Origin of the sequence: Arthrobacter sp. NPDC056886 (assembly GCF_042788715.1) — a bacterium.
Taxonomy (GTDB): Bacteria; Actinomycetota; Actinomycetes; order Actinomycetales; family Micrococcaceae; genus Arthrobacter.
The window spans coordinates 224,386-280,825 of record NZ_JBHUBT010000001.1 but is presented as its reverse complement, the minus strand read 5'-3'; the positions used below and the strand labels follow the sequence as shown (position 1 = coordinate 280,825).

Here is a 56,440-nt window from a genome sequence, read left to right as displayed (position 1 = left end):
TCGTCGGCTACCTCGCCGCATCCCTGGCCGGCAGCCACCGCGACCTGCCAGCCGCAATGATCCACGCCACCCGCGCTTCGGCTATCGCCGTCACGCGTACCGGCGCCATGGAATCGATTCCATGGGCTCATGAAATACCGGCGTCCGCGCCAAAGCCCGCCACTCCGGACCCAGCCACCCCGAACACCGCCAGCCCGAACACAGCATTGTCCAGCCCTGTCGTTCCGAACTAAGGAGACCCATGAAAATCGCACTCGGCAACGATCACGCCGGCTTCCCCCTCAAATCGTTTGTCCAGTCAGTCCTGGAGGACCTCGGCCATGAAGTCATCGACTGCGGCGCGCCCAGCGAGGCACCGGTCGATTTCCCGGACATCACGCGGGCCACCTGCGATCTGGTCCGCTCCGGCGAGGCCGAGCGCGCCGTACTGGTCTGCGGCACCGGGGTCGGCGCCGTGATGGCGGCCAACAAGATCCCGGGCATCCGCTGCGCCCTGGGACACGACGTCTATTCCGCCCACCAGAGTGTCGAGCACGACGACGCGAACGCCATCGCCATGGGTGCCTGGCTGATCGGCAGGGCCACCGCCAAGGAAGTCCTCATCTCCTTCCTCGACGCGAAATTCGACAACGACGAGGACACCATCCGGCGAGTCCAAAAGCTGCGCGAAATGGAGCTTGAGGGAGCCCGGGAACTGGCCGCCGAAATCTGACCCGGACGGCACCGCACCACCAATCGTTTACCTGGCCTTCGGCATGCCGCCCAAGGCTGTCCAGCAATATCAAAGGAGATATAGAACATGACGGCAGCAATCACGGACCGGCCGCGCCAGGCCGCCCACGGTTCACCCGGAAAGATCAAGACCGCCATGGCCTCGGCCGCCGGCACGTGCGTGGAAAACTACGACTTCGTCGCTTACGGAACGGCCGCGGCCCTGTACTTCGGCAAAGTCTTCTTCCCCAACACGGACCCCGTGGTCGGAACGCTTCTGGCCTTCGCCACCCTGGCGGTGGGCTTCCTGATGCGGCCCATCGGCGGAGCCATCGGCGGCTACCTCGGCGACAAGTACGGCCGCAAGCCCGTGCTGGTCGGCGCGCTGCTGACCATGGGCATCGCCACCGTCCTGATCGGCTGCCTCCCCACGTACGCCCAGGTCGGCATCGCTGCACCCATCCTGCTGGTCATCATCCGGATGATCCAGGGCCTGGCCTTCGGTGCTGAATGGGGCGGCGCCGTCATGATGACGTTCGAGCACGCACCGTGGAAGAAGCGCGGCCGTTTCGCGGCCATCCCGCAGGCGGGCAACCCGCTGGGCATCACCCTCGCCAACGCCGCGTTCCTGCTCTCCGCCTCCCTGCAGACCGACTGGGCCTGGCGCCTCCCGTTCCTCGCCAGCTCCGTCCTGATCGTCGTCGGCCTGGTTGTCCGGATGAAGCTTGAGGAATCCCCCGAGTTCGAACACACCAAGGCCATGGGCGCGATCGTCAAGAACCCGCTGGCCACCGTGGTCAAGAACGACTGGCGGAACATCCTGCGCGTGATCTCCCTGCGGATCGTGGAGAGCTGCGCGTACTACGTCACGGCCACGTACCTGCTTTCCTACATCACGAAGAACAACCCCGACGACCGGGCCATCGGGCTTACCGGCATTGTGATCGCCAGCCTTCTGGCCATCCCGGTCACGCTGGTCGCCGGCGCGCTCACCGACCGCATCGGCCGCCGCAAGCTCTACCTCGGCGGAACCATCGCCGTCATTGTCTTCGGCTTCCCGATGTTCCTGCTCAGCAACACCGGAAACCCCTTCCTGATCGTCCTGGCCTTCGTGATCGGCATCGGCGTCATCCACGCAACGTTTACCGGCACGCAGGGCGCCTGGTTCGCGGAGCTCTTCCGGACCAACACCAGGACATCCGGCGCCTCCATCGGGTACCAGGTGGCCGCCTCCATTTCCGGATTCGCGCCCTTCCTGGCCGTGCTCCTGGCCTCCGTCTTCGGGTGGGCCGGCGGCGCCTCGCTGTACGTCCTGGTGGGTGTCATTGGCCTGGTCGGCGTGCTGAACACCCGCGAAACCTGGGGCGCCAAGGAGAAGGCTGAAGTCGACGCCATCATCGCCGGCGAGCCGGCAGCTGCCGCGGAGGACCAGCCGGCGGCGGCCCGCTAGCGGCACCGCGAAGACCCGCATAAAAGAGCGACCCGGGTTGGCCTCCGGAGGCCAACCCGGGTCGCAGCAGTTTGCGGTATCCCGCGTTACTTTCCGGCCGCCACCGGGACCGGACGCTCATCCGCCGGCTTCCCGGCGTCGGCACCCGCCGCGGGCGGGGTTTTCAGCTTGAGGCTCTTGAAGATCGCGGCCCCGCCGCCCTTGCCGCTGCGGTTCTTGTTGAAGATGTCGAAGCCGACGGCGAGGAGCAGCACCAGGCCCTTGATGAGCTGCTGGTAGTCGGTGCCGAGGCCCAGGATCGACATGCCGTTGTTCAGCACACCCATGATGAGGCCGCCGATCATGGCCCCCGCCACGGTTCCGATGCCGCCGGTGACTGCGGCGCCGCCGATGAACGCCGCTGCGATGGCGTCCAGTTCGAAGCCGGTGCCGCCGGCCGGCTGGGCGGAATTGAGCCGGGCCGTAAACACGAGGCCGGCCAGTGCGGCAAGGACGCCCATGTTCACGAACAGCCGGAACGTGACCGCCTTGGTCTTGATGCCGGACAGCTCGGCAGCGTGCAGGTTGCCGCCGAGAGCGTAGGTATGGCGCCCGAAAACGCTGTTGTTCATCAGGGCCGTGTAGACGATCACCAGGACCGCCAGAACAATCAGGACGATGGGCGTGCCCCGATAGCTGGCGAGCAGGAAAGTGATGGTCAGCATGAGCAGGGCGATGAACGCGGTCTTGGTCGCGAACCACGCCATCGGCTCGTTCTCAAGTTCGAACTTCTTCCGGATCCGGCGTTCCTTGACCGCCTGGATCACCAGCGCCAAGGTGGCGCCGACGCCAAGGATGACCGTCAGCCACTCCAGCACCGACGTGCCACCGGAAATGTCCGGCAGGAAGCCGCCGCCCAGCGCCCGCAGTTCGGCCGGGAACGGCGTGATCTGCTGGTTCTTGAGGGTGATCAGTGTCAGGCCGCGGAAAATCAGCATCCCGGCGAGGGTGACGATAAAGGCGGGAATGCCCACATACGCGATCCAGTAGCCCTGCCAGGCACCCACGAGCGCGCCAACAATCAGGCAGGCGGGGATGGCGAGCCACCATTCCCACCCCCAGTGCACGATCATGACCCCGGCGACGGCGCCGATGAAGCCGGCGACCGAACCCACGGACAGGTCGATGTGGCCGGCGATGATCACCATCACCATGCCGATGGCCAGGATCAGGATGTAGCTGTTCTGGACCACCAGGTTGGTGACGTTCTGGGGCTCCAGCAGGATCCCGTCGGTCAGGATCTGGAACAGCAGGACGATCAGGATCAGGGCGACAAAGATGCCAACCTGGCGGAGGCGGCTTGTCAGGAAGCCCAGGGATTCTCGGAGGGCGGACATGTTCGCTATTCCTTCTCTTTGGTCATGTAGTGCATGAGGGTTTCCTGCGATGCTTCCGCGATCGGGACCTCGCCGGTGATGTGGCCGGCGGACAGGGTGTAGATCCTGTCGCAGATGCCCAGCAGTTCGGGCAGTTCGGAGGAGATCACAATGACCGCCTTTCCTTCCGCGGCCAGCTTCGCGATGATCGTGTAGATCTCAAACTTCGCGCCGACGTCGATCCCGCGGGTGGGCTCGTCGAGGATCAGTACGTCCGGGTCGGAGAACATCCACTTGCTCAGCACCACTTTCTGCTGGTTGCCGCCGGACAACTTGCCCGTGATGGCGGCAACCGACGGAGCCTTGATGAACATGCTCTTCCGGTAGTCGTTGGCGACCACGGTTTCCTGGTTCTTGTCCACCCAGCCGCCCTTGACCAGCTTGCGCAGCGCCGCCATGGAAACGTTCCGCTTGATGTCCTCGATGAGATTCAGGCCGTAGAGCTTGCGGTCCTCGGTGGCGTAGGCGATGCCGTGCTTGATGGCGGCCGAGACGGTGGACGTGTTGATTTCTCTGCCGTGCTTGAAGACTCTCCCGGAGGTTGCGGTGCCGTAGCTGCGCCCGAAGACGCTCATGGCCAGCTCAGTCCGGCCGGCACCCATCAGGCCGGCCAGTCCCACCACCTCCCCCTTGCGGACATTGAGGCTGGCGTTGTTGACTACCATCCGGCTGTAGTCCTGCGGGTGCCGGACGGACCAGTCCTCGATCCGCAGGACTTCCTCGCCGATCCGGGGGACCCGGTCCGGATAGAGGCTTTCCAGGTCCCGGCCCACCATTCCGCGGATAATGCGTTCCTGCGTGATCTCGCCGCCGCCCAGGCGGAGGGTTTCGATCGTCTTGCCGTCCCGGATGATCGTGACGGCGTCCGCGACCTTGCGGATTTCGTTGAGTTTGTGGCTGATGATGATGCTGGTGACGCCTTGGCCCTTGAGGTGCAGGATCAGGTCCAGCAGATGGCTCGAGTCCTCGTCGTTGAGGGCCGCCGTCGGCTCGTCGAGGATGAGGAGCTTGACCTCCTTCGAGAGCGCCTTGGCGATTTCCACGAGCTGCTGCTTGCCCACGCTGATGTGCTGGACGGGGGTGACCGGGTTTTCGCTCAGCCCCACCCGGGCCAGGAGTTTCGCGGCCTCCAGATTGGTCTTGCGCCAGTCCACCCAGCCGCGCCTGGCCTGTTCGTTGCCGAGGTAGATGTTCTCGGCGATCGACAGATAGGGGCTCAGGGCCAGTTCCTGGTGGATGATCACGATTCCGCGCTTCTCACTGTCGCTGATGCTGGAGAAGGTGCAGGGTTCGTTTTCGAAGAGGATGTCGCCGTCGAAGGAGCTGTGCGGGTAGACGCCGGACAGCACCTTCATGAGGGTGGATTTCCCGGCACCGTTTTCACCGCAGATGGCATGGACTTCGCCGCGGTTCACCTGCAGGGTGACGTCTTGGAGGGCCTTCACGCCCGGGAAGGTCTTGGTGATTCCTCGCATTTGAAGAATGGGTGTGTTCATCGCCAATTCTCACTGACTGGTAGTGCTTGAGACCTCCTGCGGCTGCAGGGGTCTACGGGAAGGGTGGCGGCCCGGACTCGACGGCGGCCGCCACCCTTCGACGTCGCTACTTGACGTCGGCCTCGGTGTAGTAGCCGGAGTCGACGAGTTCCTTCTTGTAGTTCTCGTCCGTGATGATGACGGACTTGAGCAGGTAGGCGGGGACCACCTTGACCTTGTTGTTGTAGGTCTTGGTGTCGTTGACCTCGGGCTCCTGGCCCTTCATGAGGGCGTCGACCATCTTCACGGCCTGGGCTCCCAGCTGGCGGGTGTCCTTGAAGATCGTGGAGTACTGCTCTCCGGCGATGATGGACTTCACCGAACCCTTTTCGGCGTCCTGGCCGGTAACCACCGGCAGGCTGCCCTTGGCGTAGCCTCCGGTGCTGGTCAGGGCCGAGATGATGCCGATGGAGAGGCCGTCATACGGGGAGAGAACGCCGTTGAGCTTGGTACCGGAGCTGTATGCGGCGGTGAGGATGTCCTCCATGCGCTTCTGGGCCACGGGGGCCTGCCAGCGCAGGATGGCGGCCTGCTCAAACTTGGTCTGGCCGCTGGGAACCTTCAGGGTCCCGGCATCCAGGTACGGCTTGAGGGTGTCCATGGCGCCGGTCCAGAAGAAGTTGGCGTTGTTGTCATCCGGGCTGCCGGCGAAGAGCTCCACATTGAACGGGCCCTTGCCTTCGACTTTGTTGCCGCTTGCGTCAACGAGGCCCAGGCCGGTCAGCAGCGAAGTGGCCTGCTGGACGCCTACGGTGTAGTTGTCGAAAGTGGTGTAGAAGTCGACGTTCGGCGTGCCGTTGATGAGCCGGTCGTAGGCGATGACCTTGACGTTTTGTTCCTTCGCCTTGGCAAGGACGTCGGTCAGCGTGGTGCCGTCGATGGCCGCGACGATCAGGGCTTTGGCGCCCTTGGTGAGCATGTTCTCGATCTGCGCCACCTGCGTGGGGATGTCATCGTTGGCGTACTGCAGGTCGGCCTTGTAACCGAGCTTCGTCAAGGAGTCCGAGACGTTCTTGCCGTCGGCGATCCACCGTTCCGAGGTCTGCGTCGGCATCGAGATCCCGACGAGCGAGCCGGCGGCATCGGCGCTGGCGGCCGGGGCGGCCGTGCCGGGCCGGCTGCCGCAGCCGGTGGCCCCTACGGTCACAGCGAGGACAACCGCAACGGCGCCCAGGAGTTTCCTGATCTTCACAATTTTCTCCTTCCGCGGACCCACGGTCCGCGAAGTTGCTCCTGATCGCAGTCCTGCACGTCATTGTGCCCCTGCGGGGCGGTAACAGCGGGAGGAATGCGGAGGTCTGAATGGAACGGGGATTCAGCCTGCAAGGGAACTGCCGGCCGATTGTTATCGCTAACAATATGGTCAAAGATAGCTTCTCGAAACATGTGAGTCAACGCACATTGGCCCTTTGATCTGCGTCGGTTCGGCAGCGTGCCCTCACGCTGCAAAAATGCGCCAAGCCGCGCCGTGCGTGGCTCGGGGTTCAAGCCCCACGAGGTCCGTGCCGGCGTTGAAGGCATCTGGCGGGCAGCTCATCGGTTCGACGGCGAGCCCCCGCCGGTTGGGCAGCGGCGGTTCCGTGTCCCGGGTGGAGAGCGGCAGCAGCCGGTCCGGGTCACCTCAATCCCCGTGTCGGAGCCCTATTCGTCCCCGGTCACAGACCGCCGGCCAGTTTGTAGTAGGCGGCATTCCAGGCGAGCTCCTTCTTGAACCCTCGGATGGTGGTGTCCTCGTCAATGGTCAGCAGCTCGGTTTGGGCGATCTCGGCGAAGTCCTCGAAGACGTCCATGCCGACGGCGGTGCTCAGCACGGTGTGGTGGGCGGCCCCGGCCGTCAGCCAGGCGGCCGCTGAGGTGGCAAAGTCCGGCCGCGGCGACCAGAGGGCGCGGGCCACCGGCAGGTTGGGCAGGGGTTCGTCGAGCTCCACGACGTCGACGGCGTTGGCCACGAGGCGGAAGCGGTCGCGCATGTCGGACAGCGCCACCACGACCCCGGGGCCGGCGTCGGTGTCGAAGACCATGCGGACCGGGTCTTCCCTGCCGCCGATGCCGAGCGGGTGGATTTCCACGCGGGGTTTGGTGGCGGTCAGGGAGGGGCAGACCTCGAGCATGTGGGCGCCGAGAATCTTTTCCTGGCCCGGGGCGAGGTGGTAGGTGTAGTCCTCCATGAGCGAGGCGCCGCCGGGCAGTCCGGCGCCCATGACCTTGGCCGCCCGGACCAGGATGGCGGTCTTCCAGTCGCCCTCGGCGCCGAAGCCGTAGCCGTCGGCCATGAGCCGCTGCACGGCCATGCCCGGCAGCTGGCGCAGTGCGCCGAGGTCCTCGAAAGAGGTGGTGAAGGCGGCCGAGCCGTTTGCCTTGAGAAAGGATCGCAGCCCCAGTTCGATCCGGGCGCTGTAGCGCAGCGACTCGTGGCGGGCTCCGCCGGCGCGGAGTTCGGGGGCCACGTCGTAGAGCCGCTCGTATTCCGCAACAAGGGAGTCGACGTCGGCGTCCGGGGCGCCGTGCACTGCGTCGGCGAGTTCGTTGACGGACCACGTGTTGACCGAGACGCCGAAGCGCAGCTCGGCCTCGGTCTTGTCCCCTTCGGTGACGGCGACGTTGCGCATGTTGTCGCCGAAACGGGTGAGCTTCAGGGTCCGGACGGCCGCCCAGCCCGCGGAGGCGCGCTGCCAGGATCCCATCTGGCGGGACACCTCTGGGTTGGACACGTGGCCGACGACGGTTTTGCGCGGGATGCCGAGGCGGGACTGGATGTAGCCGAACTCACGGTCGCCGTGCGCGGCCTGGTTCAGGTTCATGAAGTCGAAGTCGATGTCCGCCCACGGCAGTTCGACGTTGGCTTGGGTGTGCAGGTGAAGGAGCGGCTTGCGGAGCAGGTCAAGGCCCTGGATCCACATCTTGGCCGGTGAGAAGGTGTGCATCCAGGCGGTCACGCCGATCACGGCGTCATCCGAGTTGGCTTCCAGGGCGGTGCGGCGGATGGCGTCCGAGTCCGTGAGCACAGGCTTCCAGACGATTTTCACCGGGACGTCGGCGGATGCGTTCAGGGCCTCTGCGATCTCCTGCGACTGGGCGGCGACCTGCTTGAGGACGTCCTCGCCGTAGAGGTGCTGGCTGCCGGTGAGGAACCAGACCTCGTACTGCTCAAGGGACGTGTTGTTCGCGTTGGACATGTTTTCTCCTGGGGAAGGTAGAGAGCGACGGCGGTTTCGCGGCCTAGCGGCCTGGTTGCTGGGCCTAGCGGCCTGGTTTTTGGGCCTAGCGGCCGTAGACGTTCTGGTAGCGGGCGTAGAGCGAGTCGATCTGGGCCGGGTCGATCGTCAGGGGCTCGCCGAGCTGACGCGAAATGTGGACGGTCCGCGCCACCTCCTCGCACATGACCGCGGCTTTCACCGCCGAGCGGGCGTCCTTGCCCACGGTGAAGGGCCCGTGGTTCTGCATGAGCACGGCCGGCGAGGTGGACTGGGCCAGGGTGTCCACGATGCCGCGGCCGATCGAGTCGTCCCCGATCAGCGCGAACGGGCCTACCGGGATCGTTCCCCCGAACTCGTCACCCATCATGGTCAGCACACAGGGGATCGGCTCTCCGCGGGCGGCCCAGGCCGTGGCGTAGGTCGAATGGGTGTGCACCACTCCCCCGACGTCGGGCATGTGGCGGTAGACGTAGGCGTGCGCCGCGGTGTCCGACGACGGCGTGAGGTCCGGGTTGGCCCACTCGACCGTAGCGTCGTCGGCCCCGGAGCTGAGCGAGCCCACGGGGGTGCCGTAGAGATCGGTGACCACCATGAGTTCCGGCGTCAGCTCGTCATAGGAGACGCCAGACGGTTTGATGACCATGAGGTCGTGGCCGGGGACGCGGGCGGAGACGTTTCCCGCCGTCCAGACCACGAGCTGGTAGCGCGTGAGTTCGGCGTGCAGCGAGCAGACCTCGCTGCGGAGCCGGGCGATGGATTCCAGCAGGGTGCTCATGCGGACACTCCGGCGGTGAAGAGAGGGCGGACGGCGTTGCGCTGGATGGCTTTGAGCCGGTGCATGACCTCGTTGGTTCCCCTGCCGAAGTAGTCATGGAGAGTCCGGTATTCCCGGAACAGTTTCTCGTAGGCGGCGACGTTCTCCGGGATCGGTGTGTAGACAGCGCCCGGCGCAGCGCCCATGGCGGCCGCGGCCTGCCGGATGTCCGGGTACTTTCCGGCCGCGACGGCGGCGTGGATGGCCGAACCCAGCGCCGGACCTTGGGTGGAGCCGATGGTGGAGAGCTGCAGTCCTGTGATGTCGGCGTAGATCTGCATGAGCAGCTTGTTCTTCAAGAGCCCACCGGCAACGATGAACTCCGTGACCGGGACACCCGAGTCGCGGAAGGCGTCCACGATGGTGCGCGTGCCGAAGGCCGTCGCCTCCAGGAGTGCCCGATAAGTGTCCTCGGGTTTCGTGGCAAGGGTCTGGCCAACGATGATGCCAGAGAGTTCGTGGTCCACCAGCACGGAGCGGTTGCCGGAGTGCCAGTCGAGCGCGATCAGGCCGTGCTGGCCGATCGCCTGGTTGGACGCGAGTTCGGTGAGATATTCGTGGATGCCCAGACCGGCGGCGGCCGCGGCCTGGTGGTATTCCGGCGGGACGCCGTACTTGGTGAACCAGCCGAAGATGTCGCCCACCCCGCTCTGTCCCGCCTCGTAACCCCAGAGCCCGTCCACAATGCCGCCGTCCACAACGCCGCACATGCCTGGCACTTCCCGAAGTTCGTCACCGTTCAGAACGTGGCAGGTAGAGGTTCCCATGATCGCCACGAGCTGGCCCGGGTCCACCGCTTTGGCGGCCGGTGCGGTGACGTGCGCGTCCACGTTGCCCACCGCGACGGCGATCCCCTCGGGCAGTCCAGTCCAGGCGGCGGCCTCGGCGGTGAGGCGGCCCGCGGCGTCGCCGAGCCGGCCGATGGTGTGTTCCAGCTTGGTGGACACGAAGTTTTTGAACTGCGGATTCAGGGCCGCCAGGAAGTCCTCGGACGGGTAGCGGCCGTCCTGGTAGATCCCCTTGTAGCCGGCCGTGCAGGCATTGCGGACGTAGTTGCCGCAGAGCTGCCAGACGATCCAATCGGCGGCTTCCACCCAGCGGTCCATGGCGGCGTAGCTTTCCGGGTCTTCCTCGAGCAGCTGCAGTCCTTTGGCGAATTCCCATTCGGAGGAGATCAGTCCGCCGTAGTGCGGGAGCCAGCTTTCGCCCCGTTCGGCGGCCAGCGCGTTGATCCGGTCCGCCTGCGGCTGCGCGGCGTGGTGGCGCCAGAGCTTCACATAGGCGTGCGGCCTGTCCGCAAAGTCGGGCAGTTCACTCAGTGGGGTGCCGTCGGCCTTGACCGGAACCATGGTGCAGGCCGTGAAGTCCGTGGCGATCCCCACGACGGCGGCCGGATCGATTCCGGCGTCGGCGATCGCCGCTGGCACCGCGTGGCGCAGGACTTGCCGGTAGTCGTCGGGCACCTGCAGTGCCCATTCGCCCGGAAGCCGGATGCCAGCGACGCCAGCCGTCTCTTCGGGGAGCTCTTCCGTGACCACGGAATGCGGGTAGTCGAAGACTCCGCTGCCCAGTTCCTTGCCGTCCCGAACCCGGACGACGACGGCCCGACCGGAAAGCGTGCCGTAGTCCACACCGATGACAAAGTTGTCGGTTCCGTCCACTGAGAAGTCCATCAAATCCTCCATTTGGTTCCGCAACATTGCGAACCCCCTTATTGTTAGCGCTAACAAACGCGCTGTCAAGAAGCCCGTTCACGCTTTTCCGGAAAGGATGGCTTTGGCTCTAGGAGAGCCGGGGGCGCGGCGCAGTGCTGGCGCGGACCACGAGCTCAGGCTTGACCACCAGGGCGCCGCTGCCGGCCTCGTCCTCGATTTGGGCGCGGATCAGGTCCATGCAGCGTTTTCCGAGCTCCTCGAAGTCCTGGCGCACGGTGGTTAGCGGCGGCATGAAGTAGGCGGATTCGGGCTGATCGTCGAAGCCGACCAGCGAGACATCTTCAGGCACGCGGATGCCCTTCTCGCCGAAGGCCCGAAGCAATCCGAGCGCCATCTGGTCGTTGCTGACGAAGACCGCCGTAGCGCTGCGCTGTTCTGCAAGCTGCTGCCCGATCCGGTACCCGCTGCCCGCGCTCCAATCCCCCTCGATCAGAAGGTCGTCAGGGAGGCCGGCTTCCTCCAGTTCCTCACGCCACCCGTCAACACGGGCTTTGCCGTCCACCCAGTCGAGCGGTCCGGAGACATGGCCGATCCGCTGGTGGCCAAGGCTGATGAGATGGGCCACTGCCAGCCTCGCCCCGAGCTTCTGGTCGACCATCGCGCCGCTCAGCCGCCCTTCTCCGGCACCGCCGACGACGATCACCGGGAGATCCAGGTTCAGGCCCTCGAGCACCTGAAGTGTCCCGTCGTGCGGCACGATGACAATCATTCCGTCCGCGCCCTGGTCCGTCAGGTGGCGCACGGCATCCGAAATGGCCTTCGCCCCGGCCCCCTTGATCGCGGCAATGCTAACAAAATATCCTGCTTCGCGGGCGGCCTGCTGGACCCCCAGCAGGGTATTCGCCGGGCCGTACTGCCCGAGCTCGGAGGCGAGCACACCGATGGTCTGCGTGCGCCGGGTCACCAAGCTCCTGGCTGCCGTGTTGCGCCTGTAGCCGAGTTCGGCAATCGCCGCCTCGACCCGCGACCTTGTTGCCATGCTGACATTCGGGTGGTTGTTGATCACCCGCGACACAGTCTGATGGGAAACCTTGGCCAGCGCTGCGACATCTTCGAGTCGCGGCTGCCGCCGGTCATTGCTGTTCCCCATTCGAGGCCCCTTTCGCTCCGATGCAGTCCGCCTGGTGAAAAAACTCTGAAATCAAACTATGAGAGGGCACCGGACACCGATCGTTTGCCCGCCCGGCGCCTGTTAGCGCTAACGATAGACCATTTCGCCCCTGCCGCCGGCAGAGAAACGGCGCCGGGAAACCGCAACTACATGCGGGGCAGTGACCTTACTGGGCCGCCGGGACGGCGGGCACCGGCACGCAACCGCAGGACGCCCGGAGGACCAGGTCCACGGGGAAGGTCCTGTTCCTGGTTGGTGAGCCGCTGTCGGAGTCGATGAGTGCCTCGACGGCGGCCTCGGCCATGGCCTGTACGGGCTGCGCGACCGTGCTCAGCGGAGGCCAGCTGTACTCCGCCTCGGCCGAGCCGTCGAAGGAGAACACAGCCAGGTCCTCGGGGACCCGCAGGCCGGCCTCATACACGGCGCGCAGGAGGCCGACGGCCTGCAGGTCGGAGCTGACAAACACGGCGGTGGGCGGGTCCGCGGCAGCGAGCAGCCGCTGCCCGGCCCGGTAGCCGCCCTGGCGGTCGAAGTCGCAGCGCACAATGGGTCCTTCCGGGAGGCCGGCGTCCGCCAGGCCCTGCTGCCACCCGATCTCGCGCGCATCGAGATCGTTGCCGGCGTTCATGCCCATGACCAGCGCGATGCTGCGGTGGCCGTGGCCCACCAGATGCTCAACGGCCCGCCGGGAGCCCTCGAGCAGCTCCACGCCGACCGAGTTGAAGCCCGGCACCTCGCTGCTGTGGTTGAGCAGCACGGCGGGGATCTCCGAGTGCTCAAGCTCGGTCAGATCGGGTTCGAACAGCACGCTGGAGAGGAAGACTCCGTCCACGCGGCGGCTCGCGAGGTTCCTGACCTGGCGGCGTTCGCTGGCCGCCGATCCGCCCGAGTTCGCCAGCAGCAGCGCGTAGCCGCGCGCCGCCGCGGCCTCCTCCACGGCACGGGCCAGGGTGGCGAAGAAGGGGTTGGTGGTGTCCGGGACCACCATGCCGAGCATCTCGCTGGAGCCCAGCTTCAGGGCCCTCGCCGCGGCGTTCGGCCGGTATCCCAAGGCACTGATGGCCTCGCGCACTTTCGCGGCCGTGACCGGGGAGACCCGCTTGGGGCCGCCGTTCACCACATAGCTGACGACGGCGGTACTGACACCGGCCAGCCGGGCCACGTCTTTGCGGGTGATCGTGGGCCTGGCGGGGGCTGGCGAATGTGGCACAGGGACCATGCTACCGCCGGAGTTCGCCGGCAAAGCCTTCCTCACTGGAGACTTGCGCGGGCAGCCGGGCGGGGGCGTCGCCGTGGTCCGGCACGGGCAACCGCTCCCCGCCGCGAAGGGCGGACTCGTGCGCCGCGATCCCTGGAAGCGTGTAGCGGGCGGCTTCCCAGGCGTTGACCGGCGGGAGCGTTCCGGTCTCGACGGCGGTGGCGAAGTCGTCCACCAGGAAGTGGTGGCTGCCCTCGTGCCCGTTGTGGAGTCCGCGGAACTCGGCGGGAAGCCGGCCGGCGTCGTGCACGGCGGCCATCCCGGAGCTGAAGGCGTCCCGCAGGGCCGGTGCGATGTCGGCCAGCGCCGGATCGTCGGCAGCGAGCGTGGTCCCGGTGTCCAGTTCGGCGCTGACATCGGTGACGGACTCTTTGTCCTGCCAGACACTGACCGTGGCCAGCTGCTCGAAGCTGGCTTCGGTGCCGAAGTACCGGAAGCGGCTTTCGCGCAGGTGGGAGGGGTATCCGACGCGGCGCATCTCGTTGATGCGCATGGACCCGCCGGTGGAGAGTTCGAACAGCGCGGTGGCATTGGAGAAGTCGTTGCCGAACATGCTGACGTCCTTGTCGAACACACCGTCGCCGCGCTCGTCGGGGACGCCGATGCAGCTGACGCTGACGGCATGGCCGCCGATCGCGCCCAGTACCCCGCCGGTGGAGTGGGTCGGGTACAGCATGGGCGGGTAGCTGGCGGTGCGCTTCCAGTCCTCCCCGCCGCTGTACTGGTAGGCCTCGTAAAAGCCAAGGTCCATGTCGTGCACATAGTCGCCCTCGGCATAGAAAATGCGGCCGAAGGCGCCTTCGGCCCTGCGCTTGCGGGCATACACCGTGGCGGGGTTGTAATAGCTGGTCTCGCCCATCATGTAGGTCAGGCCCGTCTCGCGGACGGCGTCAATGATCCGGGCGATCTCGTCCTCACTGATGGCCATCGGCACCGCCGAGTAGACGTGCTTGCCCGCCCGGAGCGCCTGCAGCACCAAAGGTCCGTGCGTCCAGCGCTGGGTGAAGATCGCCACGGCGTCCAGGCCGCCGTCGAGCATGGCCTCGAAGCTGGGATACGTGCCGGCCAGGCCGAGCCGCTCCCGGAGGGCCTCGGCCCGTTCCGGCAGGACATCGGTGACGTGGACTTCTGAAATGGCGGGGTGGGCGTCGAAGAGTTTGGCGAAGGCGCCTGCGAACTGGCCGGCGCCAACGATGCCTAGTGAGAACGTCATGCACGCAAGTTTCACACCAGTTTCTACTCGAGTCAATAGCAGATGATGAGCGGAAGTTTTCAGCCCGGAAACATGAACGAGACGGTTGCGCATTGGAAAGTTACTCGTGTAGATTCATCTCCCAGTTGTAATCCACGTCACAGCATCCACTTAACTGCGGAGGACCCACCAATGACCACCACAACTGCCCGCGGAGCCGTCCCGGCCCGCCAGGCGGCCGGCACAGGAACGGGAACGGGCAATGCTGCCCCCCGCCGCCGGCGCCGATCCCGCAGCGACCTGAGGGTCGCCCTCTTCTTCATCGCCCCGGCCCTGCTCGGCTTCGTTGCCTTCTACCTAGTGCCGAGCATCCGCGGCGTCTACCTCAGCTTCACCGAGTACAGCGTCCTGGGGGATCCCACCTGGATCGGCACTAAGAACTACACCGCGATCTTCGCGGACGATCTGTTCTGGAACGCCATGGCCGTGACGGTCCAGTACGTGGCACTGAACATCGGTTTCCAGACCGCCATCGCGCTCGGCCTTGCGTTGCTGATGCACAACGTGGCCAAGTCCACGCTGATCCGCGGCGCCCTGCTGCTGCCCTTCCTCGTGGCCAACGTGATCGTTGCGCTGTTGTGGTTCTGGATGCTCGACTACCAGCTCGGCATCGTCAACGAGGTCATCAACTGGCTGGGCCTGCCGCGCATCGCCTTCTTCGGCAGCGAGCAATGGGCCATCCCCACCATCGCCGGCGTCAACGTCTGGCGCCACATGGGATACACGGCCCTGCTGATCTTCGCCGGCCTGCAGTCCATCCCCAACCACGTGTACGAGGTCGCCTCGCTCGACGGCGCCTCCCCGACCCGGACCTTCTGGAGCATCACGATGCCGCTGCTGCGCCCCGTGCTGGTCCTGGTCCTGGTGGTCACCGTGATCGGCTCCTTCCAGGTCTTCGACACCGTGGCAGTGACCACGGGCGGCGGCCCCATCAACGCCTCCCGCGTCATCCAGATGTACATCTACCAGAAGGCCTTCGGTGAATCCGACTTCGGCTACGCCTCGGCCCTGTCCGTCATTCTCTTCGTCATTCTCGCTCTTGTGGCCTTCGTCCAGATGAAGTTCCTCAAGGGCAACGAATCGGATCTGGACTAAGGAACCCCAGCCATGACTACCTCCGCCCTTTCCCGCAAGAAGCCCGCCGCCACCGCTCCCGGTCCCAGGAAGCCGGTCAACTGGCGCCGCGTCGGCGCCTGGACCCTCGTCGCCGTCGCCGTCGTCGTGACGATCGCCCCGTTCCTCTGGATGCTCCGCACCGCACTGTCCAGCAACGCCTCCCTGGCCTCGAATGCCAGCAACCTGCTGCCGGCCGACTTCAGCCTCGGCGCCTTCAAGCGGGTCCTGGGGCTGCAGAGCCCCGAGGAGGCCATCGCCGAGGGCGGCTCCGGCGCCGCCATCAACTTCTGGCTGTACCTGCGGAACTCCGTCATCTTCGCCACCGTCACCACCGCCGGGCAGGTCTTCTTCAGCGCGATGGCCGCCTACGCCTTCTCCCGGCTTCGCTGGCCGGGCCGGAACGTCGTATTCGGCCTGTTCCTGGCCACCATGATGGTCCCGCCGATCTTCACCGCCCTGCCCAACTTCCTGATGATCAAGAACCTGGGCCTGCTCAACACCTTCGCCGGCCTGGCCCTGCCGTTCCTGTTCATGACCCCCTTCGCCATCTTCTTCCTGCGCCAGTTCTTCCTCTCCATGTCCCGCGAGGTGGAAGAGGCCGCCATGCTCGACGGCGCCAAGCACGTGCGGATCTTCTTCCAGATCGTGCTCCCGAACGCCGCGGCCCCGCTGGCCACCCTGGCGCTGCTGACCTTCATCGGCCAGTGGAACGAGTACTTCTGGCCGCTGCTGGTGGGCCAGGACGAGAACGTCCGCGTACTCACCGTGGGCCTGGGCGTCTTCAAGTCCCAGTCCCCGCAGGGGGCCCCCGACTGGTCCGGCCTCATGGCAGCAACACTGATCGCGGCCCTGCCCGTCCTCCTGCTCTTCATCGCCTTCGGCAAGCGGGTGGTCAACTCCATCGGCTTCTCCGGCATCAAGTAACCCCGACCCAACACGCACTCCCCCCAACAAGCGTTTCCCTCAATGAAGCACTTCCATGAAAGGTCCACCATGAAGAAGACCCTCGGCGCCGTCGCTGCCGCCGCAGCCATCGCCATCTCCCTCTCCGCCTGCGGCGGGTCCGCCCCGGCCTCCACCGAGGCCAAGGGCGAAATCAACTACTGGCTTTGGGACGCCAACCAGCTCCCGGCCTACCAGCAGTGCGCGGACGATTTCACCAAGGCCAACCCGGACATCAAGGTCAAGATCACCCAGCGCGGCTGGGACGACTACTGGACCACGCTGACCAACGGCTTCGTCGCAGGCACCGCCCCCGACGTCTTCACCAACCACCTTTCCAAGTACCCCGAGTACGCCGCGAAGAAGCAGCTGCTCTCCCTCGACGAGGCAGTGGCCAAGGACGGCATCAAGCTGGAGAGCTACACCAAGGGACTCCCCGAGCTCTGGGTGGGCCAGGACGGCAAGCGCTACGGACTGCCCAAGGACTGGGACACCGTGGGCCTCTTCTACAACACAGCCATGACGGACTCCGCGGGCCTGACCGCGGAGCAGATGGCCAACCTGGACTGGAACCCGCAGGACGGCGGCAGCTACGAGAAGGCAATCGCGCACCTGACCGTGGACAAGAACGGCGTGCGCGGCGACGAGGCACGTTTCGACAAGAACAACGTGGCCGTCTACGGCCTCGGCCTGGCCGGCAGCGGCTCCGGGCAGGGCCAGACCGAGTGGAGCTTCCTCAGCGCCACCACCGGCTGGAGCGCCACGGACAAGAACCCCTGGGGCACCAAGTTCAACTACGACGACCCCAAGTTCCAGGAAACCATCGCCTGGTGGGCCGGACTGACCGAGAAGGGCTACATGCCCAAGCTCGAAACCACCGTCGGCGCCAGCCTGGCGGACAACTTCGGCGCCGGCAAGGCAGCCATCAACACCACCGGTGACTGGCTGATCGGCCAGTACAAGAGCTACAAGGGCGTGAAGACCGCGTTCGCGCCCACCCCGAAGGGCCCCGAAGGCAAGCGCGCCAGCATGTTCAACGGCCTAGCCGACTCGGTCTGGGCCGGCACCAAGAACCCGGCCGCCTCGGTCAAGTGGGTCGAATACCTCGCCTCCACCGCCTGCCAGGACGTCGTAGCTTCCAAGGCCGTGGTGTTCCCGGCTCTCACCAGCTCCTCCGAGAAGGCAGCCGCGGCGTTCAAGGCCAAGGGCACCGACGTCTCCGCCTTCACCACCCACGTCAAGGAAGGAACCACGTTCCTGTTCCCGATCGCGGATAAGGCAGCCAAGGTGGACGGCATCATGAAGCCGGCCATGGACGCCGTCCTCTCCGGCAAGAAGCCTGCCAGCTCCCTCACCGAAGCCAACAACCAGGTCAACTCCCTGTTCAAGTAGGCCTCTGAAGCCACAGCCGCCGGCTACGGCGGCGCCCGGTGCGCGGGGTCCCCAGCCGGGGTCCCGCGCACCAGCACCCTGACTTCCGCACAACTGAAAGCGAATCCCATGCACCCCGTGCACCTGCGTTCTGCTGGCACCAGCCTCCTGCTGGCCTTCGATTCCGGCGAGGCCGAGATCGTCCACTGGGGCGCCGACCTCGGCGACCACCTGCCCGATCTGGCGCTCCTCCGCGGGCCCGTCCCCCACTCCGCCCTCGACGTCCCTGTCACCGCAGGGTTGCTCCCGCAGGCCTCCTCCGGCTGGGCCGGACGGCCGGGCCTTCGCGGGCACCGGAACGCCGACTGCGGCCCCGGCCAGGACTTTTCGCCGGCCCTGCGGGTGGTTTCCGCCCAGGTGCAGGACGGCGGCCGCGGGGTACTGATCATCCACCGGGATTCCGAGGCCGGACTGGACGTCAGCTCCGAGCTCACCCTCCATCCCGGCGGCCTCCTGGAGCTGGCGCACACGCTGACCAACAGCGGCGCGGCCGAGTACAGGCTCGAGGAACTGGCCACGGTGCTGCCGCTGCCGCGGGACGCCACCGAACTGCTCGACCTCACCGGACGCTGGTGCCGCGAAAACCACCCCCAGCGGCACGCCGTCCAGCAGGGAACCTGGGTCCGCACCGGCCGGCACGGCCGGACCGGCCACGATTCCTCGCTGCTGGTCGCGGCCGGGACCGCCGGCTTCTCCAACCGCCGGGGCCAGGTGTGGGCCACGCATTTCGGCTGGAGCGGCAACCACGAGCAGTACCTCGACAGCCTCACCGACGGCCGGCGCATGCTCGGCGCCGCGGAGCTGCTCGGCTCCGGTGAAGTGGTGCTCCACCCCGGCGGCAGTTACCGGACGCCGTCGCTCTTTGCCGCCTATTCCGGCCACGGCCTGGACGGCATTAGCGAGGCCTTCTACGACTGGTTCCGTGCCCGGCCGCAGCACGTGGACACCACATCCGGGCGGGTCCGCCCCGTGGTGCTCAACACCTGGGAGGCGGTCTACTTTGACCACAGCCTCGAACCCCTGCTGGAACTCGCCGAATCGGCGGCCCGGCTCGGCGTGGAACGCTTCGTCCTGGACGACGGCTGGTTCCGCGGCCGCCGCGACGATCACGCGGGCCTGGGCGACTGGTTCGTCGACGAGGGCCTGTGGCCCGGGGGCCTCACGCCGCTGATCGACGCAGTCACCGGGCACGGCATGGAGTTTGGCCTGTGGGTGGAGCCGGAGATGGTCAACCTGGACTCCGACGTCGCCCGCGAGCACCCGGAGTGGATCGTGGGCCCCTCGGCGCTTTCCTACAAGGACGGCGGCCGGCTCCCGCACCTCTGGCGCCACCAGCACGTCCTGGACCTCGCCAACCCGGAGGCCTGGCAGTACATTTACGGCCGCCTCGACGCCCTGCTGCGCGAAAACAACATCGCCTACCTCAAGTGGGACCAGAACCGGGACCTCACCGAGCACGGCCGCGGCGGCCGCCCGTCCGTCCACCAGCAGACGCTCGCGGCCTACCGGCTCTTTGACGCGCTCAAGGCAGCGCACCCGGATGTGGAGATCGAAAGCTGCTCTTCCGGCGGGGCACGGGTGGACCTCGGCATCCTGCAGCGCACGGACCGCGTGTGGGCCTCGGACTGCAACGACGCCCTGGAACGCCAGACCATCCAGCGCTGGACCCAGGCCATCCTGCCGCCTGAGCTGGTCGGCGCGCATATCGGCCCCACCACTTCGCACACCACGGCCCGCACGCACGACATCTCCTTCCGCGCCATCACCGCACTCTTTGGCCACTTCGGTATGGAGTGGGACATCCGCGCGGCCACGGACCAGGAGCGGGCCACGCTGCGCCGCGTGATTGGACTGTACAAGCGCCACCGCGCATTGATCCACTCCGGCAAGCGGGTCAACGCGGACACCGCCGAGCCCACCTTGAGTGTCCACGGTGTGGTTGCGCACGACGCCGGCGAGGCGCTGTTCGCTGCCGTGTCCCTGGCGTCGGCCCCGGCCGAGGTCCCCGGACTGGTCTCGCTACCGGGCCTTGACCCGACCCGGAACTACCGCGTCCGGGCCGAGCTGCCCGCCCCCCTCGACGGCGACTACGCGCACACCTTCACCCAAGTCCAGCCGCCCGCCTGGCTAGAAGACGGGGCCGTCGCCACCGGGGCCTTCCTCCAGCACGTCGGCCTGCCCCTGCCGGTCCTGAACCCGGAGCACGCCCTGCTCCTGCACGTCCAGGCCCTCTGACCGCCCGGTCTCCACCCCTGAAGGAACCCCATGACCAGCATCATCAACCGCAGCGACGCCCCGGCGTCGATGTCCGCGGTCTCCAGCACGCGCCTCGCCGACGGGCGCGAACTCCTGTATTTCGACGACACCGGCCGTGCCCGGCAGCGCCCGTCCTGGGACCGCCGCGAACTTCCCGGGCGCGGACCGTCGGGGGAGATCAGGTACGACGCACTGACCGGGGACTGGGTGGCGGTCGCCGCGCACCGGCAACACCGGACGCACCTGCCGCCGGCCGACGAGTGCCCGCTGTGCCCGAGCACCGATACGCGGCCCTCGGAGATCCCGGCCGCGGATTACGACGTCGCCGTGTTTGAAAACCGCTTCCCGTCGCTGGGCCCGGATTTCGCATCCGCTCCGGCATCCCCGGGCTGGGGAACCCGCGGGATCGCCGGCGGGCGGTGCGAGGTGGTCGCCTTCACACCCGAGCACACCGGGACGTTCGCCGCGCTCAGCAGCCGGCGCGTGCGCACCGTGATCGACGCCTGGGCCCACCGGACTGAGGCACTGAGCGCCCTGCCCGGCGTGGCACAGGTGTTCTGCTTCGAGAACCGCGGCCAGGACATCGGCGTGACACTGCACCACCCGCACGGCCAGATCTACGCCTACCCCTATGTCACGCCGCGGGCCGCGGTGATGGCCGCGGCCGCCCGGCAGTTCCACGACGCGGCGGGCGGGACGGCCACCCTGACCGGGACCATTTTGGCGGGCGAACGCGCAGACGGCGCCCGGATGGTGCTCGAGGGCGAATACTTCAGCGCCTACGTGCCGTTCGCGGCCCGCTGGCCGCTGGAAATCCACCTCGTCCCGCACCGCCAGGTTCCGGACCTGGCGGCGCTGACCGGCACCGAGCGCGACGAGCTCGCCGTCCTGTATCCGGACCTCCTGGGCCGGCTGGACGCGCTCTACGGCAGCCCGACGCCGTACATCAGCGCCTGGCACCAGGCCCCGGTTGACCCGGTGCTGCGCCGGTCCGGCTACCTGCACCTGCAGCTCACCTCGCCCCGGCGTGCCGCGGACAAACTCAAATTCCTGGCCGGCTCCGAGGCCGCCATGGGCGCCTTCATCAACGACACCACGCCCGAAGAGGTCGCCGCCAGGCTCCGGGACGCCAGGACAGGAACCCCATGACCAACATCGACAGCACAGGAACGGCCCTGGCGGACGCGCTGACGGGCGCCTTCGCCGGCCACTTCGGCCGGAACCCCGACGGCGTATGGCAGGCACCGGGACGGGTCAACCTGATTGGCGAGCACACGGACTACAACGAGGGCCTCGTCCTGCCCTTCGCCATCAACCGCAGCACCACCGTGGCCGTGGCAGCCCGGGCAGACCGCACCGTGCGCCTGGCCTCCGGGTTCCCGGGCGCGGAACCGGTCGAATTCGATCTCGACACTTTCACCCCGGACCAGGCGGCGGGGTGGTCCGCTTATCCGGCGGGCGTGGCCTGGGAGCTGGAACGCACGGGCATTACGGTGCCGGGCTTTGACCTGTTCGTGTCCTCCGATGTGCCGGTCGGCGCCGGGCTGTCCTCCTCCGCGGCCCTGGAGTGCGCCGTCGCCCTTGCCCTGTCCGATCTCACGGGAGCCGGCCTGGGCCGCGCCGAATTGGCGGACATCGGGCGGCGTGCCGAAAACAACGTGGTCGGCGCCCCCACCGGCATCATGGACCAGTCCGCCTCGATGCTGGGCACCGAGGATTGCGCCGTCTACCTGGACTGCCGCGACCTCAGCTCCCGCCCGGTACCGCTTGGCCTGGCGGAAGCCGGGCTGGTGTGCCTGGTCATCGACACCAAGGTCTCGCACGCCCACGCCAGCGGCGGGTATGCCGATCGCCGGGCCTCCTGCGTCCAGGGCGCCCGCGCCATGAGTGTGGGCACGCTTCGCGACCTCGGGGCCGCCGACCTGCCCGGGGCCGAGCGCATCCTCGACGAGGAGACGTTCCGGCGGGTCCGGCACATCGTCACCGAGAATGAACGTGTCGTCCGGACCGCGGAACTGCTCGGGACCCGCGGCCCGCTCGCCATCGGGGAACTGCTGGACGCCAGTCACCGCTCCATGCGGGACGACTTCGAGATCTCCTGCCCGGAGCTGAACTTGGCCGTTGACACCGCCCGCGCCAACGGGGCGAGCGGTGCCCGGATGACGGGTGGCGGGTTCGGCGGATCGGCCATCGCCCTGGTTCCGGTGGAGGACGCCGATCGGGCCCGGTCCGCGGTCCTTGCCGGCTTCGCCTCCCGTGGGCTGCCGGCGCCGGACGTCTTCGCGGTCCTGCCGGCAGAGGGGGCGCGGCGGCTCTGATCAGGGCCGGCTAGTCAACGCCCGTAGCCGGCGCGTGAGGATGTCCGCCCGCGCAACGAAGCCACAGCCCAGGCGGACATCAGCAGCGCCACCAGCAACAGGCCGGCGTCGCCCAGGTCCACCGACCCGAGCCAACTGGTCAGCGGATCCCCAAGCCCGAACACCTCGTGAAGAGCCGCGCCCAAGGTGATGACGGCTATGAAGAGGGCGGACACCGCGGAGATGCCTGTGATGACGGCATTGAAGCCGAGTTTGCGCCGCGGATCCGCGAGGGCCGAGCGGTACATCCGCATCATGGCCACGCCGTTGACGGTATCGCACAGGGTCATGGCCGCCGTGAAAGCCAGGGGAAGCGCCAGCAGGGCGAGCGGGGAGACGCCGGCCAGGGACGCCGCTGTCGCCATGACCAGCAGGCCGATCGTGGTGGCGGTATCGAAACCCAGCCCGAAGAGGAATCCGATCACGTAGATGTTCCGGGGATGTTGAACCCGGGCCAGCGGACGCGCGAGCAGCCGGGCCACGAAGCCCCTCGCGGCAAGGTCCTCGTGGGAGATCGCGGCACCAGTGCGCGCACCGCGATAAACCTTCAGTGTTTGGAGGAAGGCGGCGCCGGTGAAGGCACCCATGACCAGCAGGAAAAGCCCCGACACCCCGCTGCCGATGAGCCCCAGCAGCATGTTCCCGGGGGTCCCCTCCGCCATGAAGTTCCCCACCAGCGAGGCTCCCGCCACCACGAGCACCCCGGCGAGGACCACCACGGAACTGTGGCCCAGGCTGAACGCGAAGCCCACGCTGACCGGATCGCGGTGCTCGGCCGCGAACTTCCGGGTGGAGTTATCGATCGCCGCGAGGTGGTCCCAGTCGTAGCTGTGTTTCACGCCCGCCAGATAGGCCGTCAGTACCAGTCCGATCCCCAGCGGCTGTCCGCCCCCCGCCGCACCGGCCACAAGCAGCACGACGGCGGCGGCGTGCAGTGCGGCCACCGCACCGAAGGTCACCAGCAGCCGAGTCCTCAGCGGCAGGTGCGCCCGCCGGCGGTACAGCCGGTGCAACACTGCCATCTGCCCGATCGCAGCCATCAGTACTTCCTCAGATCCAGCGGATCCTGGGCATACCAGCGTTTGCGCAGCAGGGCAGTGGCGGTTCCCAGAACGCGCTGCAGTTCCTCTGTGCTGTTCGAGAGCGACCTCAGCACCAGCCCGGCCGTTCCCAGTACGGCGGTAGTGAGCGAAATGCCGATATGGGCGCCGAACCCGGCCGTGACCTCGTGGAGTTCGTCGGCGAGGGCTTGGTCCACCCGCGGGTCCACCACGATCAGCGACCCCAGATGGCTGAAGCCCTCCATGAACGCCATGCCCGTAACATCGCCCAGGGACGGGCGGATGAGCACATTGTCCAGGGCCAGCAGCCCGCCCGCTCCCCCGGACTCGACCCGGATCTCGGTCCGCAACCGCAGCTCCTCGTACCGGAACGAGGCCCCGTCCGGCGACCACCCCGGCGTGACAATTTCGGCCATGATCAGGCTCGACGACGGCCGCACCGTGACATGGGTATTCTGCCGGTAGCTGGCCTCCCGGTAGGCGATCACCTGGTCCGGGGCGAGCTCCAAACGGGCCCCCTCCCCAAGCCGCAGCCTCATCCGCTGCTCGGCAAAGGACCCCGGCGTCCGGTAGATCTTGGTGGCCGACTGCGTCGCGAGCAGCAGCTTCGCCCCGTCCGCCACCTCCACGTCAATCACATAGAGGTCGGCCCCCAGATAAGCCCCGCCTGGATTCACCAGCACATAACAAACCTGCCCGCTCCCATCCAAGTAGTGCGGCCGCAAAATCCTCAAAGCCCCGCGATGGTACTGATGAGTGGCCACCGACCGTCCCCCACGATCAGCGACGAGAAGCTCAAGGTGACCCATCACGGGCCGATCAGCGGACGCGGGTGAAGGGGGCCGCGGCGTGGCGGCCCTCGCGGGGGGCCCACTGCCGCGAGGGCCCCGACTCGAGCTTGCGAGAGTTGGGAGCGGCTGGGGACGGGCACGGCCCCCTTCACCCGCGGGCGCCGGCCCAGGTGAGACAACCACGTGAGACTGAACGGCCGCCGTCGTGCTCACGACGCCAGGTCGAGCATCAGGACGTCGCGCCGCACCCAGTCGATGACGCGCTCCAGCCCTTCGTCGGTTTTGAGGTTCGTGAAGCAGAACGGCTTCTCGCCCCTGAATTCGCGGGAGTCCCGTTCCATGACGGAGAGGTCCGCGCCGACGTGCGGCGCGAGGTCGGTTTTGTTGATGATGAAGAGGTCGGCCTTGATCATGCCCTGGCCGGCCTTGCGCGGGATCTTCTCCCCCTGGGCGACGTCGATGATGTAGATGGAGAAGTCCACCAGCTCGGGGCTGAAGGTGGCGGAGAGGTTGTCGCCGCCGGATTCCACAAAGATCACCTGCAGATCGGGGTGCCGCTTCTTCAGCTCCTCGATGGCTGCCGTGTTCATAGAGGTGTCCTCGCGGATGGCGGTATGCGGGCAGCCGCCGGTTTCGACGCCGATGATCCGGTCCAATGGGAGGATCCCGTTGGCGGCGAGGATCTTGGCGTCCTCGATCGTGTAGATGTCGTTGGTGATGGCCGCCATGGAGATATCCCGGCTCATGTGGCGGGTGAGGCGCTCCACGAGCTGGGTCTTTCCGGCACCCACCGGGCCGCCGATGCCGATCTTGATGGGCTCAGACATATTCTTCTCCAGACATATTTCTCGTACAACATTTTTCGTACAGATCAGCTAGCTCATGAACATGCGGGCGCGCTGGCGTTCGTGCCGCATCTGCGAAATTTCGAGACCGGGGCTGACGGCGCCAAAGTCGTCAGGCGTGAGGTGGCCGGCCCGCTCAGCCGCGGCAGCGACGCCGTCGGCCGCCTTCCGCAGCAGCCGCTGGCCGGCGTTCTGCCCCAGCGGGATCGCCCGGACTGCGTTCTGCGTCAGCGAGGTGACCGTCGCGAACAAGTAAGCGCTCAGGGCCTCACCCTGCGGGACAGCCAGGGAACGGGCGATCACGGCGAACGCCAGCGGCTGATGCCCGGCGGCACGGCCGGACGTCACCAGTTCGCGGTATTCCGCCAGCGCAGGGGAGGGAAAAATCTCGGCCCCGATCTCCAGCAGCCGGGTCCCCATCTTGATGCTGGCCTCGCGCAGTTGCCGGGGCAGGAGCTGCGCGGTCAGCAATGCATCCAGTTCAGCAACAGGAGCACCCTCATAAAGGAACCGGATAGCCAAGGCGTCCGAGTACGTCAACTGCTGTGAAATGAACGCCGCCAGCCAAACCCCAAACGACTCCTCGTCGTGCACCAGCCCGCGCTCAATGTACGTCTCAAACCCGAGCGAGTGAGCAAACGCCCCGGTAGGCAGCGCAGAATCCGTCAGCTGCTGCAAAGCGAGCCGGTAGGACTCGGAACTAGTGGGGGTGTTCGGCATGGCGGAAGGGGACGGGCATCACGCGCTCCTGGCGGTCGTAGGGCGCTCCGACGTGTTTGAGATAGTTCTCCACGGTGTGGTCGTACTGGCAGACCATCACCTCTGCGCCGTACTCCGAGGACGCGTCGAAGAACTGGGCCTGCAGGTGCCGGTTGCCCAAGGAGTGCGCCACTACGCCCATCTCGTAGATGGAGCGAGGGGCGATCACCAGGACATCTGTGGGCAGCACGGACACGACGATCATGTTGGCCCCGGCCACGTGCAGGATGTCGCCGTCGCGCAGGTCACCGGAACCGGCGGGGAGGCGGATGCCGAGCTCCTTCCCGTGGTCGGTGGTGACGCGCTGGATGCGTTTGACCAGCTGGGCGCTGGGCAGCACCACCTTTTCCCGGTGCAGTCCGGCATACGGGTCCGGACCGGGAGGGAGGTCATAGGTGTTGCCGAGGACCTTTTCGATAATCATGCTGGTCTCCTCTGGAAGCCTAGAAAAGGAAGTAGCGCTGCGCCATTGGCAGGACGTCCGACGGTTCGCATGTGACGTCCTCGCCGTCGACCCTGACCTGATACGTCTCCGGGTCGACGTCGATATCAGGGGTGGCGCCGTTGTACTTGAGGTCCGCCTTGGTGAGGCTGCGGATGCCGGACACGGGCCGGATGACCTTCTCCAGGCCGAGCTCCGCCGGGACCCCGGCGTCGATGGCAGCCTGGGAAAGAAAGGTGATGGAGGACTGCTGCAGCGCCTTGCCGTAGGCGGCGAACATCGGCCGCATCGTGCGCGGCTGCGGGGTGGGAATGGAGGCGTTGGCGTCGCCCATGAGGGCGTAGGCGATCTGGCCGCCCTTGAGGACGAGCTCCGGCTTCACTCCGAAGAAAGCCGGGTCCCAGAGAACCAGGTCCGCAAATTTTCCGACCTCCACCGAGCCGATCGAGTCGGCCATGCCCTGCGCGATAGCCGGGTTGATGGTGTATTTCGCGACGTACCGCTTGAGCCGGAAGTTGTCGCTCTCCGCACCCAATCCGGCCGCAGCGCCGTGGCTGCCGCCATCAGGGTCCTTGAGCACGCCGCGCTGCTTCTTCATCTTGTCCGCCACCTGCCAAGTGCGGAGGATCACTTCGCCCACGCGGCCCATGGCTTGGGAATCCGAGGACGTGATCGCGAAGATGCCCAGGTCCTGCAGGACGTCCTCGGCCGCGACGGTCTCGGCGCGGATCCGGGAGTCCGCGAACGCCACATCTTCCGGGATGTCCGGGTTCAGGTGGTGGCACACCATGAGCATGTCCAAGTGCTCTTCGATGGTGTTGCGCGTGTAAGGCAGGGTGGGGTTCGTCGACGCCGGCAGGACGTTGGGCAGCCCGGCGATCTTGATGATGTCCGGTGCGTGGCCGCCGCCGGCGCCTTCGGTGTGGAAGGTGTGGATCACGCGGCCGTCGATCGCGCGGATGGTGTCCTCCACGAAGCCGCATTCGTTCAGGGTGTCGGTGTGAAGGGCCACCTGCACGTCGTATTCGTCCGCGACCTTCAGCGAGGTGTCGATCGAGGACGTGGTGGATCCCCAGTCCTCGTGGACTTTCAGTCCGATCGCGCCGGCGCGGATCTGTTCAGCGAGCGGCTCGACGGCGGAGGCGTGCCCCTTGCCGAACAGCCCGATGTTGATCGGGAGCCCTTCTGCGGCCTGCAGCATCCGGTGGATGTGCCATTTGCCGGGGGTGACGGTGGTGGCCTTGGTGCCTTCGGCGGGGCCGGTGCCGCCGCCCACCATTGTGGTCACGCCGCTGCACAGGGCAGCCGGGACCTGCTCCGGCGAGATGAAATGGATGTGGGAGTCGACGCCGCCGGCCGTCAGGATTTTCCGATCACCGGCAATGATCTCGGTGCTCGCCCCGATCACGATGTCCACGCCGTCGGTGATCTGCGGGTTGCCGGCCTTGCCGATCCGGAAGATGTGGCCATCCCGGAGCGCGACGTCGGCCTTGTAGATGCCGGTGTAGTCCAGCACCACTACGTTGGTGATCACGGTGTCCGGGATTCCGCCGCCGCAACCAATACTGCCGGAGCCGTCCCCGTCCCGGGTCAGCTGGCCGTTCTGGCCCATGCCGTCGCGGATCACCTTGCCGCCGCCGAACACCACTTCCTCGCCGTAGACGGTGAAGTCCTTCTCGATCTCAAGGAACAGATCGGTATCGGCCAGGCGGATAGCGTCGCCAGTCGTCGGGCCGTAGAGGTCCGCGTATTGCCTGCGGGACAATTCAAAACTCACTGCGCGTCCCCTTTCCGTTCGGAAACATGGAGTCCGGAAACATGGCGTTCGGAAACATGAAGTCCCGCCTCGTGGATTCCGGTCTGGCCGAGTGCCCCGTTGACGGCGTTGCTGAGGCCGTACACTTCACGGCTGCCCGCGAGTTCAATCAGCCGGACAGTCCTGCTGTCCCCCGGTTCGAACCGCGCGGCGGTCCCTGCCGGAATGTCCAGGCGCCGGCCGTAGGCAGCCTGCCGGTCGAACAGCAGCGCCGGATTCGCTTCGGCAAAGTGATAGTGCGAGCCCACCTGGACGGGGCGGTCACCGGCGTTGGTCACCGCGACGGTCACCGCCTCGCGGTCCTCGTTGATCATCAGCGGCGTGGCGCTGAGAACGTATTCTCCCGGAATCATGGAAGCCCCCTAGCGGATGGGATCGTGAACGGTGACGAGCTTGGTGCCGTCCGGGAAGGTGGCCTCGACCTGGACGTCGTGGATCATTTCCGGCACGCCCTCCATCACGTCATCGCGGTTAAGGAGGGTAGTTCCGTAACTCATGAGCTCCGCCACGGTCCGGCCGTCCCGGGCGCCCTCCATCAGTTCGTAGCTGATGACGGCGACGGCCTCGGGGAAGTTCAGCTTCAGCCCGCGGGCCTGGCGGCGGCGGGCGAGGTCCGCCGCGACCACGATCATGAGCTTTTCCTGCTCACGGGGCAAGAGGTGCATGACGGAATCCCTTCAAGAACCGGCCGGCTGGCGGACCGCAGATGCCGCGGTGTGACCAGCGTAGGCCGCGGAGATTTCCTGCAGGTTTCCGGCGTCACATTTGTCGCTTCTCGTGGCTGGCGGCGCTCCAGGCCGCACGCCGCCCCCTGATGTCCGGCGCCGGACACGACGCCCAGGAAATAACAGCCTGGCTGCTGGATTCGTACTGAGCCGCCGGTGTCTGGACGCAGACGGGCCACCGGAGCGTACTGCACCGGTGGCCCTCAACCTCCCCTCTTACCAGGTTGGCTTGTCGAACCGCTGGCCTTCCGGCTTGGAATCCATCAGCGTGAAGACCAGCAGGACGATGCCTCCGACCAGGGGAACGAGCCCGAGGAGCAGCATCCAACCGCTGTAGTTGGCGTCGTGCAGGCGCCTGGCGGAGACGGCCAGGGACGGGATGAGGACTGCCAGGAACCAGACGAAGGCCAGGATGAGCCCGACAAAATACCCTGGGCCCGGAGCGCTGCTGCCGTCAGGCAGCAAGGTTGCGCCGGCGTAGCCGGCGGTAAACATGAAGATGTTCAGGACGAGCGAGACGATGCCGGAGACGAGTGCCCACCACCAGTACTCACTCCGGCTGGCCCGGCCCGAGAACGTCGCGTACTTCCTGAAGAACCTGGCCACGGCCTCCGGCAGGGAGGCGCCGTAGAGCGGTGCCCAGAGCGGAACCGGCCCGGCTGCCGTGCCCGGGTACGCCGGCGCAGCGTAGGGATTCTGCCGGGGCTGCTCGCTTGGCCACTGCTGCTGGCCGGTGTACCGCGGGAACTGATGTGGATCTGACATATCGCTCTCTTTCAAGGGACGGCTTAGCGGGCGTCGGTTGCGCCATGTTACCGGCGATACGTCGTCCGCGGCAGGTACGGGCGGAGTGTTTCCGCAGGTCAGGGCGCGAAAAAGAGCTGGCGGTCCGCAACAACGGCCCAAACTGCTCGTGCCGGGGGGAGTGCCGTAAGGCGGCCGTCGAACGGCTACCTGGCGACGGTTGCAGAGACCGCGGAGAAAACGGAAGCCGGAATGTAGCCGCTCTTGGAGACGCTCACCTTCGCCTTCAGCGTCTTGCCGGCTTGTGCCAGTGTGGGAGTGAACGTTTTGCTGGTGGCGCCGGGGACGGCCACCCCGCCGGCGTACCACTGATACTTCACGGTGAGCCCGGGGACGTTCCAGGTACCCGCGGTTGTCGACAGGACCCGGCCGACCTTGGCGGTGCCGGTGATCGCCGGTGCCTTGAAGGAGAGGATCAGGCCCTTCGTAATGACCCCGGTTTCGGCCGAGACCACCGGCACGCTGTTCCGGTAGCTGTACTTCCCGGCAACGGTCCGGACACTGATCTTTGCACCGACGTCTTCGGTGGTCAGCTGGTACCAGTTCGAGACACCTTGCCAGCCGGGGATGTCGATCCCGTTGCGCATCCAATGCCGGAACAGCGTGACACCCGGAACGTTCCAGGCGCCCTGGCTGGCAGAAAGCCACGATCCGGTGGTCAGTGAGCCGGAGATCAACACCGGGCCTGTTGACTTGATGTATGCAATGTAGACGCGACTGGTCTGGTCCGAGGTGTAGACCTGCGTGACTGAGCCAGGTTTCGTGCCCGTGGCCGTGACGGTGAGCCGCTTGTTGAGGTCGGAGGTGACCGGGACATATGAAGTGCGGGTGGCGCCTGCGATCGGCACTCCGTTGAGGGCCCACTGATAGGTAACCGTGGCGCCCGTGGCCCAGGTGCCCAGCACGGCGCGCAGGACGTGGCCGACCGCCGGGCTGCCGGTGACACGCAGATACTGGTACTGGCTGACGAATTCCGCCTGAACGGCTATTGCCTTGAGCGTGCCGGCTCGTCCCTCTGACGCCTGAGCGGGTACGCCGGCGGATGCCAGCAATGCTGCCGAAAGTGCCGCGGCTACTCCGAGACGCGCAAAAGTGTTCTTCAATTTTCCCCCAAATGCCGTCCCCGCCGTAGCCGGCATGGCGATGAGGACAAATGTACATGCCGGAGACATTCGGTGACGGAAAACCAGCGCCGGTTTCTACGATTCTCAATTACCGTCGGGAAGTGCCTGTTGGTCGGCCCGGGGGCGTCTGTCGTAGGTGACGGCGCCCGCGCCCCTACCCGGTGATCCGCCAGCGGGCCTGGAATTCGGGGTGATCCGCGTACGGCAGGGCCAGGGTGTGCAGGGACAGCGTGGTCCATTCAATGACGTCCGGAACCCATCCGGCGTCGGCGGGTTCCTCGCTGACCAGAGTGGCCAGAACGGACTGGCGGGCAGATTCAATGATGCCGATGAGCTGGCGCTTGGCCTCGCACTCGCGGAGCAGGCGGCGTTCATACCACTCGCCGGATACGGCAAGCGTGGGGTCGCCGAGCAGTTTCAGGGCGGCAGCTTCGTCTTCTGTAATGCGTGCGGTCAAGAACTCGACGATGTCCACTAACCGAGCCTATGCGCGCCGGTGCTCACACGGCTACGGCCTGGCGTTGCCCTTTTCCCTCCGATCTGCACAAGCCGTGCTTGTTAGGGTGGATGAATGAAACGACGTCTCGCCGCCCTTGCCGCTGCCGCCTTCTTGATCGCCCTTACCGGCTGTGGCCAGGTGCAGGACGCTGCTGAAAAGGCTGTCAGCAACGGGGCATCCCAGGTTGCTACAGCGGCCGGCACTGAAGTGAAGAAGCAGGCCTGCGCCGTCGTGGAGGACGGCCTGATCAGCGTCAAGGACAAGGAACTGCTGGGCGGCCTTGTGGCCGGTGCGGAAACCGCGGGGGCACCGGCTGAGCTCACCACCCCGCTGCGCCAGATCGCTGACTCCGGCGACCAGGTTCCGACCGAATCGGTCAAGGCTCTTCAGGACGCCTGCGCCAAGTAACGCACGCCGGGAGGGCTGCGCCTTAGCGCTTCCCCTTTTTCCGGGAGCCCTTGCCGCGGCCCTTGTCCGGGTTGGGCGCGTAACGCTGCGCCACCTTGGGCTTCTTGGCGGCTCCGGTGCCGCGCCGGTCCGGCTTGGGCTCGCGTTTGGGTTTCTTCTCCTGCTGCGCCGAGGGCTGGCGGGAGCTCGCGGCCGTGCGTCCGCGGACAATCCCGATAAATTCCTCGATGACCTCGTCGGTGGCGTCGCTGGGCCAGGCCAGGGCGATCTCCGTTCCGGGCGCACCCGTGAGTTTCCGCGCCACGGTGTCCTTAACGTTGAAATGCCGGGCCACAGACATCGGCAGGATCACCAGCCCTGCGCCGGATGCCACCACCCGCAGGGCCATCTCGGGGCCGCCGAGTTCCTGCACGTCGAGGAAGGTCTCGGCAGACAGGTCCGCCAGGCCCACTTCCTCAAACAAAGAAATCTCATGCCCCTTGGGGGCGACCACCACTGGCTGTTCCTCGTAGAGCGGGATGACGCTGAGGCCCTCGCGTTCCACCGGGAGCCGGACAAAGCTCAGGTCCGCGGAACCGTCGCGGAGCACGGCAAGCTGCGCGCCGTCGTCGGACATAAAGGAGTGCAGCGGCACATCCGGCATCCGCTCCTCCCAGCGCCGGATCCATTTTCCGGGTGTCACACCGGCGACGTACGCGAAGCGCAGCTCGCGCCCAACTGCAACGGCTGGGGCGACGGCGGTTTCGTCGGGGGTCTGGGGTGCTTCTTCTGCTGCGGACACATGTTCACAGTACCGCCGGAGTGGCGCGGGGGTCCGCCCCGACGGCTGCACCGTGCTGGTTAGACGCTGTCTTGATGCTGGTCTGGTGCTGGATTGGTACTGGCCTGGTGCTGGATTGGTGCCCTGCGGGCATCCCGCCGGATACCCTTGAACTATGACCTCTGCAAACTCCCAGTCCATGAAGCCGGCCACCGTTGCCAAGAAGCTTGGCATCTACCTGCCGGCGACACCCCAGGAGTTCCAGGATTCGGTCATCACGCGCGCCGACTTCGCCGAGCTTCAGGCCAACCCGCCAGAGTGGCTCGCGGAACTGCGCCGCAACGGTCCGCACCCGCGTCCCGTGGTGGCGCAAAAGCTCAACGTCTCCATCAGCGGCCTGTCCCGCGGTGGTGTTGAGGAAGCGCTGACGACGGCGGAAATCACCGCGCTGCTCCAGGCTCCCCCGGCTTGGCTGGTCGCCGAGCGCTCCACCCACGCCGCCGTCCGCGCCGAGGCCCAGCGGGTCAAGGACGAGGCCGCCAAGAAGGACGCCAAGAAAGCCCGCGCCAAGGCCGAATAGCCGCAAGCGCTGCCTTCCGGAACAACCGCTCCATCCCCGGAGCGCTGAAGAACGCCATCGACTGGGGATCCCGGCCCTGGGGCACCAACTCTTTCGCCCGCAAGCCCACCGGGATCATCGGCGCCTCCCCCGGCGGCATCGGCACGGCCGTGATGCAGTCCTCGTTCCGCAGCGTGCTGAGCTTCCTCGATGCACCGCAGCTGAATGCGCCGGAGGCGTACATCCGCTTCGTCCCGGAGGTCTACGGCGAGAACGGCGAAGTCAAGGACGAGGCCACGGCCAAGGTGCTGCGCCACTATATGGAGGAGTATGCGTCCTTCGTGGCGCGCGTCCTGGCCGCCAACGCGCCCGGCCACATCGGCGACGAGCACCCTGACAAGGACAAACTGCGCCGCTAGGCCCGCTGAGGTGCGGTTGCCCGGCAGCTAGTCCTGGTGCAGCTGCACGAAGTTACCGCAGCCGTCGTCCATCACCACGGACGTCCCGCCGGGCCCGTCCGACGGCTCCGCCTGGAACATCACGCCCTTGGCAGCCAGCCGGACGTACTCGGCGCGCACGTCCGGCACGCCAAAGACGATCGCTGGAATTCCGGCGTCGTGCAGGCCGTTCATGTAGGCCGCGCCGATCGGGTTGTCACTGGGCTCCAGCAGCAGTCCGGCACCCCCGGCAGCGTCCGGATCCTTGACGATGAACAGGTTGTGCTCCGGCATGGCCATCAGGGTTTCGAACCCCAGCGTGCCGGTGTAGAACTCATGGGCTGAGGCTGGGTCCTTGACGTGGATACTGCACATTTTCAGTCGCATGGCCCCTAGGCTACGCCGGGAGGAACCGTGACGAAACCGCCGCGCGGCCTGCGCGGCCGGCCTTGGCTCCCGGTGTGGCGGTCTGCATCAGCCCGGCCGGCGGGGCATTGACGGCCCCGCCGCCAGGGATTCCAATGGAACTAGCGGAACAGCGCCCGCCCCGGGACCGTTCCGGGGAGGTGTGCAATGACGCTTTCACTATCCGGTGCCCTCGCGGCCTGGCAGTTTCTCGCCCTCGCCATCCTGGTTGCCGGGGCGGCGTTCGCCTCGGTCTACTTTGCCCGCAAGCACCTGGCCGTTGATGACGGTCCCTCAGAAGGCGCCGACGGCGCGTTTTGGGACGTTTTCGCCGGTCTGGCCGTCGTTGTGCCGGCCATCATCCTTGCCTCCTCCGCCTGGCCCTGGGCCGGCCTGGCCCTCGGGATGCTGGCCGCAGGGGCGGGCGTGGCGGCACTGGCAGCGGCTCCCCGGATGCTGGCCAGGCAGGATGCCCGCCGCGCCGACAGGGAGACCCAGCTCAAGAACGAGGCGGCGGCCGCACGGCACCGCCGCGCCCTCGCCCGCTGGCAGCAGTACGAACTGGATCCGGGGTTTTCGATTGACTATCCCGCGATGAGCGACGCCCGGCAGCCGGAAACGGCGGCCCTGATCCGGGCGATCAAGGCCGCCGAGCGCCTCGGCGGCAACGCGGATCGTGCCTCAGCCGACGCCGCCTACGCCCCGGCTGTGGAGCGGCTGGAAGCTGCCCTGGCTGCCGCCGAACGCGCGGCCGGCGTCAACCACGCCGCGCTGCCTGGTCCGGACCACGCGCACAGCTGATTCGCGGAATTGCTGATCCCAGCAGTTTCCGGCAACCTCGGAAAGGTTCCATCATGACTGACATCACGATCATCGGCAGCGGCAACATGGCACGGGCGATCGGCACCCGTGCTGTCGCTGCCGGTCGTTCCGTCCAGGTTCTGGACCGGACCCCGGAGAATGCCGCCAAGCTCGGCGCTGAACTTGGCGGCAACACCAGCACGGGCGGCCTGAGCGAGGTTCCCGAGGGCGACATCGTCGTCCTCGCCCTGTACTTCGGCCCGGCCAAGGAAGTCGCCACGCACTTCGGCGATACCCTCAGCGGCAAGACTGTGGTGGAGATCAGCAATCCGATCGACACCGAGACTTTCGATTCGCTGGTTGTCGCCCCGGGAACGTCAGCGGCCGAGGAAATCGCCGCGCTGCTGCCGGGCGCACGCGTGGTGAAAGCCTTCAACACCACCTTCGCCGGCCCGCTCGGCTCTGTGACGGCCGGCGGCCCGCCGATGGATGTGTTCATTGCCTCGGACTCCGAAGAGGCCCGCAACGAGGTCGCGGCCTTCGCCGAAGCCGCCGGACTCCGTCCGCTCCAAGTGGGCGGGCTGCGTCACGCCCGAGAACTGGAGGGCTTCCAGCTGCTGGTGATGGCGTTGCAGGCCAACCCCGCGTATCCAACCTTCAACTGGGGCACCGGCCTGAAAATCGTCGACTAGCAGAAACCGAGCTGGCACCTCAATGGTGGTGGACTTGGACCGACTCGTTCCCGGAGCCACCCGGGTTGCCGAACCAGGCTGGGCCGGTTCCGGCAAGACCCAAGACGCCAATGGCGATCGCCGCCACCACCGGGAGCGATCGGATGTGGGCAGATGCTGGCGGCCCTTCAGGGAGCCGGCCCTTCTCACGGAGCAGGGCAACGGCAGCCAGAAGTGTACCCAGCTCCAGGACGCCGGCAGCTATGTCCGGCAGACCGGCCGATTCGGGGACGCCGGCAGTTGGTCCGAACGGCAGTCCGACGGTCCGGGAGCACAACCACAGCGCCAGCGGAACTATCGAGACTGCTGCGACGGCCACGAGCACAGCGCGGTGCCGCCGGCCGAGCAACACGAGGCCCACGGCAAGCTGGGCTGCAGCGAGAATTGCGAAGAAAACACCGGCGCCGGCCCGCTGGCTCAGATGCTCCGGAACGACTGCCGCGTGGATGGCCGCGCTGCCGAACAGCGCTGCAGCCAGAAATAGCCCTCGGTGGTCAATTCCCCTGCCGCGAGAAGTTGGCCGCCGGGTCCTGCTGACGTCCAATCGGCCGCCGCGAATCGCCACCACCCAGCCGACCAGGACGAGGTTGGTGACCACGAGGATCCCGCTGCCATACCCCACGGCACGCACTTGGAGCCCGAGGGACGCTTGCTCTTGCAGCGCCAGGCAGTCCCCAACCGCGCAGGTATGGCTCATCGAGCCAATCAGCTGCAGCTGGGAAGACTGCAGCTGGTAATCATAGGCCGCGCTGACCGTGATGAGTGCTATGCCGACGGCGGTTCCGGCCGCAACGACCAGCATCGCTGTCAGGACCGTGCCCGACCTGCGCAGCACCGGCCCAAATAGACGGAGCGCCAGCGTCAGGGCCCCAAGCACCGCGAAGACGAAAACCGGCAGAACCAGGGTGGACTCACGCAGCCAGCTCGCGAACGGCTCCTCCGTGCGTTCAATGGCCCCCACGGCACCGCGCAGCGACATCATCCAGAAGCCGTCGGCGTAGGCCATCACAACAGACAGGGATGCGACCGTCAGCCACGGAACACCTGGCCGGACTGGGACCGAGACTCTGCGGTCCGTGCCGGCGTCGGCGACCCGCATGTCCTCGATCATCCCCTGCTGCCTCGCATGTTCGCTGTCGGAGCCGGGGCCAGTCTGGTTTGACGGACCCCGGACCCCATGGTTCGTTTGGGGGCGGGCGGCCGTCATGGTGTGATCTCCCAACCGAACATCATGGCGTGGTCCTCGTGCGCAAGGTTGTGGCAGTGCGCCACATACGGCCCGACGAAGTCCCGGAATCCCCGGTAGAGGATCACGGACTCGCCGGGGTCGAGCGCCGCCAGGTCTTCTTTCGAGACGTCGTCGGGATGCCCGGCATCTGCTGCAAGAGTCACGTCCTTGCCGTTGCGCATGACGGTGCGGTGCTCCTCCATGTGCAGGTGGAAGGGGTGCACCCAGCCGCCGCCGCCATTGCGGACCTCCCAGAGGTTGAAGCTGTTCTTCCTCTGCGCGGCCAGCGGCGTGGCGCCTGCCTTGTTTTTCAGGCTCCTCGCCACCGACGCCGGGTCGAAGGGTTTGCCGTTGATGAGCCACTCGGTCTCGCCGCCCAGTGCGCCCCGCTTCACCTCGAAGATCAGGCGGTTGTCCAGCAGGTTCCGCCAGTTGCTCGGCAGCGGCGGAAGCGGACGCAAAGGAGTCAGGGCAGCCGGGATCACACTATCGTCCGGCGCGTTGTCGCCGATCACGAACTTCAGCAGCGGCACCTTGTAGGCCGGATCAGGTAAAAAGCGGGACGAGTTGGACCACATCCGCCCGTTGGGCATCTTCATGACGTTGGTGAGGTAGATGACGTCGCCTTTGGTGGTCGGCGTGCCGTCCTGGTACTTGGTGAAATCGATGATGACCTCGCGCCGCTTGGCCGGCCACAGTTCGAACGAGTCGCGCTTGATCGGGAACGGCAGGAGTCCACCGTCGGAGGCGATCTGGGTGAACTGCATGGACTGCTGGCCGTCTGGGATGCGGTACTGGCCCTCGAGCTCATCATCGACGAAGCCGAGCGACGCCGACGACTTGGGACCCTGCGTCGAGCTCATCAGCTTGAAGTCGTAGATCCTCGAGACCGAGGCGTCAAGGAACCGGAAGCGGTACTTGCGCCGCTTCACCTCCAGTACCGGGAAGGCCGTGCCGTTGACTGTGCAGATGTCGCCTACAAAACCGTGATTGGGGAAGTGCTTGTAGAACGTCTTGCCCCACCACTCGGGGTGCTTGGCCGGGTTCTTGGCGGCCGGGAACTCGCCCTGCACGTCGTGGATGTCCTTGTGCACGGTGTCGCCGTCGTCAAGGCGGAAGTCCGAGAAGGCCAGCGGGATGTCGTACTTAACATCGAAGGAACCGTCCGAGTTGTTTGTGCGGACCCCGGGCAGCCGGAGACCCCGCCGCTCGTCTCCCATGTCCAGCCCGTTTTTCGGGTCGTAGATGGGATAGAGGCCCACCAGGCCCTTGTAGACGTTCGAGCCGGTGTGATCCATCGTGTGGTCGTGGAACCAGAAGAAGCTCTGCTTCTCCCGGTCGTCTCCCCCGGCCGGCCAGTTCAGGTAAAGGTTGTCGACGAACATCTGCGGCCTGAAGCCCGGATGCTTCGGCCCGGACACCATAGAGTAGTGCGGGTTGCCGTCGCTCTCGGGCGCGGTGTGACCGTTGTGCAGGTGGGTCAGGAAGGACCAGTCCGGGGAGCCAAAATCCTGGCGATCGAGGTTGAGCGGGTTCTCGTCCAGATGGTTCTCGAACCTGACGAGCGCGGGCTTGCCGTACTCGGCGTTGATCATCGGGCCGGGAAAGACGCCGTTAAAGCCGTAGATCGTGCTGGGCGGCAATGTCCGCTTCGTGCCAGCCGCATACGTCCTGCCGGATGAGTCGAACGACTTTGTAGGCTCCCCGTCTGAATCGATCGGCAGCACTTGCGACTTGGTGAAGGAGTGGGTCCGAAGCTGCACATCGATCTTGTAGACGATCGGGTCCGGAAAGCCGACCTGGCTAGGCCAGATCTGATGCCGCTCGTTGCCCAGCGAGTTCTGCTGACCAGGTCCGGGCCCCGGCGGCTTCGGCCAGGCGCTGTACACCGACTTCGGTACGGGGGCGAGCGCTTTCGGGATAGGCAGCGGGTCGCTGAACGGCGAGAGGATCAGCGGGCTCGTCGGGAACTTCTCAATGTAGAACAACGCGTCACCGAGCGCTGCCGACGTCGCGGCGAACGCGCCGTCGGCCGTGAGCAGGCCCCTCTGTGCGAGAAACGGCACCCCGAGGCCCTGCGCGGCAACCAGCGCGGCACCGGCTCCTCCGGCCGCCCCCAGCCTCAAAAGGGTTCGACGGGACACCCCGCCTTCGTCCGCGGATTGCCCAGCCATCAGTCCGTGCCCCCCTCGTGTGGGGCCGAAAGGCCGTCCTGCGGCCCGGGGCCGCCATCCCCTGCACGTCGATCCGTATATTGAAGAGTGATCACGAGGAAACTCCCTACCCTGTGGGCTCAGCTTCGCTAGGCCCTCCGCCGCTGACGCCATTACTATGCGTGGGAGACCTTTGGAAACACTGGGCTTTCGGGGCAGGGCCCGACCCCGTGATCAGGGCCTATCGGGAGCCGGCAGGGCACGGCGGTGGCTGATTGTGGTGCTGGGCGAATACTCGCCAGCGGCGGCCGGCCGGTTTCGCGGGCCTAGAGTTCGACCGTTCCGCTTTCGCCGACGCTCATCCGGCTGTTGGTGACCTTGGACTTGATCCACTGCAGCACTGTGGCCGCCGTGCCGCCCGGGCTGGTCCAGTACTCGGCGGAGTCCGAGTCGACGTGCAGCAGGACCACCTCGGGGGTGTCCGGTCCGTCCGGGAACCAGGCCTCTACCACCTGGTTCCACATGTCGTGGATCAGCTGCCGGTCGGTCACCACTTCGGCAGTTCCGGCCACCGAGACCCACTCGGTGCGCTTGCCGAAGGACACGTTCACCGCCGGGTTGGCGTGGATGTGGGCCACCTGCGAGGTGTTCGCCGAGGTGAAAAACCACATGTCGCCGTCGTCCTGGACCTCCTGGACGGCCAGCGGCCGGCTGACGAGCGCGCCGGCTTCGTTGATGGTGGTGAACATTCCGATGTGCGAATCGTTGATGATGTCCGTGACTTTGCTGATGCTTTCGGCATCCGACATGCTCTCACCTCGTTCTGGTTCCAACGGGGGAAGGTCCCCCTCCGGAAAGCCTATTGGTAAGTGTGCTTACTTTCCAATGGCTGCCGGACGGGGACCCTCCTGAAACCGGCCGCGGCTTCAGTGCCCGCGGGATAGGACCTTGCCCCTGAAGAACTCGGGGCGGAGCTTGGCCATCACCAGCATGAGCACCACGCCTAGCAGGATGACGCCCATGCCCAGGATGAAGACAAGGCCCACGCCACCGACGGAGGAGCCTGAACCGTACGCGGGATCCATGGAGTCATAGGCCGTCTTGAGGAACATGACCAACAGGATGACGCCGCCCAGGAGGGGGGCCAGGAACTTGAAGAAGAACGCCTTCGCCCCGCTGAACGCCTCGGCACGGAAGAACCAGACACAGGCCAACGCGGTGATGCCGTAGTAGAAGCAGATCATCATGCCCAGAGCCGTGATGGTGTCCCACAGCGCATTCTCCGACGTGGTGCGGGTAATGACATAGAACGCCGCGGCAGCCACAGCCGAGGCGATCGTGGCATAGCTCGGCGACTTGTACGTGGGGCTGATGCTGCCGAACTTTTGCGGCAGGGCCTTGTAATGGCCCATGGACAGCAGGGTGCGGGCAGGCGAGACGAACGTGGACTGCAGCGACGCGGCGGAGCTGCTCAGGATGGCCAGCGACATCAGGATGGCGAACGGACCCATCACCGGCCCGGCGAGGACCGCGAAGATACTGCCCTGGTTCTCCGGGTTTCCTGCACCCAGGCCGGTGTCGCCGACGCCTGCGTAGGACAACGTGGCCAGGGCAACGGTCATGTAGATGATCACGATGACAATCACGGTGAGGGTGGCCGCCCGGCCCGGCGTCTTCTCCGGGTTCTTGGTCTCCTCATTCATGGTCAGCGTGACGTCCCAGCCCCAGTAGATGAAGATGGACAGCGAAACGCCGGCGGCAAAAGCGGAGAAGGATCCCACCGCGAAGGGATTGAACCAGTCCGGGGCAATGGCAGTGGCGTCAAAGGCCGTCCCGTTGGCGACGTGGCTGAACGCAGCCACGGAGAACCAGCCAAGGACCAGCAGCTGGAATCCCACGAGAACGTACTGGACGGTCTTGGTAGTTTCCATGCCGCGGTAGGAGATCCAGCAGGCGAGGGCAATGAACACCAGGGTGGTGGCGATGTTCAGCGGCAGATTCGTGGTGAGGTCGGCGAGTTCCGGGTTCCCGGTGAGCTGAGCCAGCATGAGGTAGAAGAAGTCCACCGCGACGGCGGCCAGGTTCGAGAGCACGATGATGGTCGCAGCAATCAGCCCCCACCCGCCCATCCAGCCAATCCATGGACCAAATGCACGCGAGGCCCAGGTGAAGGACGTGCCGGCGTCGGGCATGGCGTTGTTCAACTCGCGGTAGCCGAGCGCCACCAGGAGCATGGGGATAAAGCCCACCAGGAAGATCGCGGGCAGGTGCACGCCGACTTCGGCCACGGTGGGGCCGAGTGCCGCCGTCAGGGTATAGGCCGGGGCGATACAGGAAATACCGATGACGACGGCGCCAATCAGGCCCACCGATCCTGCCTTCAGGCCCTTCTCACTGAGCCCGTGCTGGTCGCGCTGGCCGGGCTGCTGTCCGGGCTGCGAGGCCTGGGACATCGCGTGTTCGGTGCTCATTTTTCTGCCTCTCGGGGAACGTCATTGGATGCCGACTGGTTGGGGTGCTTGAGTTCATAGTCACTCGGGACCACGATCATCGGCACCGGTAGGGCGCGCAGAATGCGGTTGGCCGTGCTGCCGAGGAAGATGGACCGACTGGTGGCCAGCCTGCTGGATCCGATCAGCAGGACCTCGCCGTCTTCCCAGTCCAGGCGGTCCACCGCTTCCTCGATGCTGCGGCCCTGGGCAACGACGACTTCGGTCTTCGCCTCCTCCCGGACCTCCTGCTCGCCGCCTGGCAGGGCGGCGGCCAAGTGCTTGGCCGCATATTCCCGCGCCGCCTCCGCGGCGTCGGCCGCATCGCCGCCGTCGAGCGCCAGCAGCGAGACGACGCGCAGCGGAACCTCCCGATTCACAGCCATGCCGAGGGCAAAATCGAGCAGCTTCTCGGCGCCGGCCCGGGTGCCGAGCCCGCAGCTGATCCGGGTCAAGGCCTCTTGGCGGTGGTAGCCGTGCGGTGCCAGGGCCACCGGAACGGTCGAGGCATGGAGCAGGGCGCTGGCCACCGACCCGATGGTGAACCGTTTAAAGATCCCGCTGCTGGTTGCGCCGATGATGAGCATGTCCGCGCCCAGCTCCTCTGCCGCCTCGATCAGCGCGTGCGCGTCCGAGTCGTGGCTGCGGATGTGGGCCTGCGCCGGGACACTGGATGGAACCAGCGCCAGCGCCTGGTCGAGCCATTCCTGGGCCTGCTCATTGAGCAGATTTTCGAAGCCAGCCTTGGGTGCGAGGGCGTGCCCTGACTGCTGCACTTCCGGCACCACCAGCACAAGGTCCAGGCTCGCTCCACGCCCGAGCGCCAGGGAGACGGCCAGATTGACCGCATCGTGGCCTCTGGCATTGGCTGAGTACCCCACTACGTAACGCATCTGGCCCCTCTCCTAGCTGAACTGAATTGAACTGTTGGGGTTATTTACTGGGTGACTTAACTACCGGGCAACTTGTCTACTGGGCGACGGAGGCACGGTCCGCGGCTGCGACGATCCGGGCGGCGGTGATCTGCCCCATGCGTACGGCGCCGTCGACATGCTGGTAGCCCTCGGCCGCGAGGTCGGAGCAAGACCAGTAGATGGGGCCGACCGGCTTCAGCTGGTCCTTCCCGTACCGGTGCAGGCCGCCGAGGTCGTAGCTGGCGGCGTAGGCTCCGCGGGTCCATTCCTCGGAGCCCCAGTCAGACTCGTAGTAGACCTCGGGGTCCAGGGCTTTTTCGCCGAGGAAGGACGCAATCGATTCGAGGATGGCGCGGCGGCGTTCCTCGGCACTGAGCTCGAACATCGCGTCGGCCTTCTCGTCCGAGACGAAGCCCACCAGCGTGCCGCGGGGGTCCTCGTGGTTTGTGTTGTCGTAAACCTCCTGCACAATCGCGCCGGCGCCGAAGGCAGTCCCAGACAGGCCCTCCTCGCGCCAGAACGGCGAGCTGTAGACGGCGTGAACCTTGATGACCAGGCCAAGGGACTGGTGCTGGTGCATCTGGTGCTGGCGGCGGGGCAGCGGAGGGTTGAAGGACACCCGGGAGTAAAGGTTCGGCGGCACGGCCATGATGACGAAGCGGGCGTTCACGGTCGCCCGTTCGGAAACTGCTGTGACGCGGTATCCCCCGCTCGCGTCCTCGGCCCAGTTGATCGTGCGGACCGGGCTGTCGAGGACCACGTCCCCGCCCAGTTCCGCGGCCTGGAGCAGGGATACCTGCTGCATCCCGCCGACAACCCGCTTGTCTAGGATGAAGTCCTCGTCGGTGAGGTTACTGAAGGACCCGGCGGAGGCGGCCATCAGGACGGCCTGCAGGGCGGAGAAGGCATGGGCGGGCTTGGTCAGCATGCCGCCGGCGATGAACAGGCCGATGTTGTTGCAGGCCTCCTCATCCGTTGAGTTCTGCCGCAGCCAGTGGTGGAAGGAAATGGTGTCCAGCTCGCGGGCCTTGGGGTGGGCCCACGGCTCCTCGGCACCGATCTCCGCAGCGAGCGAATCGAGCAGCGCCGTGAGCTTGTCCATTTCGGCGGCGGTGGTTTCACCGACCGGGAAGGTGTCTCCGCTATACAGGGTGCGCTTGCCGTCTGCGCCAATGTAGACGGATTCGCCGTCGCGGTAGCGGGAATAGGTCTGCAAGCCGAGCTCCTCCAGGAGCCCCAGGAGTGCGGTCTGGTCCGGCGAGACCCACTGGCCGCCGATTTCCAGCATGGCCCCGTCAATCGTGTCGGTCCAGGTCCGGCCGCCTACGCGGTCCCGCGCCTCGAGCACCGCCACACTGAGCCCGGCCTTCTTCAGTTCGCGGGCTGCAGTAAGTCCCGAAGGGCCGGCCCCTACGACAACGACGTCGCGGTCAAGATTCAGCATGATGTCCTCCCTGTGGCCGCTAGAGTGATGCGGACCACTAAATGAATGCCGTTCATTTAGATGATAGACCTTCCCTGCGCTTCAGGGAAGACCCCCTGCCAAGTGAATTTCGCCCGTAAAGTTGGGGGCAGAATGGGCTAGATCCCGGAACGACAGAAGAGCCAGAAGAAAGGCCCGGAATGACGGCAGCAACCAGCGTCCCCGCCGATCAACACAGCCCCGCCGCCTCGCCCCGCCGCCGCGTGGGCCGGCCGGCCGCGGCCGTTCTGGATCAGGACGGCATCACTGCGGCCGCCCTGCAGCTGATCGGCAAGAGCGGATACGACGGCTTCACCATGGCTGCGCTAGCAAGGACCCTCAACGTGGCTCCTTCGGCGCTGTACAACCACGTCTCCTCCAAGCGGGACGTTCTGGTCCTCGTCCAGGACCACTTGACGTCGTTCGTGGACGTGGCCGCCTTCGAGACCGGGCCCTGGGAGCAGGCCGTGAGGGACTGGGCCTGGAGCTACCGTGATGTGTTCTCCAAGCACACGCCGCTGATCCCCGTGATCGCCGTGTTGCCTGTGACGGACGCACCCAAGACGCTGGCCATGTATGAGGCCGTCAGCGCCGGTTTCAGCCGCGCGGGTTTTCCCCAGGAGCGCATCATCCCGGCAATCGTGGCGTTCGAGTCGTTCATCTTTGGCTCCGCCTACGACGTCACGGCACCGGCGGACATCTTCGATTCGGGGACCATGGCCGCCTCGACGCCGCATTTCACCTCCGCCGTCGAGCGCCTGGCCGCGGACAGCCATGAAAAACCGGCTGACGTCGCCTTCAGCCTGGGGCTCGAGGCGCTCCTCGCCGGGCTCGGGGCGCTGCGGGAGGCGTAGCGGGCGCCAGGATGGGGCCCTGGGCATCGCCGCCGTCGACCGGCAGGGGCGCCTTTGGATGCGATTCCAGCCCCCGGGTCCGGTGCCCGCGGCGTGTCCGTGTCAAAGTGCCTCCGGACCGCGTCCGCCGGGCAGGACCAGCCCCGTGAAAGCAGTGGGTTAAACGAAAGAACCCCGGTCCGAAGACCGGGGTTCTTTCGATTTGCGTGCGCGAGGGGGGATTTGAACCCCCACGCCCTTTCGGACACTGGCACCTGAAGCCAGCGCGTCTGCCGTTCCGCCACTCGCGCGCAACTTCTTCCACTCGGATAGGGCCGGTTTCCCGGACCGCCAACCTCGTAAAAGCAGCGAGATCAAGCATAACGGACAACTGCGGGAAAACACCAATCGAGCCGGCCAAGTCCCGCATCCCGGTGTATTCCCGTCCAGGCAAGCCCTGTAGTCGAACGTCACGCAGGGTCCCCCCGGGGTGGCCCAGGCGGGGATGTTCGCGCACGTCAGAGCGTAACCGGCGCTGATTTCGGCGGCGGCCCGGCTGCGTCCGTTGAGGCCATTCCCAGACACGCCCAGTAGTATCTGATGTAGGAGTGTCCGCTGAGCGCGGGCTCGCAAAAGTTGGAAACCGAGTTCCGGAACGAGTGCTGCATTGCAGCCAACAGGAAAGGAGAAGGACCATGGGATTGCTGGACAAAGTCGAGCGCGGCATCGAAAAGGCCGTCCGCGGAGTCTTCTCCACCGGTTCTCGCGCCCAGGTTGAGCCTGTCGAGATCGCGAGCCGGCTCCGCACCGAGGTGGACAATAAGGCCATCACGATCGCCGCGGGACGCACCCTGGCCCCTAACGTTTTTGACGTGCTCCTTAGTAGCGACGACTTCCAGCGCGCCCAGGAATGGGGCACACCACTCGCGGAAGAACTGTGCGACGTCGTCATCAACCATGTCCGCAGCCAGGGCTACACTCTCCAGGGACCGGTCCGGATCAGTTTCCGCCGCGATGAAGAACACCGCCCCGGGGATTTCGACATCACCTCTCGCACCGAGAAAAGCTCCGCTCCTTCCGCCCCTGCCCAGCCGGGAGCTCACGGCAACGTACCGGCGGCCCCGACACGCCAGCCGGCACAATTGCAACCCGTACTGGACATTGACGGTCAGCGCTACTCGCTGAACGCGCCGTCGATTGTCCTCGGACGGTCCTCGGAAGCAGACATCCTCATTGACGACACCGGCGTTTCGCGCCGCCACCTGGAAATCCGGACGGGGCATGGGATTGCCCAGGCGATCGATCTCGGCTCCACGAACGGCAGCTACGTCAACGGCCAAAAGATTGTGGGCGGTTCCGAACTTGCTGACGGCGCCACGATCATGATGGGACGGACCAAAATCATCTTCCGCCTTCTGCCCGCCAACACAGGCGGCCGCGCATGAGCGAACTGACCATCACGGCCCTGCGTTTCGGGTTCCTTATCCTCCTCTGGGTGCTGATCTTCAGCATTGTCTCGGCCATGCGGCGCGACCTGATGATCGGACGCAAGGCGGCGGCCGGGGCCCCAACGGCACGCCAGGTGCGCAAGAATCCGGCCCTCGCCGAGCCCGCCCCCGCCCCCGTCAAACAGCAGGCCCGCCAGCTGGTGGTGACCGAGGGACCGCTCAAGGGCACCACTATCCCCCTGGCGGCGAGCCCAATCCTCCTTGGCCGGGCGCAGGAGGCCACCCTCGTTCTGGAGGACGACTACGCCTCGGGCCGCCACGCCCGCCTGTTCCCGCAAGGCAGCCGCTGGTTCATCGAGGACCTTGGCTCCACCAATGGCACGTATCTGGCAGACCAGCAGCTGACCCGGGCCCTCCCGGTGGAGCTGGGCGTCCCCGTGAGAATCGGCAAGACGGTCATTGAATTGAGGCCGTAGCCATGGCTGCCCCGGATCGCCCCGCAGACAGGGCCGAAGGCAAAACAACGCCCCTGAAGCGGCCGCTCATCATGCGCTACGCCGCGCGTTCAGACGTCGGCCGCATCCGCGCCAAGAATGACGACTCCGCTTACGTGGGCCGGCACCTCGCCGTCGTTGCCGACGGCATGGGTGGCCATGCAGGCGGCGATGTCGCCTCCGCCGCGACCGTCCTGGACATGATCCATCTGGATCATGATGACTACGACGGCGACGCCGGCACTGTCCTCGCCGACGAAATCCAGACGGCCAACTCGCTGTTGTCCGAGCTGGTCCACATCAATCCCAAGCTCGCCGGGATGGGCACCACGGTCACGGCCCTCCTCTTGGCGGAGGGCAAGCTTCACTTCGCCCACATTGGCGATTCCCGGGCCTACCGTCTGCGCGACGGCGAGTTCGAACAGGTCAGCATCGACCACACCTTTGTCCAGCGGCTCATCGACGAGGGCCGTCTCCGCCCGGAAGAGGCCGAGACGCATCCGCACAAAAACGTCCTGATGCGTGTGCTGGGGGACGTCGATGCCAGCCCGGAGCTGGACCTCGATACCTTGGCTGTCCAGGCCGGGGAACGCTGGCTGCTGTGCTCGGACGGTTTGAACTACGTGGCCGGCCACGTCGTGGAGCGCACGGTCCGGGAGACGAAGGATTTGGACGAATGCGCCGATCTGCTGGTTGAACTGACGCTGGAGGCGGGCGCCCCGGACAACGTGACGGTGGTGGTGCTCGACATCGCCGAGCCGACTCGCGATGACGTCCGGACCGCAGCCGTCGACGTCGTGCCCGCGCCGGCCGCCGGTACCTCGCCGCCAGCCGCGGCAGCCGGAGCGCTGACCGGCAGTACGTTTGGTGCCGCGAAGTCCGCCGGCGAGTCCGGGAAAAAGGACGATGCCGGGGGTGGATCGGGCCGGCCGACCACCGACCCTGCCCCCGCTGGGGCTTCGGCTGACGGCACACCGGCCGCTGCCGCGCCGGAGGATGCCGCGAGCGAGGAACCAGAATCCACCACTGACCCCCATCTGGGCGAACACCTCTCGGCTGAAGTCCTTCGTGAAGAGCTCTCCATGCGCCCCCACGAACTCGTCGGCGCCGCCGCCGCAGCAGCAGAGTCGGGGTCCATTCCGTCTATCGCTGGACGCACCGTGGCCCGGCGCGCGGCCACCGTCCTCACGCACAAGTCGGAGCAGGACCGGGAGGACGCCGATGACTTCAGGGCCGCCGGACGGCCGCGCCGGTGGCTCACGGTGTCCATTGCCGCCGCGATCGTCGCGCTGCTGGCCGTCGGACTATGGCTTGGCTACGCCTGGACGCAGACGCGCTACTACATCGGCGAGCACGATCAGCATGTGGCCATCTTCAACGGCGTCTCCCAGCGCCTCGGGCCCATCCAGCTTTCCACCCTCGAAGCGGTGACCGATATCAAGATGTCTGACCTTCCCGAATTTTCGCAGCAGCGGGTGCGGCAGACAGTGCCCGCGCGCGATCTCTACGACGCGCAGCGGATCGTCAAAAATCTGGAACGCACCGGCACCACGGCCCCGGCCGATGAATGCCTCACCCCGTCCCCCTCAGCGACGGCAGCCGGCGCCACCCCGGGCACAACGTCCAAGCCCAGCGCCACCACCTCCGCAGGCACGGCCAAGCCAAGTGCCACGGCCTCCCCAGGGGCGGCCAATCCAGGCGCTACGGCGACGCCTAACGCCACGGCCTCCGCAGGGACGGCCAAACCTTCACCCTCCGTCACCCAGACTACGAATTGCGAGGGGGCCAAATGACATCCATCGACCCCGTGCCCAGGCCACGACGTAATGTGGAGCTGGTCCTCCTGGTCCTTGCCCTCGCTGTCGGAATTGGCGCCCAGGCCCTTGTCGGCGTAGACCGGCAAAAAGCGTTCGATACCGATTTCTGGTTCCAGTCCAGCCTGCTGGCAGCAGCCGCCCTGGCATTCCACGTGGTCCTGCGGATCCGCGCAAAATATGCCGACCCGGTAATACTTCCGCTAGTGGTGGCCCTCAACGGGCTGGGCCTGGCCATGATCCACAGGCTGGACAGGGTGGGCGAGGATACCGGCAACAACCAGCTGCGCTGGACACTGGTTGCCATGGCGGTCGCGATTGCGGTCATCTGGTTCCTCAAGGACCACCGGATCCTGCGACGCTTCACTTACATTTCGCTGGCCATCAGCGCTGTGCTCCTGATCCTGCCGCTGGTTCCCGGTATCTCGGCCGGGGAGGTCCTCGGTGCCAGCGTCTGGATCAAGATCGGTTCCATGACCTTCCAGCCCGGTGAAATCGCCAAGATCACGCTGGCCATCTTCTTTGCCGGGTACCTGTCCTCGAACCGGGACTTGATCCTGCTGGCGGGCCGGAAGATCGGCCCGGTGCAGTTCCCGCGGTTCAAGGACATGGGCCCCATGATCACCGCCTGGCTCGTGAGCATCGGCGTGCTGGTCTTCCAGCGCGACCTCGGCTCCTCGATCCTGTTCTTCGGCCTGTTCCTGGTGATGATCTACGTCGCCACGAGCCGGATCAGCTGGGTGATCATCGGTCTGGTCCTGATTGTGGTGGGCGGCTTCGTGGCAGCCCGCGTCTTCTCGCACGTCGCGCTGCGGATCGACGGCTGGCTCAACGCCTTCACCGATGAGGTCTACGGCCGGCAGTTCGGCGGGAGCCTCCAAATCGTCGAAGGCCTCTTTGGCATGGCCAACGGCGGCCTCGTGGGAACCGGCCTCGGCCAGGGCCGGCCCAACCTCGTCCCGTTTGCCAACAGTGACATGATCATCGCCTCATTCGGCGAGGAGCTCGGGCTGATCGGCGTCTTCGCTATCGTCCTGATGTACCTGCTGCTGTTCACGCGGGGCTTCCGCGCCGCACTGGGCACCCGCGACGCGTTCGGCAAGCTGCTCGCCACCGGGCTCTCCTTCGCGATCGCGCTGCAGTGCTTTGTGGTGATCGGCGGCGTCACGCGCCTCATCCCGCTGACCGGACTCACCACGCCGTTCCTCGCCGCCGGCGGGTCCTCACTTCTGGCGAACTGGATCATTGTGGGCCTGCTGCTCATGATTTCTCACACCGCGCGCGGTCCGGTGGATACCACCCCGCTGCCGCCCGGCCAGGAACCGGGCCTCCGCAAAAACTTCCCCGCCCTGCCCTCCAAACCGGCACCGGATCCCCGAACCAGTCCAAACGCACCCACCGAGGCGGTGAAACAGCTGTGAACCAGGCCATCCGCAATTCATGGATCGCCGCCATCGCGATGTTCGTGCTGGTCTTCGGTGCGCTCAGCTACGTGCAGGTGGTTGGCGCAGACGAGCTCAAAGCCAATGCCTGGAACAGGCGCGCCATCTTGCAGGATTACTGCAACGACCGCGGCGCAATCATAGTCGGAGGCACCCCGGTGGCGGAGTCTGTTCCTGCCACGGAGAGCTGCAAATTCCAGCGGACCTACTCCCAGCCCGAGCTCTATGCAGGCATCACCGGATACTTCTCCAAGAACTACGGCCTCACCGGGCTAGAGAAGTCGATGAACGACGAGTTGGCTGGCAGCTCGGACCAGCAGTTCCTGGACCGGGTGGGCCAATTGTTCTTGGGCAACCAGCCCAAGGGCGCGTCCGTTGAGCTGACCCTGGACCCCAAGATCCAGAAGCTGGCCTACGACCTCATTCCGGACGGCCAGCGCGGTTCGATCGTGGTCACCAACCCGAAGACCGGCGCGATCCTGGCCATGGTTTCCAAACCGTCCTATGACCCCAACCTGATTGCCACCCAGGATCCGGCAGCCGAAGCGGCAAATTACACCGAACTGAACAAGGTTCCCGGAATCAACCTGAACCAGAACGTCAGCGGCCCCACCGGAGCCCTGCTGGCGCCTGGATCGGTCTTCAAACTCATTGACACGGCCGCGGCGCTGAACTCGGGCAAGTACAACAAGGACAGCGTCCTGCCCAACCCGGCGGAGATGTCATTCCCCGGCATCGACTACAAGCTCCCCAACTACGCGGGCGGTAACTGCTATACCCGCACCACGGCGTCGTTCGCGTTTGCCCTGCAGCAGTCCTGCAACACGCCGTTCGCCAGCATAGCCACGGACCTGGGCCAGAAGGCCATCGGGGACCAAGCGGAGAAGTTCGGCTTCGGACAGGACTTCGGCGATCAGCTGAAGCTGGACCACGCTCCGAGCTTCTTCCCGAGCGAACCGCTGGACGACGCCGGTCTGGCGCAGTCCTCGATCGGCCAGCGCGACGTCCGGGCCACTCCGCTCCAGATCAACACGATGACGGCGGCAATCGCCAACGACGGAGTGCAGATGCAGCCGAACCTGATCAAGGCCGTGCGTGCGCCCGACTTGCGGGCGATCAGCGAACCGAAGCCCCAGGCTCTGCGCACCGCCACGACTCCGGAGATCGCACGGCAGATCAACGAGTGGATGGTCAGCGTCGTCGACGACGGCATCGCCAGCAGGGCGGCCGTGCCCGGTGTCCCGGTGGCCGGCAAGACCGGCACCGCGGAACTCGGCAACGGCCTGAACAACTCATGGTTTACCGGGTTTGCCCCGGCAAATGACCCGCAAGTGGCTGTCACCATTGTCATGGAAGGCGTAGACATCACCACTGGCGCAAACCTAACCAGTCCGAACGCGAAGAAGATTTTTGAGGCGGTGTTGAATAAGTGAGGCCTACTTCGGGAATCACCCTCGGCGGCAGATTCCAGCTGACCACGCGCATTGCGATTGGCGGCATGGGAGAAGTCTGGAAAGCCAAAGACCTGATCCTTGGCCGCATTGTCGCCATCAAGGTGCTCAAGGAGGAATACACGGGTGATCCCGGATTTCTGCAGCGCTTCCGCGCCGAAGCACGCCATACCGCCCTCCTGAACCACGTGGGCATCGCCAACGTCTTCGATTACGGCGAGGAGGAGGGCTCGGCCTACCTGGTCATGGAACTGGTTCCTGGCCAGCCGCTGAGCAGCATCATCGAGCACGAACAGGTGCTTTCCCCGGACCGCACCCTTTCGATGATGGCGCAGACGGCGCGTGCCCTGGCTGTCGCCCACGCGCAGGGCCTCGTGCACCGTGACATCAAGCCCGGGAACCTGCTCATCACCCCGGACGGCCGCGTCAAGGTCACCGACTTCGGCATCGCGCGCCTGGCCGACCAGGTTCCGCTGACCCAGACGGGCCAGGTGATGGGCACCGCCCAGTACCTGGCACCGGAGCAGGCCACGGGCCAGACAGCCACCGGAGCCTCTGACATCTACTCCCTGGGTGTGATCGGCTACGAGTGCCTCACGGGCCACCGGCCGTTCTCCGGGGAATCTCAGATCGCCATCGCGCTGGCCCAGGTCAACGACGCGCCGCCGCCGCTGCCGGACACCCTGCCGCGGCCGGTCCGGGCCCTGCTGATGTCCATGCTGGCAAAGGATCCGAAGAACCGCCCGGCCGACGCCATCAAGCTGTCCGAGGCAGCCGAGGCCATCCGCAACGGTGATATCGCCGCCGCACACGCGGCTGTGCCGGGCATGCTGCTTTTCGAGGCAGCCACCGGACCCATCACGGCCCCCGTGGACGTCCCCACGGCGGCCACCAGCGTCATTGGCGCCAGCGCCGCGGAGGACAAATCGACGTCCGCAACTTCCGCGCTGCCCGTCGTTGGTGCAGCAGGTGCCGGTGCTGCGGCCGGCTTGGCCGCCGGTGCTGCCGCCGCCAGCGGCTACGGGGCCCGCAATGCGCTCAACCGCGCCGATGCACTGGCCGCGGAGCGGAGCTGGGTGCAGGAAGAGGAGGACGAAGACTACGACGAACCGGAGGAGGAGCCGAAACGCCGCGGACGCAGCCCGTGGACCTGGCCGCTCATTGCGCTGATCCTGCTGGTGGTGTTCGTGCTGGCCGGCGTGGTCCTCAGCCAGGCAGGAAATCTTTTCCCCTCGCAGGCGCCGGCCACCACCGGTGCTACGTCCAGCATCGCTAAGCCGAGCAGTGCCACCCCCTCGGCGTCGTCCGCGTCGCCCTCCGAGACCCCCACCCCCACGCCCAGCTCAGCGACGCCCACGGAGTCCACTCCGGCAGCCATCAACCTGATCCCGGATGCCTATCTGGGGCGGCCGTACAATGACGTCCGCAACGAACTGATTGGCAAGGGGCTGCAAGTCACCGGCGCCGAGGTTGTCAACGACGCGACACCGGGCACGGTCACGAACATTGATCCTTCCGGTGCGGTCCAGCCCGGGGACACCATCACCGTCAGCTACTCCAAGGGACCGGAAATGGTTTCCGTCCCGTCCCTCAAGGCAGGCGCCAGCGAGGCTGAGGTCCAGCAGGCCATCCAGGACGCCGGGCTCCGCTGGGCCAAGGGAGCTGACGTCAGTCCCACGAACAAGAAGGAAGATCCGGGCACTTTCGTGAGCTCGTCGCCACCTCCCGGGTCCAAGGTGACCGCCGGAAGCGTCGTGACCTACCACCTCGCCGAAGCCCCTGCCTCAACACCTTCACCTACCAAGTCCGGACCCTAATCAATCATGAGCAACACACCCCGCACTCCGTCGCATAGGGAGGAACGCCCGGTGAACACGCAGCGCGTCCTCAGCGGGCGCTATGAGCTGGGTGAGCTGATCGGCCGTGGCGGCATGGCAGATGTGTTCCGCGGCGTCGATACCCGGCTGGGACGCACTGTGGCCGTCAAGCTGCTCCGCCCCGACCTGGCCCGGGATCCCCAGTTCCAGGCACGGTTCAAGCGCGAGGCCCAGGCTGTCGCGGCGCTCAACCACCCTTCGATTGTGGCCGTCTTCGACACCGGGGACCACGCGGTCCCCGGTGACCACAATGACAGCGTCCGGGTGCCCTACATCGTGATGGAATTCGTTTCCGGCAAGACGATCCGCGACATGGTGCGGGCCAAGGATGTCACCATCGATCAGGCCATCGACTTCACGCTCGGCGTGCTGTCCGCGCTCGACTACAGTCACAAAGCCGGAATCGTGCACCGCGATATCAAGCCCGCCAACGTGATGTTTTGCCCGGATTCGAACAGCGTGAAGGTCATGGACTTCGGGATCGCCCGCGCCATGGCGGATTCGTCGGCCACCATGACGCAGACGCAGGCCGTCGTAGGCACTGCCCAGTACCTTTCCCCCGAACAGGCCCGGGGCGAAACCGTCGACGCCCGGAGCGATCTCTACTCCGCAGGTTGCCTTCTCTATGAGATGCTGGCCGGCCGGCCGCCGTTCATCGGCGACAGCCCCGTCTCTGTCGCCTACCAGCACGTTCGGGAGATCCCCGAGCCCGCCAGCAGCCTCAACCCCGACGTCTCCGCGGCGCTGGATAGCGTGTTGATGAAGGCCCTGCAAAAGAACCGCGCGGACCGATTCCAGGACGCGGCCGCCTTCCGCCGCGCCCTGCGAGCCGCACGCAGCGGCGTTCCGGTGACAGCACCGGCCGCCAGCGAGGCCCCCACCGACCCCACTAACGCTGTTCCCCGGCAAGACCCCTTGGCGCCCACGGCAGCATTCTCGCTGACCGGGGCCAAGTTCCTCGACGATTCCCCCGGCGGCCGGCTCCGGCCTGCCGAAGAAACGCCCGACGACGAGCAGTTGCTGCCGCCCGCAGGCACCGAACTCTATGGCACGGCGGACACCGGCAACCTGCCCTTGGCGCTGCCGGTCGAACGCGAGCACTCTCCGCGCCAGAAGTCGCGCCGCCGCACCTGGATCGCGACGCTGGTGGTCCTCACGCTGCTGGTGCTGGCCGGGGGCGGACTGTGGCTTTACAACATCATGAATCAGGCGCCGCCGCAGGCAACCAAGGTCCTGGTTCCCACGGTGACGTCCCTAACGGAGTCAGAAGCCCTGCAAAGGCTGTACAACGCCGGCTTCAAGCCGCAGCTCCAACGGCTGCAGCACGAGAGCATTCCCAAGGGCACCGCCATTGGCACCGTGCCTGCATCGGGAAGTTCCATGGACGCCAACTCGGACATCATCCTCAACATTTCCGAGGGCCCCAGCGCGATCACCATCCCCACGGACCTGCCCGGCCGGACGGAGGCGGCGGCCCGCGATCTCCTGCACCAGACGGGACTGACGGGTTCCCTGACCACCAAGATGTCCAACAATCCCACGGTCCCGGTCGGCATCGTCATCACCACGAACCCGGCCCCGGGCCAGATCGTGGCCGTCGCGGACGCCGTCGAAATCGTCGTCTCCACCGGGAAGGTGGCTGTGCCGCAGCTGATCGGGCTCCCGCGGGCGGAGGCGGAGGCGAAACTGACGGCGCAGGGCCTGAAGCTCAATGTCACCGAGGTGGAGAATTCCCAAGTGGCCCCGGGAAAGGTGACAGGTCAGGCGGATGCCGCGGATTCGCTCGTGGAACAGGGCAAGACCATCACCGTGACCGTGGCGAAGGCACCAGCGCCACCCCCCTCGCCGGCGCCTACGCCCACGCCGACGCCCTCCAAGACCACGTCTAAGGAGGACGCGGTCCTGGAAGGACTGTTCCCCTAAGTCGGTCGGGTCAGTGCTTGATGAGCGGGCTCAGGTCGGCTGCCCGTTCAGCGGCGCCGGCCATGCCCAGCGACTCAAGCCAGTTGCCCAGCATTTGGTAGCCGCCTTCGGTCAGGACTGATTCCGGGTGGAACTGGACACCGCACAGCGGGGCCGTGCGGTGCTGCAGGCCCATCACAACGCCTGTGCCCGTTTCCGCGGTGATCTCCAGGACCTCTGGGATGCTCTCGCGGACGGCGGCCAGCGAATGGTAGCGGGTGGCCGTTAGCGGGGAGGGCAGCCCGGCAAACACGCTGGTTCCTTGGTGTTCGACGAGGGAGGTCTTGCCGTGCATCAGTTCGGGCGCGTGCGTCACCGTTCCGCCGTAGGCCTCTGCCAGCGCCTGGTGGCCCAAGCACACGCCCAGCATGGGCTTGTCATGGCTGCCGCACCATTTGATCAGCTCAACGCAGACGCCGGCGCCGGCGGGGTTCCCCGGTCCGGGAGAGATGAGGACACCGTCCCGTGCCTCGGTCATTTCGATCGCTTCGGCCAGCGTGACGTCGTCGTTCCGGACCACGGTGGTCTCGGCACCGAGTTCCTGGAGATAGCCGACCAGGGTGTAGACAAAGCTGTCGTAGTTGTCTACGACCAGGATCTTGGTTGTACTCATGGGTGCTTTGCTGAACCAATCGTTGAATCTGTTAACTGGGTAAATTGCGCCAGCCAGGGAAAAAGGAACTGAACCATCAATACCAGTGCACTGGCCGCCAGCACCAGCGCAGTCGCAATCCTGAGCCACAACGGCCCAGGCAGGTGGCGGAAAAGCCAGCCATACATCCGTCAGCCTTCCCTGGCCGCGCGGGCCGCCTGGGCAATTTCAGGAGGCGGGCCTGCGGAAACAGGTCGCCACCGCTCCAGCAGGGCGTAGGCCACAAAGCGTTCCTGGGAGCCGAAACGCGGGTTGCAGCTCGTCATGGTCAGATAGCTCTCCGTCGGTGCGGCGCCCGGCTGCGTCGGCACCGGCAACAGTACATCGGTCCGCGAGGGGAGGACTGTCTGGCTGTTCCGGAACACGTAGACATAGTAGCCCTCTCGCGTCTGCACATAGATCCGGTCACCGGGCACCAAGGCGTCGATATGGTCGAGGACTGCACCGTGGGTCTGCCGGTGGCCGGCCACGGCGAAGTTCCCCGCAGCCCCTGGCATTGCCGTGCCCGGGTAGTGCCCGATGCCCAGAGTGTCCAAAACCCTCGGCGTGGTGCCCTGAACGATGGGACGCGTGTACCCGGCGCCGAACCGGGGGACATACAGAATCCCGATTGTCGCGCCCTCTGCCGGTTCGGGGGCAACGGCAGGCTTGGGCATACCGGCAGGCTCGGGGGCAGCGGGAGCCGGGCCACTGC

The 56,440-nt window shown here is 66.3% G+C and carries 51 protein-coding genes, 1 tRNA gene and 2 pseudogenes (2 of these 54 running past the window's edge); 22 read left to right on the top strand and 32 right to left on the bottom strand.

Annotated elements, in window-relative coordinates:
• From ACFRJ8_RS01350 to ACFRJ8_RS01340, 3 genes are all read left to right on the top strand, one after another.
• Positions 1-233 carry the 3' end of a ribokinase gene (locus ACFRJ8_RS01350; RefSeq protein ID WP_377984350.1) on the top strand. 757 nt of this gene lie to the left of the window's left edge, so the window shows 233 of its 990 coding nt (coding positions 758-990); its start codon lies off the left edge, out of view; its stop codon occupies positions 231-233.
• Positions 234-241: 8 nt separating this feature from the next.
• The gene (locus ACFRJ8_RS01345; protein ID WP_377984349.1) at positions 242-712 is read left to right on the top strand and encodes an RpiB/LacA/LacB family sugar-phosphate isomerase; all 471 of its coding nucleotides are present in this window, start codon (positions 242-244) and stop codon (positions 710-712) included.
• 87 nt (positions 713-799) lie between these two features.
• Positions 800-2,161: an MFS transporter gene (locus tag ACFRJ8_RS01340; RefSeq protein WP_377984348.1), complete on the top strand. Its 1,362-nt coding sequence runs from the start codon at positions 800-802 to the stop codon at positions 2,159-2,161.
• An 86-nt stretch (positions 2,162-2,247) separates the two neighbouring features.
• Here the strand turns inward: ACFRJ8_RS01340 and mmsB are convergent, their stop codons facing one another.
• The 10 genes and pseudogenes from mmsB to ACFRJ8_RS01290 form a co-directional block, all read right to left on the bottom strand.
• Positions 2,248-3,537, bottom strand: a complete 1,290-nt coding sequence (gene mmsB / locus ACFRJ8_RS01335) for a multiple monosaccharide ABC transporter permease (RefSeq protein ID WP_377984347.1) — start codon at positions 3,535-3,537, stop codon at positions 2,248-2,250.
• A gap of 5 nt (positions 3,538-3,542) precedes the next feature.
• Positions 3,543-5,072: a multiple monosaccharide ABC transporter ATP-binding protein gene (gene mmsA / locus ACFRJ8_RS01330; protein ID WP_377984346.1), complete on the bottom strand. Its 1,530-nt coding sequence runs from the start codon at positions 5,070-5,072 to the stop codon at positions 3,543-3,545.
• 106 nt (positions 5,073-5,178) lie between these two features.
• Positions 5,179-6,303: a multiple monosaccharide ABC transporter substrate-binding protein gene (gene chvE / locus ACFRJ8_RS01325; protein ID WP_377984345.1), complete on the bottom strand. Its 1,125-nt coding sequence runs from the start codon at positions 6,301-6,303 to the stop codon at positions 5,179-5,181.
• A gap of 246 nt (positions 6,304-6,549) precedes the next feature.
• Positions 6,550-6,714, bottom strand: a pseudogene (locus tag ACFRJ8_RS01320) (galactose mutarotase); the annotation flags it as partial.
• Positions 6,715-6,766: 52 nt separating this feature from the next.
• Positions 6,767-8,287, bottom strand: coding sequence for an L-arabinose isomerase (gene araA, locus ACFRJ8_RS01315; protein ID WP_377984344.1), 1,521 nt, complete (start codon positions 8,285-8,287; stop codon positions 6,767-6,769).
• An 85-nt stretch (positions 8,288-8,372) separates the two neighbouring features.
• Entirely contained in the window at positions 8,373-9,083 is a 711-nt protein-coding gene (locus ACFRJ8_RS01310) for an L-ribulose-5-phosphate 4-epimerase (RefSeq protein WP_377984343.1), read from the bottom strand.
• Positions 9,080-10,795 carry a ribulokinase gene (gene araB, locus ACFRJ8_RS01305; protein ID WP_377984342.1) on the bottom strand — a complete coding sequence of 572 codons (1,716 nt, stop codon included), beginning with the start codon at positions 10,793-10,795 and terminating at the stop codon, positions 9,080-9,082. The genes ACFRJ8_RS01310 and araB overlap by 4 nt, the downstream gene beginning before the upstream one ends.
• Positions 10,796-10,904: 109 nt before the next feature.
• Complete coding sequence (locus ACFRJ8_RS01300) at positions 10,905-11,927, bottom strand: LacI family DNA-binding transcriptional regulator (RefSeq protein ID WP_377984341.1); 1,023 nt, start codon at positions 11,925-11,927, stop codon at positions 10,905-10,907.
• Between the two features lie 187 nt (positions 11,928-12,114).
• Positions 12,115-13,167: a LacI family DNA-binding transcriptional regulator gene (locus ACFRJ8_RS01295; protein ID WP_377984340.1), complete on the bottom strand. Its 1,053-nt coding sequence runs from the start codon at positions 13,165-13,167 to the stop codon at positions 12,115-12,117.
• Between the two features lies 1 nt (position 13,168).
• Positions 13,169-14,419, bottom strand: a complete 1,251-nt coding sequence (locus tag ACFRJ8_RS01290; RefSeq protein ID WP_377984339.1) for a Gfo/Idh/MocA family protein — start codon at positions 14,417-14,419, stop codon at positions 13,169-13,171.
• 171 nt (positions 14,420-14,590) lie between these two features.
• Between ACFRJ8_RS01290 and ACFRJ8_RS01285 the strand changes: the two genes are divergently transcribed.
• The 6 genes from ACFRJ8_RS01285 to galK all read left to right on the top strand — a co-directional run bounded on the left by ACFRJ8_RS01285 (position 14,591) and on the right by galK (position 22,521).
• Entirely contained in the window at positions 14,591-15,553 is a 963-nt protein-coding gene (locus ACFRJ8_RS01285; RefSeq protein WP_377984338.1) for a carbohydrate ABC transporter permease, read from the top strand.
• 12 nt (positions 15,554-15,565) lie between these two features.
• A complete protein-coding gene (locus tag ACFRJ8_RS01280) occupies positions 15,566-16,498 on the top strand; it encodes a carbohydrate ABC transporter permease (RefSeq protein WP_377984337.1) in 933 nt (310 codons plus the stop codon).
• 69 nt (positions 16,499-16,567) lie between these two features.
• Positions 16,568-17,908 (top strand): ABC transporter substrate-binding protein, encoded by a 1,341-nt coding sequence (locus ACFRJ8_RS01275; protein WP_377984336.1) that lies wholly within the window; start codon positions 16,568-16,570, stop codon positions 17,906-17,908.
• A gap of 108 nt (positions 17,909-18,016) precedes the next feature.
• Positions 18,017-20,182: an alpha-galactosidase gene (locus tag ACFRJ8_RS01270; RefSeq protein WP_377984335.1), complete on the top strand. Its 2,166-nt coding sequence runs from the start codon at positions 18,017-18,019 to the stop codon at positions 20,180-20,182.
• Between the two features lie 69 nt (positions 20,183-20,251).
• Positions 20,252-21,352: a galactose-1-phosphate uridylyltransferase gene (gene galT, locus ACFRJ8_RS01265; RefSeq protein ID WP_377984677.1), complete on the top strand. Its 1,101-nt coding sequence runs from the start codon at positions 20,252-20,254 to the stop codon at positions 21,350-21,352.
• Complete coding sequence (gene galK / locus ACFRJ8_RS01260) at positions 21,349-22,521, top strand: galactokinase (RefSeq protein WP_377984334.1); 1,173 nt, start codon at positions 21,349-21,351, stop codon at positions 22,519-22,521. The genes galT and galK overlap by 4 nt, the downstream gene beginning before the upstream one ends.
• A gap of 14 nt (positions 22,522-22,535) precedes the next feature.
• On the opposite strand, the gene ACFRJ8_RS01255 is transcribed toward galK, so the two are convergent.
• The 11 genes from ACFRJ8_RS01255 to ACFRJ8_RS01205 form a co-directional block, all read right to left on the bottom strand.
• The gene (locus ACFRJ8_RS01255) at positions 22,536-23,600 is read right to left on the bottom strand and encodes a HoxN/HupN/NixA family nickel/cobalt transporter (RefSeq protein WP_377984333.1); all 1,065 of its coding nucleotides are present in this window, start codon (positions 23,598-23,600) and stop codon (positions 22,536-22,538) included.
• Complete coding sequence (locus ACFRJ8_RS01250) at positions 23,600-24,430, bottom strand: urease accessory protein UreD (RefSeq protein ID WP_377984676.1); 831 nt, start codon at positions 24,428-24,430, stop codon at positions 23,600-23,602. Before ACFRJ8_RS01250 ends, ACFRJ8_RS01255 begins: the two co-directional genes overlap by 1 nt.
• Positions 24,431-24,621: 191 nt before the next feature.
• Positions 24,622-25,239 carry an urease accessory protein UreG gene (gene ureG / locus ACFRJ8_RS01245; protein ID WP_377984332.1) on the bottom strand — a complete coding sequence of 206 codons (618 nt, stop codon included), beginning with the start codon at positions 25,237-25,239 and terminating at the stop codon, positions 24,622-24,624.
• 48 nt (positions 25,240-25,287) lie between these two features.
• Positions 25,288-25,977, bottom strand: a complete 690-nt coding sequence (locus ACFRJ8_RS01240) for an urease accessory protein UreF (RefSeq protein ID WP_377984331.1) — start codon at positions 25,975-25,977, stop codon at positions 25,288-25,290.
• Positions 25,958-26,440 carry an urease accessory protein UreE gene (gene ureE, locus ACFRJ8_RS01235; protein ID WP_377984330.1) on the bottom strand — a complete coding sequence of 161 codons (483 nt, stop codon included), beginning with the start codon at positions 26,438-26,440 and terminating at the stop codon, positions 25,958-25,960. The genes ACFRJ8_RS01240 and ureE overlap by 20 nt, the downstream gene beginning before the upstream one ends.
• Positions 26,441-26,459: 19 nt before the next feature.
• Complete coding sequence (ureC, locus tag ACFRJ8_RS01230; RefSeq protein ID WP_377984329.1) at positions 26,460-28,235, bottom strand: urease subunit alpha; 1,776 nt, start codon at positions 28,233-28,235, stop codon at positions 26,460-26,462.
• Positions 28,232-28,627, bottom strand: coding sequence for an urease subunit beta (locus ACFRJ8_RS01225; RefSeq protein WP_377984328.1), 396 nt, complete (start codon positions 28,625-28,627; stop codon positions 28,232-28,234). The genes ureC and ACFRJ8_RS01225 overlap by 4 nt, the downstream gene beginning before the upstream one ends.
• A gap of 9 nt (positions 28,628-28,636) precedes the next feature.
• A complete protein-coding gene (locus ACFRJ8_RS01220; protein ID WP_277524980.1) occupies positions 28,637-28,939 on the bottom strand; it encodes an urease subunit gamma in 303 nt (100 codons plus the stop codon).
• Positions 28,940-29,215: 276 nt separating this feature from the next.
• Complete coding sequence (locus tag ACFRJ8_RS01215) at positions 29,216-29,764, bottom strand: DUF805 domain-containing protein (RefSeq protein WP_377984327.1); 549 nt, start codon at positions 29,762-29,764, stop codon at positions 29,216-29,218.
• Between the two features lie 185 nt (positions 29,765-29,949).
• Entirely contained in the window at positions 29,950-30,906 is a 957-nt protein-coding gene (locus ACFRJ8_RS01210) for a hypothetical protein (protein ID WP_377984326.1), read from the bottom strand.
• 175 nt (positions 30,907-31,081) lie between these two features.
• Positions 31,082-31,402 carry a DUF6221 family protein gene (locus ACFRJ8_RS01205; protein WP_277524979.1) on the bottom strand — a complete coding sequence of 107 codons (321 nt, stop codon included), beginning with the start codon at positions 31,400-31,402 and terminating at the stop codon, positions 31,082-31,084.
• A gap of 96 nt (positions 31,403-31,498) precedes the next feature.
• Here ACFRJ8_RS01205 and ACFRJ8_RS01200 point away from each other — a divergent pair, with 96 nt between their 5' ends.
• A complete protein-coding gene (locus tag ACFRJ8_RS01200) occupies positions 31,499-31,834 on the top strand; it encodes a hypothetical protein (RefSeq protein WP_377984325.1) in 336 nt (111 codons plus the stop codon).
• Between the two features lie 22 nt (positions 31,835-31,856).
• Here ACFRJ8_RS01200 and ACFRJ8_RS01195 read toward each other — a convergent pair whose 3' ends face one another.
• Positions 31,857-32,615, bottom strand: coding sequence for a LysR family substrate-binding domain-containing protein (locus ACFRJ8_RS01195; RefSeq protein WP_377984324.1), 759 nt, complete (start codon positions 32,613-32,615; stop codon positions 31,857-31,859).
• A gap of 154 nt (positions 32,616-32,769) precedes the next feature.
• On the opposite strand from ACFRJ8_RS01195, the gene ACFRJ8_RS01190 reads away from it, so the two are divergent.
• On the top strand, positions 32,770-33,174 hold the full coding sequence (locus ACFRJ8_RS01190) for a DUF5997 family protein (protein WP_377984323.1): 405 nt from the start codon (positions 32,770-32,772) through the stop codon (positions 33,172-33,174).
• A gap of 23 nt (positions 33,175-33,197) precedes the next feature.
• A pseudogene (locus ACFRJ8_RS01185) lies at positions 33,198-33,572 on the top strand (NADPH-dependent FMN reductase); the annotation flags it as partial.
• 27 nt (positions 33,573-33,599) lie between these two features.
• On the opposite strand, the gene ACFRJ8_RS01180 reads toward ACFRJ8_RS01185, so the two are convergent.
• Positions 33,600-33,977 carry a VOC family protein gene (locus ACFRJ8_RS01180; protein ID WP_377984322.1) on the bottom strand — a complete coding sequence of 126 codons (378 nt, stop codon included), beginning with the start codon at positions 33,975-33,977 and terminating at the stop codon, positions 33,600-33,602.
• Between the two features lie 186 nt (positions 33,978-34,163).
• On the opposite strand from ACFRJ8_RS01180, the gene ACFRJ8_RS01175 reads away from it, so the two are divergent.
• Together ACFRJ8_RS01175 and ACFRJ8_RS01170 are read left to right on the top strand one after the other, a co-directional pair.
• Positions 34,164-34,796, top strand: coding sequence for a hypothetical protein (locus tag ACFRJ8_RS01175; RefSeq protein ID WP_377984321.1), 633 nt, complete (start codon positions 34,164-34,166; stop codon positions 34,794-34,796).
• A 53-nt stretch (positions 34,797-34,849) separates the two neighbouring features.
• Positions 34,850-35,488 carry an NADPH-dependent F420 reductase gene (locus tag ACFRJ8_RS01170; protein ID WP_377984320.1) on the top strand — a complete coding sequence of 213 codons (639 nt, stop codon included), beginning with the start codon at positions 34,850-34,852 and terminating at the stop codon, positions 35,486-35,488.
• A 19-nt stretch (positions 35,489-35,507) separates the two neighbouring features.
• On the opposite strand, the gene ACFRJ8_RS01165 is transcribed toward ACFRJ8_RS01170, so the two are convergent.
• The 6 genes from ACFRJ8_RS01165 to ACFRJ8_RS01140 all read right to left on the bottom strand — a co-directional run bounded on the left by ACFRJ8_RS01165 (position 35,508) and on the right by ACFRJ8_RS01140 (position 43,755).
• The gene (locus tag ACFRJ8_RS01165) at positions 35,508-36,638 is read right to left on the bottom strand and encodes a hypothetical protein (protein ID WP_377984319.1); all 1,131 of its coding nucleotides are present in this window, start codon (positions 36,636-36,638) and stop codon (positions 35,508-35,510) included.
• A gap of 92 nt (positions 36,639-36,730) precedes the next feature.
• Complete coding sequence (locus ACFRJ8_RS01160; RefSeq protein ID WP_377984318.1) at positions 36,731-38,929, bottom strand: multicopper oxidase family protein; 2,199 nt, start codon at positions 38,927-38,929, stop codon at positions 36,731-36,733.
• 305 nt (positions 38,930-39,234) lie between these two features.
• Positions 39,235-39,717, bottom strand: a complete 483-nt coding sequence (locus ACFRJ8_RS01155; RefSeq protein ID WP_377984317.1) for a pyridoxamine 5'-phosphate oxidase family protein — start codon at positions 39,715-39,717, stop codon at positions 39,235-39,237.
• Positions 39,718-39,834: 117 nt separating this feature from the next.
• Positions 39,835-41,361 (bottom strand): APC family permease, encoded by a 1,527-nt coding sequence (locus ACFRJ8_RS01150; protein WP_377984675.1) that lies wholly within the window; start codon positions 41,359-41,361, stop codon positions 39,835-39,837.
• 14 nt (positions 41,362-41,375) lie between these two features.
• Positions 41,376-42,290: a universal stress protein gene (locus ACFRJ8_RS01145; protein WP_377984316.1), complete on the bottom strand. Its 915-nt coding sequence runs from the start codon at positions 42,288-42,290 to the stop codon at positions 41,376-41,378.
• Between the two features lie 76 nt (positions 42,291-42,366).
• Positions 42,367-43,755, bottom strand: a complete 1,389-nt coding sequence (locus ACFRJ8_RS01140) for a flavin monoamine oxidase family protein (RefSeq protein WP_377984315.1) — start codon at positions 43,753-43,755, stop codon at positions 42,367-42,369.
• A 179-nt stretch (positions 43,756-43,934) separates the two neighbouring features.
• On the opposite strand from ACFRJ8_RS01140, the gene ACFRJ8_RS01135 reads away from it, so the two are divergent.
• A complete protein-coding gene (locus ACFRJ8_RS01135) occupies positions 43,935-44,627 on the top strand; it encodes a TetR/AcrR family transcriptional regulator (protein ID WP_377984314.1) in 693 nt (230 codons plus the stop codon).
• Between the two features lie 207 nt (positions 44,628-44,834).
• On the opposite strand, the gene ACFRJ8_RS01130 is transcribed toward ACFRJ8_RS01135, so the two are convergent.
• Positions 44,835-44,917 (bottom strand) — tRNA-Leu (locus tag ACFRJ8_RS01130).
• 384 nt (positions 44,918-45,301) lie between these two features.
• Between ACFRJ8_RS01130 and ACFRJ8_RS01125 the strand changes: the two genes are divergently transcribed.
• The 7 genes from ACFRJ8_RS01125 to pknB are packed head-to-tail and all read left to right on the top strand — an operon-like array spanning position 45,302 to position 55,055.
• A complete protein-coding gene (locus ACFRJ8_RS01125; RefSeq protein ID WP_377984313.1) occupies positions 45,302-46,051 on the top strand; it encodes an FhaA domain-containing protein in 750 nt (249 codons plus the stop codon).
• Positions 46,048-46,530 carry an FHA domain-containing protein gene (locus ACFRJ8_RS01120; protein ID WP_277524954.1) on the top strand — a complete coding sequence of 161 codons (483 nt, stop codon included), beginning with the start codon at positions 46,048-46,050 and terminating at the stop codon, positions 46,528-46,530. Before ACFRJ8_RS01125 ends, ACFRJ8_RS01120 begins: the two co-directional genes overlap by 4 nt.
• A gap of 2 nt (positions 46,531-46,532) precedes the next feature.
• Positions 46,533-48,341, top strand: a complete 1,809-nt coding sequence (locus tag ACFRJ8_RS01115) for a protein phosphatase 2C domain-containing protein (protein ID WP_377984312.1) — start codon at positions 46,533-46,535, stop codon at positions 48,339-48,341.
• Positions 48,338-49,783 (top strand): FtsW/RodA/SpoVE family cell cycle protein, encoded by a 1,446-nt coding sequence (locus ACFRJ8_RS01110; protein WP_377984311.1) that lies wholly within the window; start codon positions 48,338-48,340, stop codon positions 49,781-49,783. Before ACFRJ8_RS01115 ends, ACFRJ8_RS01110 begins: the two co-directional genes overlap by 4 nt.
• Complete coding sequence (locus ACFRJ8_RS01105; protein ID WP_377984310.1) at positions 49,780-51,237, top strand: peptidoglycan D,D-transpeptidase FtsI family protein; 1,458 nt, start codon at positions 49,780-49,782, stop codon at positions 51,235-51,237. Before ACFRJ8_RS01110 ends, ACFRJ8_RS01105 begins: the two co-directional genes overlap by 4 nt.
• Positions 51,234-53,072, top strand: a complete 1,839-nt coding sequence (locus ACFRJ8_RS01100) for a protein kinase (RefSeq protein WP_377984309.1) — start codon at positions 51,234-51,236, stop codon at positions 53,070-53,072. Before ACFRJ8_RS01105 ends, ACFRJ8_RS01100 begins: the two co-directional genes overlap by 4 nt.
• Positions 53,073-53,078: 6 nt before the next feature.
• Entirely contained in the window at positions 53,079-55,055 is a 1,977-nt protein-coding gene (gene pknB, locus ACFRJ8_RS01095; protein WP_377984308.1) for a Stk1 family PASTA domain-containing Ser/Thr kinase, read from the top strand.
• A 10-nt stretch (positions 55,056-55,065) separates the two neighbouring features.
• Here the strand turns inward: pknB and ACFRJ8_RS01090 are convergent, their stop codons facing one another.
• Entirely contained in the window at positions 55,066-55,707 is a 642-nt protein-coding gene (locus ACFRJ8_RS01090) for an anthranilate synthase component II (protein ID WP_377984307.1), read from the bottom strand.
• Positions 55,708-55,877: 170 nt separating this feature from the next.
• On the bottom strand, positions 55,878-56,440 hold the 3' portion of the coding sequence (locus ACFRJ8_RS01085) for a class E sortase (RefSeq protein ID WP_377984306.1). The gene runs 205 nt beyond the window's last position; 563 of the gene's 768 nt are visible here — the last part of the coding sequence; its start codon lies off the right edge, out of view; its stop codon occupies positions 55,878-55,880.

What these genes read in the sequence shown, in the direction of transcription:
- ACFRJ8_RS01345 (WP_377984349.1), top strand. Translation starts at nt 242, where the DNA reads ATGAAAATCGCACTCGGCAACGATCACGCCGGCTTCCCCCTCAAATCG.
- ACFRJ8_RS01340 (WP_377984348.1), top strand. Translation starts at nt 800, where the DNA reads ATGACGGCAGCAATCACGGACCGGCCGCGCCAGGCCGCCCACGGTTCA.
- mmsB (WP_377984347.1), bottom strand. Translation starts at nt 3,537, where the DNA reads ATGTCCGCCCTCCGAGAATCCCTGGGCTTCCTGACAAGCCGCCTCCGC.
- mmsA (WP_377984346.1), bottom strand. Translation starts at nt 5,072, where the DNA reads ATGAACACACCCATTCTTCAAATGCGAGGAATCACCAAGACCTTCCCG.
- araA (WP_377984344.1), bottom strand. Translation starts at nt 8,287, where the DNA reads ATGTCCAACGCGAACAACACGTCCCTTGAGCAGTACGAGGTCTGGTTC.
- ACFRJ8_RS01310 (WP_377984343.1), bottom strand. Translation starts at nt 9,083, where the DNA reads ATGAGCACCCTGCTGGAATCCATCGCCCGGCTCCGCAGCGAGGTCTGC.
- araB (WP_377984342.1), bottom strand. Translation starts at nt 10,795, where the DNA reads ATGGACTTCTCAGTGGACGGAACCGACAACTTTGTCATCGGTGTGGAC.
- ACFRJ8_RS01300 (WP_377984341.1), bottom strand. Translation starts at nt 11,927, where the DNA reads ATGGGGAACAGCAATGACCGGCGGCAGCCGCGACTCGAAGATGTCGCA.
- ACFRJ8_RS01295 (WP_377984340.1), bottom strand. Translation starts at nt 13,167, where the DNA reads ATGGTCCCTGTGCCACATTCGCCAGCCCCCGCCAGGCCCACGATCACC.
- ACFRJ8_RS01290 (WP_377984339.1), bottom strand. Translation starts at nt 14,419, where the DNA reads ATGACGTTCTCACTAGGCATCGTTGGCGCCGGCCAGTTCGCAGGCGCC.
- ACFRJ8_RS01285 (WP_377984338.1), top strand. Translation starts at nt 14,591, where the DNA reads ATGACCACCACAACTGCCCGCGGAGCCGTCCCGGCCCGCCAGGCGGCC.
- ACFRJ8_RS01280 (WP_377984337.1), top strand. Translation starts at nt 15,566, where the DNA reads ATGACTACCTCCGCCCTTTCCCGCAAGAAGCCCGCCGCCACCGCTCCC.
- ACFRJ8_RS01275 (WP_377984336.1), top strand. Translation starts at nt 16,568, where the DNA reads ATGAAGAAGACCCTCGGCGCCGTCGCTGCCGCCGCAGCCATCGCCATC.
- ACFRJ8_RS01270 (WP_377984335.1), top strand. Translation starts at nt 18,017, where the DNA reads ATGCACCCCGTGCACCTGCGTTCTGCTGGCACCAGCCTCCTGCTGGCC.
- galT (WP_377984677.1), top strand. Translation starts at nt 20,252, where the DNA reads ATGTCCGCGGTCTCCAGCACGCGCCTCGCCGACGGGCGCGAACTCCTG.
- galK (WP_377984334.1), top strand. Translation starts at nt 21,349, where the DNA reads ATGACCAACATCGACAGCACAGGAACGGCCCTGGCGGACGCGCTGACG.
- ACFRJ8_RS01255 (WP_377984333.1), bottom strand. Translation starts at nt 23,600, where the DNA reads ATGGCTGCGATCGGGCAGATGGCAGTGTTGCACCGGCTGTACCGCCGG.
- ACFRJ8_RS01250 (WP_377984676.1), bottom strand. Translation starts at nt 24,430, where the DNA reads ATGGGTCACCTTGAGCTTCTCGTCGCTGATCGTGGGGGACGGTCGGTG.
- ureG (WP_377984332.1), bottom strand. Translation starts at nt 25,239, where the DNA reads ATGTCTGAGCCCATCAAGATCGGCATCGGCGGCCCGGTGGGTGCCGGA.
- ACFRJ8_RS01240 (WP_377984331.1), bottom strand. Translation starts at nt 25,977, where the DNA reads ATGCCGAACACCCCCACTAGTTCCGAGTCCTACCGGCTCGCTTTGCAG.
- ureE (WP_377984330.1), bottom strand. Translation starts at nt 26,440, where the DNA reads ATGATTATCGAAAAGGTCCTCGGCAACACCTATGACCTCCCTCCCGGT.
- ACFRJ8_RS01225 (WP_377984328.1), bottom strand. Translation starts at nt 28,627, where the DNA reads ATGATTCCGGGAGAATACGTTCTCAGCGCCACGCCGCTGATGATCAAC.
- ACFRJ8_RS01220 (WP_277524980.1), bottom strand. Translation starts at nt 28,939, where the DNA reads ATGCACCTCTTGCCCCGTGAGCAGGAAAAGCTCATGATCGTGGTCGCG.
- ACFRJ8_RS01215 (WP_377984327.1), bottom strand. Translation starts at nt 29,764, where the DNA reads ATGTCAGATCCACATCAGTTCCCGCGGTACACCGGCCAGCAGCAGTGG.
- ACFRJ8_RS01200 (WP_377984325.1), top strand. Translation starts at nt 31,499, where the DNA reads ATGAAACGACGTCTCGCCGCCCTTGCCGCTGCCGCCTTCTTGATCGCC.
- ACFRJ8_RS01190 (WP_377984323.1), top strand. Translation starts at nt 32,770, where the DNA reads ATGACCTCTGCAAACTCCCAGTCCATGAAGCCGGCCACCGTTGCCAAG.
- ACFRJ8_RS01180 (WP_377984322.1), bottom strand. Translation starts at nt 33,977, where the DNA reads ATGCGACTGAAAATGTGCAGTATCCACGTCAAGGACCCAGCCTCAGCC.
- ACFRJ8_RS01175 (WP_377984321.1), top strand. Translation starts at nt 34,164, where the DNA reads ATGACGCTTTCACTATCCGGTGCCCTCGCGGCCTGGCAGTTTCTCGCC.
- ACFRJ8_RS01170 (WP_377984320.1), top strand. Translation starts at nt 34,850, where the DNA reads ATGACTGACATCACGATCATCGGCAGCGGCAACATGGCACGGGCGATC.
- ACFRJ8_RS01165 (WP_377984319.1), bottom strand. Translation starts at nt 36,638, where the DNA reads ATGATCGAGGACATGCGGGTCGCCGACGCCGGCACGGACCGCAGAGTC.
- ACFRJ8_RS01160 (WP_377984318.1), bottom strand. Translation starts at nt 38,929, where the DNA reads ATGGCTGGGCAATCCGCGGACGAAGGCGGGGTGTCCCGTCGAACCCTT.
- ACFRJ8_RS01155 (WP_377984317.1), bottom strand. Translation starts at nt 39,717, where the DNA reads ATGTCGGATGCCGAAAGCATCAGCAAAGTCACGGACATCATCAACGAT.
- ACFRJ8_RS01150 (WP_377984675.1), bottom strand. Translation starts at nt 41,361, where the DNA reads ATGTCCCAGGCCTCGCAGCCCGGACAGCAGCCCGGCCAGCGCGACCAG.
- ACFRJ8_RS01145 (WP_377984316.1), bottom strand. Translation starts at nt 42,290, where the DNA reads ATGCGTTACGTAGTGGGGTACTCAGCCAATGCCAGAGGCCACGATGCG.
- ACFRJ8_RS01140 (WP_377984315.1), bottom strand. Translation starts at nt 43,755, where the DNA reads ATGCTGAATCTTGACCGCGACGTCGTTGTCGTAGGGGCCGGCCCTTCG.
- ACFRJ8_RS01135 (WP_377984314.1), top strand. Translation starts at nt 43,935, where the DNA reads ATGACGGCAGCAACCAGCGTCCCCGCCGATCAACACAGCCCCGCCGCC.
- ACFRJ8_RS01125 (WP_377984313.1), top strand. Translation starts at nt 45,302, where the DNA reads ATGGGATTGCTGGACAAAGTCGAGCGCGGCATCGAAAAGGCCGTCCGC.
- ACFRJ8_RS01120 (WP_277524954.1), top strand. Translation starts at nt 46,048, where the DNA reads ATGAGCGAACTGACCATCACGGCCCTGCGTTTCGGGTTCCTTATCCTC.
- ACFRJ8_RS01115 (WP_377984312.1), top strand. Translation starts at nt 46,533, where the DNA reads ATGGCTGCCCCGGATCGCCCCGCAGACAGGGCCGAAGGCAAAACAACG.
- ACFRJ8_RS01110 (WP_377984311.1), top strand. Translation starts at nt 48,338, where the DNA reads ATGACATCCATCGACCCCGTGCCCAGGCCACGACGTAATGTGGAGCTG.
- pknB (WP_377984308.1), top strand. Translation starts at nt 53,079, where the DNA reads ATGAGCAACACACCCCGCACTCCGTCGCATAGGGAGGAACGCCCGGTG.
- ACFRJ8_RS01090 (WP_377984307.1), bottom strand. Translation starts at nt 55,707, where the DNA reads ATGAGTACAACCAAGATCCTGGTCGTAGACAACTACGACAGCTTTGTC.